General features: G+C 54.8%; 57 protein-coding genes (1 of these 57 cut by a window edge). 30 read left to right on the plus strand and 27 right to left on the minus strand.

Features of this window, described 5'->3' with window-relative positions:
* The first annotated feature begins 241 nt into the window (after positions 1-241).
* The 3 genes from hisI to KCG46_RS10325 are packed head-to-tail and all read left to right on the plus strand — an operon-like array spanning position 242 to position 3,007.
* A complete protein-coding gene (gene hisI / locus KCG46_RS10315; protein ID WP_218405134.1) occupies positions 242-640 on the plus strand; it encodes a phosphoribosyl-AMP cyclohydrolase in 399 nt (132 codons plus the stop codon).
* A gap of 45 nt (positions 641-685) precedes the next feature.
* Positions 686-1,150: a MerR family transcriptional regulator gene (locus tag KCG46_RS10320; protein ID WP_218405135.1), complete on the plus strand. Its 465-nt coding sequence runs from the start codon at positions 686-688 to the stop codon at positions 1,148-1,150.
* 51 nt (positions 1,151-1,201) lie between these two features.
* Complete coding sequence (locus KCG46_RS10325; protein ID WP_218405136.1) at positions 1,202-3,007, plus strand: acyl-CoA dehydrogenase C-terminal domain-containing protein; 1,806 nt, start codon at positions 1,202-1,204, stop codon at positions 3,005-3,007.
* 68 nt (positions 3,008-3,075) lie between these two features.
* Here the strand turns inward: KCG46_RS10325 and KCG46_RS10330 are convergent, their stop codons facing one another.
* The 5 genes from KCG46_RS10330 to tyrS all read right to left on the minus strand — a co-directional run bounded on the left by KCG46_RS10330 (position 3,076) and on the right by tyrS (position 7,780).
* Complete coding sequence (locus KCG46_RS10330; protein WP_218405137.1) at positions 3,076-3,693, minus strand: hypothetical protein; 618 nt, start codon at positions 3,691-3,693, stop codon at positions 3,076-3,078.
* Between the two features lie 106 nt (positions 3,694-3,799).
* Positions 3,800-4,720, minus strand: a complete 921-nt coding sequence (cysK, locus tag KCG46_RS10335) for a cysteine synthase A (RefSeq protein WP_218405138.1) — start codon at positions 4,718-4,720, stop codon at positions 3,800-3,802.
* A 1-nt stretch (position 4,721) separates the two neighbouring features.
* Positions 4,722-6,032, minus strand: coding sequence for an MFS transporter (locus KCG46_RS10340; protein ID WP_369410190.1), 1,311 nt, complete (start codon positions 6,030-6,032; stop codon positions 4,722-4,724).
* A gap of 73 nt (positions 6,033-6,105) precedes the next feature.
* A complete protein-coding gene (locus KCG46_RS10345) occupies positions 6,106-6,444 on the minus strand; it encodes a PilZ domain-containing protein (protein WP_218405139.1) in 339 nt (112 codons plus the stop codon).
* Between the two features lie 103 nt (positions 6,445-6,547).
* On the minus strand, positions 6,548-7,780 hold the full coding sequence (gene tyrS, locus KCG46_RS10350) for a tyrosine--tRNA ligase (RefSeq protein WP_218405140.1): 1,233 nt from the start codon (positions 7,778-7,780) through the stop codon (positions 6,548-6,550).
* Between the two features lie 89 nt (positions 7,781-7,869).
* On the opposite strand from tyrS, the gene KCG46_RS10355 reads away from it, so the two are divergent.
* Positions 7,870-8,373, plus strand: coding sequence for a DOMON domain-containing protein (locus tag KCG46_RS10355; protein WP_255551861.1), 504 nt, complete (start codon positions 7,870-7,872; stop codon positions 8,371-8,373).
* Here KCG46_RS10355 and KCG46_RS10360 read toward each other — a convergent pair.
* Entirely contained in the window at positions 8,370-8,858 is a 489-nt protein-coding gene (locus tag KCG46_RS10360; RefSeq protein WP_218405142.1) for a TspO/MBR family protein, read from the minus strand. The genes KCG46_RS10355 and KCG46_RS10360 overlap by 4 nt on opposite strands.
* Before the next feature lie 71 nt (positions 8,859-8,929).
* Here KCG46_RS10360 and KCG46_RS10365 point away from each other — a divergent pair, with 71 nt between their 5' ends.
* A complete protein-coding gene (locus tag KCG46_RS10365; RefSeq protein ID WP_218405143.1) occupies positions 8,930-10,132 on the plus strand; it encodes an exo-beta-N-acetylmuramidase NamZ family protein in 1,203 nt (400 codons plus the stop codon).
* On the opposite strand, the gene KCG46_RS10370 is transcribed toward KCG46_RS10365, so the two are convergent.
* Both KCG46_RS10370 and KCG46_RS10375 read right to left on the minus strand, forming a co-directional pair.
* A complete protein-coding gene (locus KCG46_RS10370) occupies positions 10,126-10,545 on the minus strand; it encodes a hypothetical protein (protein WP_218405144.1) in 420 nt (139 codons plus the stop codon). The genes KCG46_RS10365 and KCG46_RS10370 overlap by 7 nt on opposite strands.
* Before the next feature lie 60 nt (positions 10,546-10,605).
* Entirely contained in the window at positions 10,606-11,790 is a 1,185-nt protein-coding gene (locus tag KCG46_RS10375) for a vWA domain-containing protein (protein ID WP_218405145.1), read from the minus strand.
* A 144-nt stretch (positions 11,791-11,934) separates the two neighbouring features.
* Here KCG46_RS10375 and KCG46_RS10380 point away from each other — a divergent pair, with 144 nt between their 5' ends.
* Positions 11,935-13,326: a methyl-accepting chemotaxis protein gene (locus KCG46_RS10380; protein WP_255551862.1), complete on the plus strand. Its 1,392-nt coding sequence runs from the start codon at positions 11,935-11,937 to the stop codon at positions 13,324-13,326.
* On the opposite strand, the gene KCG46_RS10385 is transcribed toward KCG46_RS10380, so the two are convergent.
* From KCG46_RS10385 to KCG46_RS10420, 8 genes are all read right to left on the minus strand, one after another.
* Complete coding sequence (locus KCG46_RS10385; protein ID WP_218405147.1) at positions 13,327-14,889, minus strand: hypothetical protein; 1,563 nt, start codon at positions 14,887-14,889, stop codon at positions 13,327-13,329. It lies immediately after the preceding gene.
* Positions 14,890-14,983: 94 nt separating this feature from the next.
* On the minus strand, positions 14,984-15,841 hold the full coding sequence (locus KCG46_RS10390) for an AAA family ATPase (protein ID WP_218405148.1): 858 nt from the start codon (positions 15,839-15,841) through the stop codon (positions 14,984-14,986).
* A gap of 105 nt (positions 15,842-15,946) precedes the next feature.
* Positions 15,947-17,266 (minus strand): serine hydrolase, encoded by a 1,320-nt coding sequence (locus KCG46_RS10395; RefSeq protein WP_218405149.1) that lies wholly within the window; start codon positions 17,264-17,266, stop codon positions 15,947-15,949.
* Positions 17,267-17,309: 43 nt separating this feature from the next.
* The gene (locus KCG46_RS10400) at positions 17,310-17,885 is read right to left on the minus strand and encodes a hypothetical protein (protein ID WP_218405150.1); all 576 of its coding nucleotides are present in this window, start codon (positions 17,883-17,885) and stop codon (positions 17,310-17,312) included.
* Positions 17,882-18,406, minus strand: coding sequence for an RNA polymerase sigma factor (locus KCG46_RS10405; protein ID WP_218405151.1), 525 nt, complete (start codon positions 18,404-18,406; stop codon positions 17,882-17,884). Before KCG46_RS10405 ends, KCG46_RS10400 begins: the two co-directional genes overlap by 4 nt.
* A gap of 51 nt (positions 18,407-18,457) precedes the next feature.
* The gene (locus KCG46_RS10410) at positions 18,458-18,832 is read right to left on the minus strand and encodes a hypothetical protein (RefSeq protein WP_218405152.1); all 375 of its coding nucleotides are present in this window, start codon (positions 18,830-18,832) and stop codon (positions 18,458-18,460) included.
* Positions 18,825-20,816 (minus strand): DNA topoisomerase IV subunit B, encoded by a 1,992-nt coding sequence (gene parE / locus KCG46_RS10415; RefSeq protein WP_218405153.1) that lies wholly within the window; start codon positions 20,814-20,816, stop codon positions 18,825-18,827. Before parE ends, KCG46_RS10410 begins: the two co-directional genes overlap by 8 nt.
* A gap of 74 nt (positions 20,817-20,890) precedes the next feature.
* Positions 20,891-22,078 carry a penicillin-binding protein activator gene (locus KCG46_RS10420; protein ID WP_218405154.1) on the minus strand — a complete coding sequence of 396 codons (1,188 nt, stop codon included), beginning with the start codon at positions 22,076-22,078 and terminating at the stop codon, positions 20,891-20,893.
* Between the two features lie 40 nt (positions 22,079-22,118).
* Between KCG46_RS10420 and rsmI the strand changes: the two genes are divergently transcribed.
* Genes rsmI through KCG46_RS10440 form a run of 4 tightly spaced genes read left to right on the plus strand, consistent with a single transcriptional unit; the run spans position 22,119 to position 24,578 of the window.
* The gene (gene rsmI, locus KCG46_RS10425; protein ID WP_218405155.1) at positions 22,119-22,976 is read left to right on the plus strand and encodes a 16S rRNA (cytidine(1402)-2'-O)-methyltransferase; all 858 of its coding nucleotides are present in this window, start codon (positions 22,119-22,121) and stop codon (positions 22,974-22,976) included.
* On the plus strand, positions 22,973-23,329 hold the full coding sequence (locus KCG46_RS10430; RefSeq protein ID WP_218405156.1) for a YraN family protein: 357 nt from the start codon (positions 22,973-22,975) through the stop codon (positions 23,327-23,329). The genes rsmI and KCG46_RS10430 overlap by 4 nt, the downstream gene beginning before the upstream one ends.
* Positions 23,330-23,353: 24 nt before the next feature.
* Positions 23,354-24,319: a glutathione synthase gene (gene gshB, locus KCG46_RS10435; RefSeq protein WP_218405157.1), complete on the plus strand. Its 966-nt coding sequence runs from the start codon at positions 23,354-23,356 to the stop codon at positions 24,317-24,319.
* On the plus strand, positions 24,306-24,578 hold the full coding sequence (locus KCG46_RS10440) for a hypothetical protein (protein ID WP_218405158.1): 273 nt from the start codon (positions 24,306-24,308) through the stop codon (positions 24,576-24,578). Before gshB ends, KCG46_RS10440 begins: the two co-directional genes overlap by 14 nt.
* Positions 24,579-24,599: 21 nt before the next feature.
* Here the strand turns inward: KCG46_RS10440 and KCG46_RS10445 are convergent, their stop codons facing one another.
* Entirely contained in the window at positions 24,600-25,505 is a 906-nt protein-coding gene (locus KCG46_RS10445) for a tyrosine recombinase XerC (protein ID WP_218405159.1), read from the minus strand.
* A complete protein-coding gene (hemW, locus tag KCG46_RS10450; RefSeq protein WP_218405160.1) occupies positions 25,502-26,653 on the minus strand; it encodes a radical SAM family heme chaperone HemW in 1,152 nt (383 codons plus the stop codon). The genes KCG46_RS10445 and hemW overlap by 4 nt, the downstream gene beginning before the upstream one ends.
* A gap of 169 nt (positions 26,654-26,822) precedes the next feature.
* Here hemW and KCG46_RS10455 point away from each other — a divergent pair, with 169 nt between their 5' ends.
* Positions 26,823-27,479 (plus strand): CAP domain-containing protein, encoded by a 657-nt coding sequence (locus tag KCG46_RS10455; RefSeq protein ID WP_218405161.1) that lies wholly within the window; start codon positions 26,823-26,825, stop codon positions 27,477-27,479.
* Here KCG46_RS10455 and rdgB read toward each other — a convergent pair whose 3' ends face one another.
* Genes rdgB through rph form a run of 3 tightly spaced genes read right to left on the minus strand, consistent with a single transcriptional unit; the run spans position 27,480 to position 29,334 of the window.
* Entirely contained in the window at positions 27,480-28,106 is a 627-nt protein-coding gene (gene rdgB, locus KCG46_RS10460) for an RdgB/HAM1 family non-canonical purine NTP pyrophosphatase (protein WP_255551863.1), read from the minus strand.
* The gene (locus KCG46_RS10465; RefSeq protein WP_218405162.1) at positions 28,103-28,618 is read right to left on the minus strand and encodes a hypothetical protein; all 516 of its coding nucleotides are present in this window, start codon (positions 28,616-28,618) and stop codon (positions 28,103-28,105) included. The genes rdgB and KCG46_RS10465 overlap by 4 nt, the downstream gene beginning before the upstream one ends.
* Positions 28,618-29,334 (minus strand): ribonuclease PH, encoded by a 717-nt coding sequence (gene rph, locus KCG46_RS10470; protein WP_218405163.1) that lies wholly within the window; start codon positions 29,332-29,334, stop codon positions 28,618-28,620. Before rph ends, KCG46_RS10465 begins: the two co-directional genes overlap by 1 nt.
* 104 nt (positions 29,335-29,438) lie before the next feature.
* Here rph and hrcA point away from each other — a divergent pair, with 104 nt between their 5' ends.
* Genes hrcA through KCG46_RS10485 form a run of 3 tightly spaced genes read left to right on the plus strand, consistent with a single transcriptional unit; the run spans position 29,439 to position 31,950 of the window.
* On the plus strand, positions 29,439-30,494 hold the full coding sequence (gene hrcA, locus KCG46_RS10475) for a heat-inducible transcriptional repressor HrcA (RefSeq protein WP_218405164.1): 1,056 nt from the start codon (positions 29,439-29,441) through the stop codon (positions 30,492-30,494).
* A gap of 17 nt (positions 30,495-30,511) precedes the next feature.
* Entirely contained in the window at positions 30,512-31,108 is a 597-nt protein-coding gene (gene grpE, locus KCG46_RS10480) for a nucleotide exchange factor GrpE (RefSeq protein WP_218405165.1), read from the plus strand.
* Positions 31,109-31,134: 26 nt separating this feature from the next.
* Entirely contained in the window at positions 31,135-31,950 is an 816-nt protein-coding gene (locus KCG46_RS10485) for an OmpW/AlkL family protein (protein WP_369410191.1), read from the plus strand.
* Between the two features lie 41 nt (positions 31,951-31,991).
* On the opposite strand, the gene KCG46_RS10490 is transcribed toward KCG46_RS10485, so the two are convergent.
* From KCG46_RS10490 to KCG46_RS10500, 3 genes are all read right to left on the minus strand, one after another.
* A complete protein-coding gene (locus KCG46_RS10490; RefSeq protein ID WP_218405166.1) occupies positions 31,992-32,660 on the minus strand; it encodes a crotonase/enoyl-CoA hydratase family protein in 669 nt (222 codons plus the stop codon).
* 99 nt (positions 32,661-32,759) lie between these two features.
* Entirely contained in the window at positions 32,760-33,266 is a 507-nt protein-coding gene (locus tag KCG46_RS10495; RefSeq protein WP_218405167.1) for a vgr related protein, read from the minus strand.
* Between the two features lie 17 nt (positions 33,267-33,283).
* Positions 33,284-33,814, minus strand: coding sequence for a copper chaperone PCu(A)C (locus tag KCG46_RS10500; protein ID WP_255551864.1), 531 nt, complete (start codon positions 33,812-33,814; stop codon positions 33,284-33,286).
* 177 nt (positions 33,815-33,991) lie between these two features.
* Here KCG46_RS10500 and dnaK point away from each other — a divergent pair, with 177 nt between their 5' ends.
* The 3 genes from dnaK (at position 33,992) to KCG46_RS10515 (ending at position 38,097) form a co-directional block, all read left to right on the plus strand.
* Positions 33,992-35,914 carry a molecular chaperone DnaK gene (gene dnaK, locus KCG46_RS10505; RefSeq protein WP_218405168.1) on the plus strand — a complete coding sequence of 641 codons (1,923 nt, stop codon included), beginning with the start codon at positions 33,992-33,994 and terminating at the stop codon, positions 35,912-35,914.
* 77 nt (positions 35,915-35,991) lie between these two features.
* A complete protein-coding gene (dnaJ, locus tag KCG46_RS10510) occupies positions 35,992-37,143 on the plus strand; it encodes a molecular chaperone DnaJ (RefSeq protein WP_218405169.1) in 1,152 nt (383 codons plus the stop codon).
* 60 nt (positions 37,144-37,203) lie between these two features.
* Complete coding sequence (locus KCG46_RS10515) at positions 37,204-38,097, plus strand: MBL fold metallo-hydrolase (protein ID WP_218405170.1); 894 nt, start codon at positions 37,204-37,206, stop codon at positions 38,095-38,097.
* On the opposite strand, the gene KCG46_RS10520 is transcribed toward KCG46_RS10515, so the two are convergent.
* Positions 38,098-40,416 carry a patatin-like protein gene (locus KCG46_RS10520; RefSeq protein WP_218405171.1) on the minus strand — a complete coding sequence of 773 codons (2,319 nt, stop codon included), beginning with the start codon at positions 40,414-40,416 and terminating at the stop codon, positions 38,098-38,100. It lies immediately after the preceding gene.
* 71 nt (positions 40,417-40,487) lie between these two features.
* Here KCG46_RS10520 and radA point away from each other — a divergent pair, with 71 nt between their 5' ends.
* The 9 genes from radA to rnr all read left to right on the plus strand — a co-directional run bounded on the left by radA (position 40,488) and on the right by rnr (position 51,676).
* A complete protein-coding gene (radA, locus tag KCG46_RS10525; protein ID WP_218405172.1) occupies positions 40,488-41,855 on the plus strand; it encodes a DNA repair protein RadA in 1,368 nt (455 codons plus the stop codon).
* Between the two features lie 10 nt (positions 41,856-41,865).
* Positions 41,866-42,405: a CvpA family protein gene (locus tag KCG46_RS10530; protein ID WP_218405173.1), complete on the plus strand. Its 540-nt coding sequence runs from the start codon at positions 41,866-41,868 to the stop codon at positions 42,403-42,405.
* Between the two features lie 5 nt (positions 42,406-42,410).
* On the plus strand, positions 42,411-42,848 hold the full coding sequence (locus KCG46_RS10535; protein ID WP_218405174.1) for an iron-sulfur cluster assembly scaffold protein: 438 nt from the start codon (positions 42,411-42,413) through the stop codon (positions 42,846-42,848).
* 55 nt (positions 42,849-42,903) lie between these two features.
* A complete protein-coding gene (locus KCG46_RS10540) occupies positions 42,904-44,544 on the plus strand; it encodes an MFS transporter (RefSeq protein WP_218405175.1) in 1,641 nt (546 codons plus the stop codon).
* Positions 44,504-45,592, plus strand: a complete 1,089-nt coding sequence (gene alr, locus KCG46_RS10545) for an alanine racemase (protein ID WP_255551865.1) — start codon at positions 44,504-44,506, stop codon at positions 45,590-45,592. Before KCG46_RS10540 ends, alr begins: the two co-directional genes overlap by 41 nt.
* A 64-nt stretch (positions 45,593-45,656) precedes the next feature.
* Positions 45,657-46,238 (plus strand): polyhydroxyalkanoate synthesis repressor PhaR, encoded by a 582-nt coding sequence (phaR, locus tag KCG46_RS10550; RefSeq protein WP_218405176.1) that lies wholly within the window; start codon positions 45,657-45,659, stop codon positions 46,236-46,238.
* A gap of 49 nt (positions 46,239-46,287) precedes the next feature.
* A complete protein-coding gene (gene proS / locus KCG46_RS10555) occupies positions 46,288-47,832 on the plus strand; it encodes a proline--tRNA ligase (RefSeq protein WP_218405177.1) in 1,545 nt (514 codons plus the stop codon).
* A 62-nt stretch (positions 47,833-47,894) separates the two neighbouring features.
* Positions 47,895-49,358: a M28 family peptidase gene (locus tag KCG46_RS10560; RefSeq protein WP_218405178.1), complete on the plus strand. Its 1,464-nt coding sequence runs from the start codon at positions 47,895-47,897 to the stop codon at positions 49,356-49,358.
* 23 nt (positions 49,359-49,381) lie between these two features.
* Entirely contained in the window at positions 49,382-51,676 is a 2,295-nt protein-coding gene (rnr, locus tag KCG46_RS10565) for a ribonuclease R (protein ID WP_218405179.1), read from the plus strand.
* Positions 51,677-51,685: 9 nt separating this feature from the next.
* On the opposite strand, the gene KCG46_RS10570 is transcribed toward rnr, so the two are convergent.
* The gene (locus KCG46_RS10570) at positions 51,686-52,138 is read right to left on the minus strand and encodes a universal stress protein (RefSeq protein ID WP_218405180.1); all 453 of its coding nucleotides are present in this window, start codon (positions 52,136-52,138) and stop codon (positions 51,686-51,688) included.
* Positions 52,139-52,253: 115 nt separating this feature from the next.
* Between KCG46_RS10570 and KCG46_RS10575 the strand changes: the two genes are divergently transcribed.
* The 4 genes from KCG46_RS10575 (at position 52,254) to lpdA (ending at position 56,227) form a co-directional block, all read left to right on the plus strand.
* Positions 52,254-53,540 (plus strand): pyruvate dehydrogenase complex dihydrolipoamide acetyltransferase, encoded by a 1,287-nt coding sequence (locus KCG46_RS10575; RefSeq protein ID WP_218405181.1) that lies wholly within the window; start codon positions 52,254-52,256, stop codon positions 53,538-53,540.
* Between the two features lie 619 nt (positions 53,541-54,159).
* Positions 54,160-54,432 (plus strand): hypothetical protein, encoded by a 273-nt coding sequence (locus KCG46_RS10580; protein ID WP_218405182.1) that lies wholly within the window; start codon positions 54,160-54,162, stop codon positions 54,430-54,432.
* A gap of 4 nt (positions 54,433-54,436) precedes the next feature.
* Complete coding sequence (locus tag KCG46_RS10585; protein ID WP_255551866.1) at positions 54,437-54,811, plus strand: acyl-CoA thioesterase; 375 nt, start codon at positions 54,437-54,439, stop codon at positions 54,809-54,811.
* A 3-nt stretch (positions 54,812-54,814) separates the two neighbouring features.
* On the plus strand, positions 54,815-56,227 hold the full coding sequence (gene lpdA / locus KCG46_RS10590; RefSeq protein WP_218405183.1) for a dihydrolipoyl dehydrogenase: 1,413 nt from the start codon (positions 54,815-54,817) through the stop codon (positions 56,225-56,227).
* Positions 56,228-56,264: 37 nt separating this feature from the next.
* On the opposite strand, the gene KCG46_RS10595 is transcribed toward lpdA, so the two are convergent.
* Positions 56,265-56,676, minus strand: partial view of an EAL domain-containing protein gene (locus KCG46_RS10595; protein ID WP_218405184.1) — the final stretch only. It continues 2,180 nt past the right edge of the window; 412 of the gene's 2,592 nt are visible here — the last part of the coding sequence; its start codon lies beyond the right edge, outside the window — the gene reads right to left on this strand; its stop codon occupies positions 56,265-56,267.

A 56,676-nucleotide genomic window follows, 5' to 3' on the forward strand; every position in this document is an offset into this window, starting at 1 on the left:
GCTGTTGGGCTTCAGTCCAGCACCCCCTGAACCTTGGCACTTGCGCGCCGGTGTTCGGTGGAGAGCGTCTTACCGCTCGTGAAGGCGTTCTCTCATTGGAATGCCGATTGGAAAAGATGAAACCTTTGTCACATTCCATTTTGGGACGGATATGTGGTTATCGTGCAACAAATGATCGTAGGTGATGACCCGTTCACCGCTTGTGCGTATATTCAGCCCGCAATGAAGGAGCCAATCAATCGTGGACCAACCCACTCTATCTGCCGAGCAGCGCGAATCCGGATCTGAATTTTCGCCAAGATTTGATGAGAAGGGTCTTTTGACAGCGGTGGTTGTCGATAGCGAAAGCCGCGATGTTCTGGTGGTTGCGTTCATGAATGCGGAGGCACTGCAAAAGACACGGACCACGGGCAACGTCCATTTCTGGTCTCGGTCCCGCAACCAGCTTTGGTTGAAGGGAGAGACTTCAGGAAATTTCCTCAAAGTTGAGCAGATCAGGGTCGATTGCGATCAAGATGCTATGGTGATCCTGGCGAGGCCTGCGGGCCCGACATGTCATACCGGTGAGACATCCTGTTTCTACCGCAAACTTGATCTTGAAGTTGATGATCGTCGAGCTCTTTCACCTGTCTCTCGTTAAGGTCAGGACTTGACGTTCACGTAAAGGGAAGGTATGTCATTCTACATGGCTACCGCACCCGCACACGAATCCGCTGAGAAAACCACTGTCAACGAGCAGCGCCGCAATGGCGCACACCTTGACCGGCCTGATAAGCTGAGCCGCGAACAGTTTTCCATTTCCGACCTCACGTCTGAGTTTAAATGCACTGCACGCGCTCTTCGTTTCTACGAAGACGAGGGGCTGATTAGTCCGGCACGCGTCGGACTGACCCGTGTGTATTCAAAGCGTGATCGCGCGCGGCTCGCATGGATCATGCGGGCCAAGAATGTCGGTTTTAGCCTCACCGAAATTCGCGAAATGATCGACCTTTACGATCTGGATGATGGGCGCGTTGAACAGCGCCGGGTTACCGTGGAAAGGTGCAAAGCGCATGTCGCGAAGCTTAAAGAGCAGCGTGCTGATATCGATTCCTCGATCAAAGAATTGACTGATTTCGTCGCTGAAATTCAAAAATTAGAGCTTGGCTAAGAGCCTCGCTTTCCGCCAGTTAGAACATTCGCACACAAAAGGGATTGAGTGATGCCAACTTATACCGCTCCAACTCGTGATGCCCGTTTCGTCGTCAACGAAATGCTGGACCTGACAAGCTATGGCAATCTGCCGGGCTTCGAAAACGCGACCCCCGATATGATTGACACGGTCGTGAATGAAGCAGGTAAGTTCTGCTCCGAAGTTCTCGCCCCGATCAACCAGATCGGCGATCAGCAGGGCTGCACCCGCCACGAAGATGGATCGGTAACGACACCGGACGGTTTCAAAGAGGCGTATCAGGCATACGTTGAAAGTGGTTGGGGTACGCTTGCCAAGTCGGAAGAATTTGGCGGGCAAGGGCTGCCACACGTTCTCGGTTTTGTGGTCGAGGAATTCACTGCGACAGCCAATCAGGCGTTTGGCATGTATCCGGGCCTGACTAATGGTGCTTCGGCTGCGATCGAAGCTGCTGGATCGCAAGAGCAGAAAGAGACATACCTGCCGAAGATGATCTCAGGTGAATGGTCAGGGACCATGAACCTGACGGAGCCGCATTGCGGTACCGATCTGGGCATGATCCGCACCAAAGCTGAGCCGAATGGCGACGGCTCTTACAAGATCACCGGCACCAAGATTTTCATTTCTGCCGGTGAACACGACCTCACCAGCAACATCATTCACCTCGTGCTCGCTAAAACACCGGGCGCTCCGGACAGTTCTAAGGGTATTTCGCTCTTTATCGTTCCAAAGTTCATTCTTGATGAAAACGGTGAGCCGGGTGAGCGCAACGGTGTTTCGTGCGGTTCAATCGAAGAAAAGATGGGCATCCACGGCAATGCGACCTGTGTTCTCAACTACGATGGAGCCACTGGCTACATGGTGGGTGAAGAGAACAAGGGCCTTGCCGCAATGTTCGTCATGATGAACGCAGCGCGTTTGGGCGTTGGTTTACAGGGCCTAGCGCAAGCGGAAGTCTCTTACCAAAACGCCGTAACGTACGCGCTTGATCGCCGTCAGGGCCGTGCGCTTACGGGCCCCGCTGATACAGACGCTCAGGCAGATCCAATCTTCGTTCACCCTGACGTGCGCCGGATGTTGATGGACGCTAAGGTTTTCAACGAAGGCATGCGTGCACTGATTCTGTGGGGTGCACTGCAAGTTGACCTCACTCACAAGGCCCAGACCGAAGAAGAGCGTCAGTTGGCTGACGATCTCATCGGTCTGATGACACCTGTGATCAAAGGGTACGGCACTGACAAAGGCTACGACATCGCCAACAACATGCAGCAGGTCTATGGCGGCCACGGCTATGTTAGCGAGTGGGGGATGGAGCAGTTCGTGCGTGATAGCCGTATCGCTATGATCTACGAAGGCACCAATGGCGTACAGGCGATGGACCTTTGTGGCCGCAAACTCGCCAGCAAAGGCGGACGCGCGGTTCAAGCTTTCTTCAAGATGATCGACGATGAAATCGCGAGCGCGAAGGAAGACGAAGCCTTGAAGGACGTCGCCGAGAAGCTTGAAAAAGCATTGGGTGAGCAGAAAGCCGCGACCATGTGGTTCATGCAGAATGCCATGGCGAACCCGAACCACCTCGGTGCAGGTGCGCATCACTACATGCACATCATGGGTATCGTGACGCTCGGCTTTTTCTGGTTGAAAATGGCCAAGGTGGCGAGCGCCACCCTGGCTGCAGGCACCGAAGATAAAGCGTTCTACGAGGCGAAAATGACATCGGCTGCATACTATGCCGAACGGTTCCTTCCGGACGCTGGCGCATTGCGCCGCAAGTTGGAAGCGGGCAGCGATAACATGATGGCTCTTACCGAAGACGCGTTCGCGACTGCGGCATAAAAGAGCATTTCGAAATCGAAAAGGGGCCCGGAATTCGATGCTTCCGGGCCCCTTTTTTCGTTTAGAACTCAATCCTGTTCGATTGGATGCGAACTGACAAACTGCACATAATGAGACCGCGTCGCTGGTGCGACGAGCATCTGAAATTGTGAGAACCGTCCAGGCAACATTTTGCAACCGTCAGGGTCGATCTGGGGGCCGATTGGACCAATCCTAACCGGCAGCACTTCGACCACCCTATACCTATTTACGCGGTTCACATCTGCTTTCCACGCTTGGAGGACGGCCAAATCTTCGCGGACTTCGGATACGGAATGTATCTCATCGAATGTGCCGAAGCCGCCCAGCTGCTCATCCTTTTGCCCTTCGGCCATTGCCATTTGAAAAAGCGTTCCCACCGGTAACAGTGAGATCGTATCATTCTCTTCAAACCAATCGGGCCAAGGAGACTGACCCTTTACAAGCTTGGTGTAGGCTTCCTCTCGGTTTTTGAGATTTTCTTCGAAGCGCTCTTCTTTGTTAGCGGCCTGACTGGTGTCGTACCTCCAACCATAGGCCTCGTTCCATTCCTGACCGGGTTTGGATTCGATGCTCTGATAGTCGCAAGATTCCGCAATTGCGGGCGTGCAATAAAGTATTGCAGCCAGACCAGAGCCAACAACCGAAACCTTTTTGAATGCACTCATAGCTTCCCCCTTTTTACATATGAGAAAGTCAAAGTGCATCGCCAATAAGGCAAATTGATGGCAAGTAATGCGCCACCAATTTGACCTTATCGGAACAGTATGATGATCATTCGACCGGCAAGAATTCCGGTACAGAAAGATAACGCTCACCGGTATCGTAATTGAAACCAAGGACACGGGTGCCAGATGAAAGTTCGGGCAGTTTCTTGGCAATCGCAGCCAAGGTTGCACCGGATGAAATGCCGATTAGCATCCCTTCTTCGGTTGCTGCGCGGCGAGCCATTTCTTTGGCATCATTCGGGTCTACCGTGATTGCACCGTCGATCGCATCAGTGTGAAGATTGTCTGGAATAAAGCCGGCGCCGATCCCCTGAATTGGGTGTGGGCCCGGTGAGCCGCCATTGATGACCGGCGAACCCTCAGGCTCCACCGCGTAGGCTTTGAAACCGCTCCAGTGCTTTTTCAGTTCTTCCGCACAGCCAGTCAGGTGGCCACCGGTGCCCACACCGGTGATCATCACATCAACGGGTGTTTCGGCAAAGTCTGTCAAAATCTCTTTTGCCGTGGTGCGCGTATGCACATTCACATTGGCAGGGTTTTCAAACTGGCTTGGCATCCATGCGCCGTCAGTGCTCTTTACGATTTCGGTCGCGCGCTCGATCGCGCCCTTCATGCCTTTTTCCTTGGGCGTGAGGTCGAATGTCGCTCCATACGCCAGCATCAACCGGCGACGCTCTATCGACATGCTCTCTGGCATAACCAGGACGAGTTTGTAGCCTTTGACAGCCGCCACCATCGCAAGACCGATGCCTGTGTTGCCGCTTGTCGGCTCAACAATGGTTCCGCCAGGTTTCAATTTGCCTGCAGATTCCGCATCTTCGACCATCGCCAGCGCAATGCGATCCTTGATCGAACCGCCGGGATTCGACCGTTCCGATTTGAGCCAGACTTCGTGATCGGGAAACATCCGCGCAAGGCGGATATGCGGTGTATTACCGATTGTTTCGAGAATGCTGTTGGCTTTCATGTCAGGCCTCCTGAGGGTTCTTTTGATCTTTGTTCTGCGGGTCTTCTAGCAAATTGTTTGGCGGATCGAAGGTCTTTGTGGTCCGCAACACAGGGAATACGCGGCTCCATAGGCCAACGGTTACAATCGCACCTATTCCGCCAACGACTACGGCGGCGACAGGACCGATCAGGAATGCGAGTGTGCCGGAGAAGAAATCGCCGCCCTCATTCGATGCACTGATCGTAAGCAAGCTAACCGAAGAAACGCGGCCGCGCTTATCATCGGGGGTGTGTAACTGGATCAAAGACTGCCGGATGTAGACGCTGAACATATCCGCAGCACCGACAATGAAAAGCATCGCCAGGCTGAGCGGCATTGATGTCGACATGCCAAAGACAATTGTTGCTACTCCAAAGATCGCGACCGCCCAAAGCATCTTGGGGCCTACATTGCTTGCAATCGGGCGGAACGAGAAGAAGATCGCGGTGAGAGCGGCTCCGATGGCAGGAGCCATCGCGAGCTGGCTCAGCCCGGTCTCACCAACTTGGAGGATATCGCGCGCATAGACGGGGAACAATGCCGTAGCGCCTGCCAAGAACACCGCGAAGAGGTCGAGGGTGATCGCGCCCAACACCATCTTGTTCTGAACTACGTAACGCGCACCGTCGACAATCGCACCAATCGGGCGCTGGTCCTTCTTGACCGCAGGTTGCGGGACCCTTCCGATCAGTGTGAGCGCGATCATCGAAACGGCGAACAGACCGGCAGCGACGGTGTAGGGAAGGGCAGGACCAATGGAGTAAAGATAGCCGCCCAAGGCTGGCCCGCCGATCATTCCGACTTGCCATGCAATAGATGAGAGCGCGATGGCCGTAGGCAGCAGTCCTTTTGGAACGAGGTTGGGAGCCAATGCAGAGAGGGCCGGACCTGCAAATCCGCGCGCAATACCCAAAACAACTGCGACCCCGAACAATATCGGGATCGTAATTGCTCCGTTCCACGTGGTCCACGCCAGAGCAGCCGCACATAAAAGCTGCAGAAGAACCGTGAGACGGCCAATCGCGCGCCGATCAAACCGATCGGCGGCCAGTCCTGAGAATGGAGTGAGTATGAAAAGCGGCAGAAACTGCAGCAGTCCGATCAGAGCAAGCTGACCCGATGCCTCGGGAATGCCCATCCCGGCGTCGCGTGCGATATTGTAAGTCTGCCAACCGATAATGAGCAGCATCGCATATTGCGCGAGCGTCATCGCAAACCGGCTGACCCAGTATGCGCGGAAATTGTGAACCCTGAACGGGTGGCTTTGAACTGTGGCTTCGGTGTCGATCACCGTATCGCCATGACAGGCTGAGTTGGTGCTGCCAACCCAGCTAAACTGTGGACCGGATTAGGGGAGCTATGCCCTAACGATTGCGGCGGAGGCGCGGATTTGGCTGCAAGGTGTCGATGATATCAACGAAATCGTCGAGACGGATGATGCGCTCGAATTGAAATCCGGCGCGATTATCGCGCGTCCAGATAACATAGGCTTCAATTCGGCCCACGATCGGGAGGCGGATCATCACGCGATCGCCGCGACTAAGTTGCTTGGCGTCATCTACCATAAAGCCGTGCGCGGAGAGATTACTGACGTGCAGGTTCACATCTCCATGACGGAAATGCTCGACGATCACCGGGAAATCGACCGGGTGACGCGCCGCACGACGCAGATCTGTAACGCTTAAATTCGCTCCGGCAGCCACAGGCAATAACCCTCCAATACCAATCCGTAGCTTCCCTAATGAGGGCGAAAGGCTGATATTTGGTAAAGGACGGGCGTGAGAAAATGTTGTGCTGCGACCGGCCCTAAAGTGAGACGAGCGCGTGTTTCTTTTTTCCAAGGCTCAATTTCATCGGTTGATTGGCTGTTGGAATGATCACAAATCCTGGATCGCTGATGGTTTCATCATCCAATTTAACCGCACCTTCGGCAAGCTTGCGTTTGGCTTCCTTATTCGATCCTGTGAAGCCAAGCTCCGTCAAAACTGCACCCACGCGCATTCCCTCTGACCCAACGGATAGCGTTGGCAAATCCTCGCCAGCTCCTCCGCCGATGAAGGTTTCCTTGGCCGTTGCTTCAGCTGCAATTGCGGCGTCTTGACCGCGGACCAGTTTGGTCACTTCATTTGCGAGCACAACCTTTGCATCGTTGATCTCAGCGCCCTCAAGGGCCTCCAACTTCGCAATTTCATCCAGCGGCATATCGGTAAACAGGCGTAAGAACCGTCCAACATCACGATCATCGCAGTTGCGCCAATATTGCCAGAAATCATAGGCAGGCAGTTGCTCTTCATTCAGCCACACAGCGCCTGCAGCTGTCTTACCCATCTTCGCGCCATCTGCTGTTGTGAGCAGCGGAGTGGTCAGACCATACAGCTCGCGCTGTTCCATACGGCGGCCAAGTTCCATGCCGTTGACGATATTACCCCACTGATCGGAACCGCCCATCTGCAATTGGCAGTCATACCTGCGCGCAAGCTCAAGATAGTCGTAGGCCTGCAAGATCATGTAGTTGAATTCGAGGAAAGTCAGCGGCTGTTCGCGATCTAGGCGTAGGCGAACGGAATCGAATGTCAGCATCCGGTTGATTGTGAAATGTGGGCCAACATCACGCAGCAACTCGACATAGCCAAGTTGCGAAAGCCACTCATCATTGTTGACCATCACGGCATCGGTTGGGCCGTCGCCAAATTTCAGCAGTTTTTCAAAAACAGTGCGGATTGAGGCAATGTTTTCATTGATCACTTCGGAAGTCAGGAGTTTGCGGCTCTCATCCTTGCCCGACGGATCGCCAACCTTCGTCGTTCCGCCGCCCATTACCACAATTGGTTTGTGACCTGCCTGTTGAAGACGGCGCAGCATCATAATCTGGACAAGGCTGCCAATATGAAGGCTGGGCGCTGTTGCATCGAAACCGATATATCCAGGAATGATTGTTTTCACTGCAAGTTGATCCAACGCGCCAGCGTCGGTCACTTGGTGGATGTATCCGCGCTCATCAAGAAGGCGCAGGAGATCGGATTCGTAATTCTCGCTCATAGTGTTGCGCGCTTAACAGCGAGGACGAGGCGGGGGAAGGGCTTGCCCGCCTTCTTTCGCTCGGCGATAGGGAACGGATGCAACCCCTTATGCTCCACCAAACCTGCGATCTTGGTCCGATCCGTTCTGTAACCGCGTCTTTGGCCGCGACCGATGTTGGCTGCGATGCGGAGTTTCGGCTGGATGGAACCATTGCGGGAATTGAAGTACCCGGGCATTCATCATCTGCGCGCGTGGATGATCTTTGGAAGACCACGTGTTTCGAGATATTTTGGCAGCCGATCGGCGGCACGTCTTATCGCGAATTCAATCTGTCACCGTCCAGCGAGTGGGCTTGCTATGATTTCACTTCGTTCCGCGAAGGTATGCGAAACGCGCCGGTTACAGCGATTGCGGTGGCTTGCTCTCGCGATAACAACGAGTTGATCCTGAAAGCCAGCATCGCCTGCGATCTCCCGGCACCTGCGCAAGTGGCTCTGAATGCTATTGTCGAACATCCAAATGGCGTGTTGCAATATTGGGCGCTCGCTTTTGGACCGGGCAAGCCGGATTTTCACAGCGAAGCGTGCCGTCAAATGATTGTAGAACGCTAAGGCGCTGCAGCTTTGCCGAATGGCCGGTTGAGCTCGACAATTTTCCAGTTCAGAAACATCGCGAAACTGACCCATGCGATGTAAGGTGCATTCAGCCAGCCTGCGAGCGTGGAATATTGCGGCAGTAACACGCAGAGCGACAGCACCGAGAGCCAAAGAAAGGCATTCTCGAACAGCGCCCAGTCGGGCCGCTTGATCTTGAAGAAAAGCGGCGACCACAGAAGGTGAAGCGCAAAATTGATTGCGAACAATACGCCGATCAACGTCCGGTCGCTTGCCCCTGGCGCGGATGTCCATGCCAAATAGAAACTCCACGCTGACAGGCCCAGAATAATTGTCCAAGCAGGACCAAAGGCCCAATCGGGTGGCTGCCAGCTTGGCTTGTTCAGGTTTCGGTACCAGTCACCTATTTCGGTGAGCAGGCCGCCTGCGCCGCCAAGGATGATCGCCCATAGGGCAGCGATGATTGCGATGGTCCAGTCCATGCGCGTGGCTTAGGCCGACTTCTTCGTAAACACCATTGCCTTTGCGATGATGCTGTTCCAATCGGGCAAGCATGAAATTTGGAATAGATCGTCTCCTCACTGATCCGCAGATGCTCGCTGAATTAGAGGGCAAGCGCGTCGCGCTTGTCGCGCATCCGGCCAGCGTTACCGAAGACCTGACTCACAGTCTGGATGCACTGATCGCGGCCGGCGTTAACATCTCAAGCGCCTTTGGCCCCCAGCACGGACTGAAGGGCGATAAACAAGACAATATGGTCGAGACCGCGGATGAGATGGACCCGCATTACGGTATCCCGATCTTTTCGCTTTACGGCGAAGTGCGGCGACCAACCGGGCGGATGATGTCGAGCGCTGATGTGTTTCTGTTTGATCTTCAGGACCTTGGTTGCCGAATCTACACCTTTGTGACGACGCTTCTCTATTTGCTTGAGGAAGCCGGGAAGCACGGGAAAGAGGTCTGGGTGCTGGATCGACCTAACCCTGCTGGTCGGCCGGTTGAGGGGACATTGCTTGTGCCAGGTAATGAAAGTTTCGTGGGCGCTGCGCCGATGCCGATGCGTCACGGCCTAACGCTTGGAGAGATGGGTCAATGGTTTGTTGCTCACTTCGATCTCGACGTGAACTACCGCGTTGTTGAAATGGAAGGCTGGGAGCCGAACGGTGAAGGCTTTGGCTGGCCAACATCGCGGGTGTGGATCAATCCCTCACCCAATGCGGCAAGCGTCAATATGGCACGCGCCTATGCAGGATCGGTGATGATCGAAGGTGCGACTGTCAGCGAGGGAAGGGGAACGACCCGACCTTTAGAGGTATTGTTCGGTGCACCTGACATTGATGCAAAGGCTGTTCTGATTGAGATGCGTAAACTCGCGCCGGAATGGACAGATGTCTGTATCCTGCGCGATTGCTGGTTTGAGCCGACTTTCCACAAACATGCCGGAAAGCTTTGCAATGCGTTGATGATCCACGCGGAAGGGCCGCATTACGATCACGATGCATTCAAACCGTGGCGGTTACAGGCGCTTGCATTTAAAGCGATACGGCGATTGTATCCCGATTACCCAATATGGCGCGGTGCAGAATTCAAATATGAATACACAAAAGATGTACTTGCTATTGATGTTATCAATGGCGGCCCGTCATTGCGCGAATGGATCGATAATCCAGATGCGACGCCGGATGACCTCGATCAGCTGGCTTTGCACGATGAATCAGCCTGGGTGCAGGCTGTTAGGGAGCATCTGCTCTACTGATCCGTGTCAGCGCGCTGCAGTAATGGCTTATCTGATGGCAATTCAGGCAGTTGCCGCACGTCATCGGGATTGCCTTTCATAACGATCAAAGAGCAGCCCTCCGAACGATGATCTACGGCGTAAATCAACAGAGGTTTGTCGGCAGATGCAGTATCGGGTTCGATTACTGGACGCGGCGCGTCATCTTGCGCTGTCGTGAGCCTGTCGCGGCATGCGCGCCGACTTTCCCTTAATTGCCTGAGCGTTTCACCGATCTCAGTTGCTTCGGTTGCTTGGACTTCTTTCAAATTAGTCCAGGGCTTCGCCGGGTTTGAGTAGGCGGGGTTATCGAGCGGTAAGGCTTGCGGACCATCATCCGCTGACGCTGGTACAGCCACCAAAAAAGCGACGCCTAAAACAGGCCAGTAATGCATTTGAACTCTCCCTGATATGATCCCTCAATATCACAACGAACGAGAAAATTCTATTTTGGATCAATGCCCTTGTTTGCGGCTCAATTCGCGGGTCGCGTCTTCCAACCCTTCGAGTGTCAGCGGATACATGCGGTCGCTCACCAATTCCTTGAGCATTTTGGTTGATTGAGAATAGCTCCACTGCTTCTCGGGAACCGGGTTGAGCCAAACTGTCGCTGGATAGGTGTTCGTCACACGCTGCATCCAAACCGCGCCAGCTTCTTCGTTCATATGCTCGACCGAGCCGCCGGGATGCGTAATCTCATAGGGGCTCATTGCGGCATCACCGACAAAGATCACTTTATAGTCGTGGCCGTATTTGTGCAGCACGTCCCAAACCTTGGTCCTTTCCTGCCAACGGCGTTTGTTGTCCTTCCAAACGCCCTCGTAGAGACAGTTATGAAAGTAGAAAAATTCGAGATTTTTGAATTCCGCATTGGCGGCGCTGAACAGCTCTTCGCAAAGCTTGATGAAAGGGTCCATTGACCCACCCACGTCAAGGAAGAGCAGCAATTTCACCGCATTGTGCCGTTCTGGCCGCATCTGAATGTCGAGCCAACCCTGCTTTGCGGTGCCATCGATCGTCGCGTCCAGATCAAGCTCATCCGCAGCGCCTTCGCGGGCAAAACGGCGCAATCTGCGAAGCGCCATTTTGATATTGCGCGTGCCAAGCTCTTTTGTGCTGTCGAGGTTCTTAAACTCGCGCTTTTCCCAAACTTTGATCGCGCGCTTGTGCTTGCTCTCCCCGCCGATCCGGACGCCTTCGGGATTGTAACCGGAGTTACCAAACGGAGAGGTCCCGCCGGTGCCGATCCATTTGTTTCCGCCCTCGTGGCGCTTTTCCTGTTCCTCAAGACGCTCTTTCAGCGTCTTCATAATCTCGTCCCAGTCGCCGAGTTTCTCAATCTCGGCCATTTCCTCTTCAGTCAGGAATTTCTCGGCAACATTTTTCAACCAATCTTCGGGGATGTCGACTGGATTTTGACCATAATCGGACATGATCCCTTTGAAGACTTTATGGAAAACCTGATCAAATTTATCCAGCATCCCTTCGTCTTTCACGAAGGTTGCACGGCTGAGGTAATAAAATGCCTCAGGCGTTTGTTCGATTACGTCCTTTTCGAGAGCTTCAAGCAGAGTGAGGTGCTCTTTGAAGCTCGCGCCGATACCTGCTTCGCGCAGTTCATCCATAAAATTGAAAAACATGAAATTCGTGTAGCTGCGTAAAGGGAGGGTTTCTAGCTTTTAACGTCATTGAGTTACGCCGAGTTAAACCTTCGCTAACCATCAACGCTTACTCACCAGCTGGATACGGGAATGCCACAAAGGGCTGGCCACATTATGAAGCCAATGACAATCGACACCGCGAGCGCTTCTGTACTCGACAAAATTCCAGAGAGTTGCGGCGCGGTTACCGTGGGCTGCACCGACGTTGCAGGTGTCGTCGAAAGAGTTATCAAATCTTCGGAAACTTTGCGCGAAGAGCATGAGGCGCTGCGCGGAACGGTTGCTGCGCTTGAGGCGGATCAGGCAAAAGTGTCAGAAGCCAGTGACGAAGCTCGACTTTTGTCAGAGCGCGCTATCGAGCGACTGGGCGAGGGCACCGCGCTAATCCAGTCATCGCTTGGTCAGATTAACGGTCTGTTGGACCTCGTCGACACTCTCGGCCAGCATGTCACCAGTTTCTCAGCCGCGATGGAACAGGTGCGTCGCAGTGCGCAGGACATTGATGACATTGCCGAAACTACAAATATCCTGGCTCTTAACGCCACTATCGAGGCGATGCGCGCAGGCGATGCGGGCCGCACATTCGCGGTTGTTGCCAGCGAGGTGAAGAGCCTTGCGAATGATACGCGCAAGGCAACAGAAGAAATCTCCCAAACAGTCGAAGCACTTGGGTCAGAAGCAAGCGAAGTCATCGGCCGTATTGAAGCTGGTTCGGAAGCAAGCAGCCAAGCGAAAGCATCTGTCTCACGCATTGAATCGACGATTTCGAGCGTTGGCGAGCTAGTCGAAGAAGTCGACAAGCAGAATGACGTTATCGCTCGTTCGACGGGCACGATCAGCAGTCATGTTGACGCGGTTCAGGACGTTCTGATCAGTTTCGACAAGGCCGCCCGGTTGAACGAGACCGAACTCGAAGGTGCTCAGGGCAAGATGGAAGAGCTTGAACTGACCGCGAGTGAAATGTTTGATCGGATTGTCCACGCGGATCTATCGCCGCAGGACAGCACCATGGTCGACAAAGCACAACAGAGGCTCGCTGAGTTCGTGGCACGCGCAGAAAAAGCTATCGACGAAGGCGAGGTAAGCGAAGCGGCGTTCTTCGACCAAGATTATGTCGAGGTCCCCGGCACCAATCCGCAGCTCTATCGCAGCAAACTCTCCGATTGGGCGGATAATAACTGGCAGGAATTGCTGGATGAAGCAAAGGCCGGCGACCCGCAAATAATCGCCGCTGCCTGCACCGACATGAACGGGTTTCTACCTACGCACTTGAGTGCCAAATCTCGCAAGCCGACCGGTGATGTGGCGCATGATACAGCGTACTGCCGTAACGGACGGATATTGCTCGAAGGTTGCGATATCGCTGCCAAGAAAAGCACTGCTCCGTACATGATGGCCGTCTACCGTCAGGAAGGCGACGGAGAGCGCTACATCGTGGTCCGCAATGTCTATATCCCGCTGTTTATCAAAGGCCGCCGCTGGGGCGATTTTGAGGTGGCCTATAGCTTCGACTGATCACTCGGTTTTGCAGGGGGGCTTTGTGCCATCCGGGCAGATCGCTCGATCTGAGATTGACCACAGGGAATCGGTACCGATCAGGCCTGCGAAGATTTCATTGCCTTCATAGGTAAAGACATCGAGCGCGCCTGGACCGCCGGTTTGCAGATAGCTGTCTGGTTGCCCTGGAAACGAAGCGCGCTGATGGCAGTTTAGGCAATTCGTCTTTATGGGATGGGCGGCTGCCAATTCGATATAGGGATTATAAGCGATAGGCCAAGTGCTGCCACCTTCGACTTCGGGCCAACCATAGGTCGAGGCCATCAAATAGTTCTGCCACGGACCGCTTGCCTCGGGAATGTTGGGTCGGTCTGCAGCGTACGGGCCATCATTAGGCTGATCGCTCCACCAGATGGACTGAAACGTCCAGTCCGGTTGTTCCTTTGTTTGAATGTGCATCGCGACCAGAGCAAGCATATCACCCTGTTCAAACATCCGGCCAAAGGCATAATATGCAGACCGATCAAGTAAGGCATTGTCACATTGATCGATGGTACCAAGGTCGGGTGTGAAGCTGTAAAAATCGTCTACACTTACCTGCTGTGCATCGTCATAAACGTTCGGACCAAGCCGCTTCGCAACGCCGCCGACTGTTTGGGTCACGCCTTCTTGCTCCAGCATCGTAACTGTTACCGGCCCATCAGAATTGATAGACGTGGTGACAGCAACCGCGCGCGGCCATTGAGATTGGATTTCGAAGCCGGAATAGCGGCCATAATCTTCGGAAAGATCATCCCAGACAGGCACCGCTGTGTAGCCAGCACCTTTGATCGGCCAGAGCATTGGTTTGAGCGCGATTGCCTCGCTTGGAAATGGATCGATTTGCTTCGTCATGTCCGATGCAGGCCTCATCCCTTGCAAGACAGATGCATCATAAATCTTGGTGTCGCGGATCCAGCCAAATGCGGATGCATTGTAAATGACGCCAGCGATCAGGATGTCGCCATTGTTCTGGAATGTAGGACCGTTGGCCAGGCTAACCGGTTGGTTTGGCTTATTCACTAAGCACTCGGAATTGGAGTATTTGTCCAGCACGGGCTGAGGGACGGCGTATTTCGGCGCATCTTCAAAATTGATCGGCTCTTCCCCGCTGGTTAAGCCATTGTCGAGCTTGAAAGCACGCATCGGCGCCTCACTTTGGGCCGCGAGCATCGCCTGCTTGCCAGTGCCGTTGCTATCTGAAGGGTCATCTCCTGTCATCGCAAACGCCTGTGTCTCGGTACACCAGCTCCGCCAAACCCAGCCGTCACCCGCTTCGCTTTGAAGTCCGGCAAACAGTTTCCAACCGTGTTCGCGGGCCGCCTGCTCATCACGATTGGCCACCCATTCTGCGACCTCAGTCTCAGAAACAGGGTATCCATAGCCCGCTGGCATCGGGGCGGGAGAAGTGCAGAATGAGACATCACCAGATGCTTCGCCGTCTACTTCGGTTTCCGCGCTGCACGAGGCGAGCAAGCTGGCGCCGCCTAACAGTGCCACGATCAATTTCGATTTCGAACTGTACTGCGCAAATAGTTTCATAGCCCCACTCCCATCCCATGAAGTAGACTACACAATACCTATCGCTCCGGAAAATCAATCCCGCCGGGCAAACTGCAAAAGACTCAAATGTGGCTTAAGTCGGGTTGCGACGCGCCATAAATGCGAGCCGTTCGAACATCATTACATCTTGCTCATTCTTGAGCAATGCACCGTGCAAAGGCGGTATCGCATTGTTTGGATTGGAATCCTGCAATGTTTCAAGCGGCATATCTTCGTTCATTAGAAGCTTTAGCCAATCGAGTAGTTCGCTCGTCGAAGGCTTTTTCTTAAGTCCCGGAACTTCACGCAATTCGTAAAAGATATCCATCGCTTTTTTAACGAGGGTCTTTTGAATATCTGGATAATGCACATCGATGATCGACTGCATCGTCTCACGATCGGGGAATTTTATGTAGTGGAAGAAACAGCGGCGAAGGAACGCGTCAGGCAGTTCCTTCTCGTTGTTCGAAGTAATGACTACGATCGGGCGCTCTTTTGCTTCGATACGTTCCTGCGTTTCATAAACATCGAAGCTCATCCGATCGAGTTCCTGCAGGAGGTCATTTGGAAACTCGATGTCAGCTTTGTCAATTTCGTCAATCAGCAGGACGGGCAATTCCGGAGACGTAAAGGCCTCCCATAGTTTGCCCTTTTTGATGTAGTTGCGAATATCATGGACGCGCTCTTCGCCAAGCTGGCCATCACGCAAGCGGGCGACTGCATCGTATTCATAGAGGCCTTGCTGGGCTTTGGTCGTCGATTTGACGTTCCATTCGATCATCGGTGCGCCGAGTGCTTTCGAAATTTCATGAGCAAGAACAGTCTTACCTGTTCCGGGCTCGCCCTTGACCAGGAGCGGACGGCGCAGGGTCACGGCTGCGTTCACCGCAACTTTAAGATCGTCGGTTGCGATGTAGTCGCTGGTTCCGTCAAAGCTCTGCTGGTCGGTCATGGTGTCCCTTTGATTGGTCCGCATTCGAAACTGATTTGCTGGGGGGCGATAGGGGGCAGCGGCCCAGCACGCAAGAGTATGATGTATGCTGTGATCTGACGATGCTTACAGAGGAAGCGCCATGATCCTTTGAGCGATTAACTCAAGCGCAGTCTCATCGAGGTTTGCATCCGCATCGTTCCAGCTGAGAGTGAGCACATATGGAAGGCCGGCCTTCGTATAAAGCAACCAAGTAAGATTGAGCACGCCGGGCTCTGAGCCACCTTTGTAATGCGCACTCGCCCAATTCTGCCAACCATTGTCGGCCATGCTTGGATTGACGCTCATGATTTTGAGAGGGACGCCAGATCCCTGGTCGAGCATGTGGATGTAGAGCTTTCGCAAGTCGTTCGGGCTGGCAAACCATTCCACATCCAACGCCACGGGTCCTCCCGAAAACGTGGACTGGATGCGGTTCACATCTAGGTCGCTGTCGTTCAGTCTATGCAGGATTTCTGCTTTGTCAGACACCGAGGCCGCTCGATATTGAGTGAGTGTTTCATCGCCTGCCGCCTTGAGCGCGAACATTTCTCTTGTGGTGAGAAATGGTACATTCTTTGCGGGTGTGGAATGGCCGCTCGCGATCATTTCATCGATGACCGCATCAACCCCGACGTGACGCATAAGGGTATCCGTTGCGGTGTTGTCGCTGATTGAAATCATCATCGTCGCAAGCGTCTGGAGTGTGACTGGCGCCGGGTCAGGCCAATCCTGCATCATCCCGCTGGGAAAGCTGCGACGTGTAATGGAAAGATCGGTTGTCGAATCCCAAGCCTCTTTTCCGCTCGTTATCCGGCGGTTGAGCGCTGCGAGCACATAAATCTTGAATGTAGAGCCAATCGCAAACTGTTCATCTGGATTGATGCTGATGGCCGGATTGGTTCCGTCAAGTGGTCCAAAATAGGCGCCAACATTTCCGGGGAGGGCATTCAACTCGTTGATGATTTTCTCAGCGGAATCGTTGAGCGGGTCAAAGCTGCGGAACAGCAGTTCGTTGATACGATTGCCGTCTTGTGGATCAATTGCGATGCCGCCTCGACCAACGGCCCGTTCCATCCGGATAGCCAATGCGGAGCGCGTTCCTGTATCAGGTTCAAGTGTTTCGACTTCAAGAGCGCGGCCAAATTGGCTCGTTAGCTGCGCGGAAAGCCCTGTCAGCTGTGCGGGCGGCACGGCTTGCAAAAACCCTTCTGTGAAAACCTCCTCAAGGGGCACGTCCAACTCGCCGTTGACCAGCGCGACCACCTGCTCGCTCCTCATCTGGATCGGAGCGACAGGCTCAGCCTCTGAACTCGGGGCATCTTGAGCTGCCGCATGCGAGATGGGCAGGGCCAACGGAGCGGTAACAAGCGTGGCTGCTGCGAGAGCTTTCTTGAGCGGGGTCATCAAATTTCTCCAGTTCGGTGTAAATCTAATCCAGAAGCCCCGATCAAGCCAGAGCATCAAGCGACGAGATTTTTGCCTTCAATGAGCGAGCTGCCCACCAATTCGCCAACGCAACTCCGCCGAAGATCGCGATAGTGGCCGAGGCCGGTCCGACGATGCCTGACAAGGCCTCTGCCCAGCCGTTGGATTCGGCGACCTCTACCGTCGTCACGGCATAGAACATCAGCATGCCAGGTATAAACGGACCGAGGTACCATTTCGGTACTGCGCGCAGAGCGTCATACTGCCGTTGGTATTGGCGACGGAGGTGCGTGATGCAGGGATCCTCCGGGCGACGCGTGAGATTGCTCCCACGCTTGTGAAGGCTCCACATTACGAAAAGCGAGCCTGCAACGACAAGCGCCATTGAAATACCGATCAATGGCTCGCCTTTCCAGAATGCCGCCACAGCAGCGGCGCCGCATGCCAGAGCAACAAATCCACCAGCGACATACTCGGTGACATTGCGGAACCGGATCCGACGTTCAAAGGCGTTTGCGCGGACAGTGCATTCAGAAGGCGCGCTAAAGGCCGCTTCGGGTGCGGCTTCGCACCACTCGGGGAGGGGGGGCGTGCTCATTCAGGAGCTCCTACGTTTTCTGGGATGGTAAAATGACTAGCCAAAAGCGCCTTGATCCGGTGAATGCGGACACTGACAGCGCCAGAAGACATGCCGGTAATATCGGCAATTTCAGCGCCGCTTTCGCCTTCGAGCCAGAGCACGATCACCTGGGCATCCAAGGGCGGCAATCGGCGGATCAGTTCCGCAATTTGGTCAAGAGCATGCGCCTCGGCAGCTTTGGTTTCGGGGTTGCTGGCCGATGGAAGCATATCAATCTCTTCCAGAGGCACTTTCTTCGGGCCGCGCGCTGCTTTTGAAATGTGATCGGCCGCGACATTATGCGCGACACGGTAGACCCATGTTTTAAGTGCGCTTTCGCCTTTAAATCGTGCGAGGCTCGTCCAGATCGCGCAGTGCATTTCCTGTTCAAGGTCACGCGCTTTTTCTGCGTCGCGTTCAACTGCCCGAGCGAGCCGGGCGATCGCGGGTGCGAATTGCTTACCGGCTTCGTGATAAAGGGCTTCCGCTTGCTTGGTCATGCCCCTTTAGTCTTTGCCGCTGAAGATTTCTTACAACGCGGTGTTAGATTTTCAGAAGATGTTAGAGGCCGCAACAGCAAATAGCATGTTGAAAAGGAACATGATGACCGTCGCGACCTTCCAGCCTGTTCCCGCCGTTTCCATACCACGATCCCAAGTCCACTTTGCAATCGCGCCAGTGGTGAGAGCGGACATAATGATCGTCAGCCAAGGTTCTTGAGATGATAGCGCAAATAGGAAAACACAGATGCTGACCAGCTGAACCATGAACGCGCCTGTGAACCACACGATTGGTATTGGCCGGTAAGCCGTGTCGGGAACTTCCCAATCTGGCAGTGAAACATCAGGCCGCGAAATTCTCCGGTCGCCCGCGTAGATATCGTCTGCTCGGGGATCAGGATATTTGCGGCCTTCGTCGTCAGGCATCAATCATGTCGCGGTCCATTTCGCCCGCGCGGTTCTGAATAAAGTTGAACCGGTGCTCAGGATTCCGACCCATTAACTGATCGACCAGTTCCTTTACCGCCGCACGTTCTTCGAATTCAGGCGGCAGTGTAATGCGAATTAGAGAACGGGTATCTGGGTTCATCGTCGTCTCGCGAAGCTGATGCGGATTCATTTCGCCCAATCCCTTAAAGCGTCCGACTTCGACCTTTTTACCTTTGAAGACGGTTGCTTCCAGCTCGTCGCGGTGGGCATCATCACTGGCATATCGGCTCTCCTTACCAGCGGTAAGGCGGTAGAGTGGAGGCTGAGCTAGAAACAGGTGACCTTTGCGAACAATGTCTGGCATTTCTTGAAAGAAGAAAGTCATCAGCAATGTTGCGATGTGCGCACCATCGACATCGGCATCAGTCATGATGATTACGCGGTCATAGCGCAGGTTTTCGGCATCACAGTCCTTGCGGGTGCCACAACCAAGCGCGAGGCCCAGATCCGCGATTTCCGAATTGGCGCGGATTTTATCGATTGTCGCACTCGCAACATTCAGGATCTTACCGCGGATAGGAAGGATGGCTTGCGTTTTGCGATTGCGCGCCTGTTTTGCGCTCCCGCCAGCAGAGTCTCCTTCGACGATAAACAGTTCAGTTTCTTTGTCGGTTTCGCCGGAGCAATCGGTTAGCTTGCCGGGCAGGCGCAATTTCTTGGCGTTAGTCGCAGTCTTGCGTTTGACCTCTCGCTCTTGCTTGCGACGCAGGCGCTCGTCCATCCGCTCCATAACCTCGCCAAGCAGCGCTTTGCCGCGCTCCATATTGTCGGTCAGGAAATGGTCGAAATGATCGCGAACCGCATTTTCGACCAGACGCGCTGCCTCCGGTGAAGTCAGTCTGTCCTTTGTTTGTGACTGAAACTGAGGATCGCGGATAAACACGCTGAGCATTATCTCGGCGCCCGTCATCACATCATCGGCAGTGATGTCTTTGGCTTTTTTGGTGCCGGTGAGTTCACCAAAGCCGCGCAGGCCCTTGGTCAGGGCTGCACGCAAACCTTGCTCGTGGGTACCGCCGTCAGGCGTCGGTACGGTGTTACAATACCAGCTGGTCGATCCGTCAGAGAAGAGCGGCCAGGCTATGGCCCACTCAACCTTGCCTTGGGCCTGTCCCTCGGCATTTTCAGGAAAATCCTGATTGCCAGCGAACGGTTCGGCCGTAACACACTCGCGGCCGCCGATTTGTTCGAAAAGGTGATCTGCGAGTCCACCCGGAAATTTGAAAGTCGCCTCCGCCGGTACTTCTTCGCTTGTCAGGCTCTCGGCGCATTTCCAGCGGATTTCAACGCCAGCGAATAGATACGCCTTTGAACGCGCGAGTTTAAACAGGCGATGCGGTTTGAACTGGCGGTCGCCGAAAATTTCGGTGTCAGGAGTGAAGCTGACTTGGGTGCCGCGGCGGTTTGGTGCTGCGCCCAGTTCTTCGAGCTTTCCAAGCGTCTGACCTTTCGAGAATTCCTGCGCGAACAGTTTCTTGTCCCGAGCAACTTCAACACGAGTGTCAGATGACAGCGCGTTGACCACGCTTACACCAACGCCGTGAAGGCCGCCGCTTGTCGCATAGGCTTTGCCTGAGAATTTACCGCCAGAGTGCAGCGTTGAAAGTATCACCTCAAGCGTCGATTTGCCCGGAAATTTGGGATGCTCGTCAACGGGAATGCCGCGACCATTGTCCGATACGGTCAGGCGGTTTCCCTCATCGAGGCGCATTTCGATCCGGTTGGCATGACCGGCGACAGCTTCGTCCATCGAGTTGTCGAGCACTTCAGCAGCCAAGTGATGCAGTGCGCGGTCATCCGTGCCGCCAATATACATGCCTGGTCGCCGCCGTACGGGCTCAAGCCCCTCCAGCACTTCGATGGAGGAGGAGTCGTAATCGCCGCTCGATGTCGGCGTGTTTTCAAAAAGATCGTCGGACATGTCCATGATATGGACACGGCGACGCCCGCTCACAAGCGAAGGTGGGCTGTTTTGCTCGGGTTTTGCGCCGGTTTCTAGTTTGAGAAGCTTGTCGGAGCTGCTTCGACCGGGACAACGCTGTTGCTGCGGACTTCACGCACTTCCAAAGCGCGCTCTGCAATCCCGTTGCGACCAAAGCGAAATGGGCCATCGACGCCTAGGAATCCACCTCGATCGAACAGCATTGAAGTCGGGAAGTCTCTCCCAACGCGCCAATCACGGGCCACGCGAAGGGTCAGCAAAACCGAATCGTAACCCAGTGTTGCGATCCGATAGGGTTTGTTGCCAAAGCGCGCTTCGTAACTGTCGGCAAACCTCTTATACCGTCGATCCGAAACTGCAGCAAAGATCGCGCCGTTGACCGCGCTGGAACGGGTCAGGACAGATTCGCCGCTCCAAAGCTCTGTGCCAAGGATACGTGTTCCTTCGGCACCGCTTTTCTTAACTTCGCCCGCCGCTTGAACCGCCAGCCGTGCGCCGTCGGCGATCAATACAGTGTCGTATCCGCCAGCCGAACGAAGCCGCTGTGCCGCGCTGACAATCGAAGTGTTTCCGCGGGCATATTGGGCGGAGCCAATCAGGTTACCGCCATAGTCATTAAGAGCGCTGGTGAGCGCATCGAATGAACGCTGACCGTAGGTGCCCTCGGGCACTAGCGCTGCAAAGTTGTTCGATCCGCGCGCGCGCGCATAGGCAACAGAGCGGCGAATAGACTGTTCAGGCACATGACCCATCAGAAAAACGTCTGCACTTGCTACACGGGTATCGTTAGAAAACGCGATGGCGGGCACATTCGCAGGACGGGCAGCGGCTTGGACGGCAGGCACATTTTCGGCGAGCAACGGGCCAAGGATCAGTTTGTTGCCATCAGCGATGGCGCGACGTGCAGCGGCGCCTGCACCTTTCGATGTGTCATATGTCGTGATGCGCAGGTTGTTTGCGTTCGTATCAAGCAGCGCCATCGTCGTCGCATTGGCGAGCGATTGTCCGACAGCAGATGTATTGCCGCCCATTGGCACGAGCAGCGCAACGCGGTGACGGGTCGCATCACTTGGCAGCGCAGTTGCACTAGGCTCCGGCGTTGGTGCGGCAACAGGTCCGGTACTTTGCGAAGGGCCAGTTTTCGGAATGACGGAGCACCCGCCAAGCAATAATGCTGTCCCTGCGATAGCGAGCGCTCGCTTTGAAAATACGCGTGAAACGTGACTGCCCAAACTGTTCATTCTTGCCGACCCCTGATCGCTGCTCCAAAGATGGCGTCTTATGAACACGCCCGACCCTGAATCAGCCCTTAGTAAACCTCTAGAAGCAGGGCTTTATATTGTAGCCACGCCGATTGGCAATCTTGGCGATGTAACGGTTCGTGCAGTCGACGTGCTGCGTCGGTGTGAGGTAATTGCGTGTGAAGATACGCGAGTGACCGGAAAATTGTTGAAACATTGCGGCGTGAATACGCGGATGATGCGGTATGATGATCATGCATCGGACCGCCAGCGAGAGGGAATTCTTGATCTCGCGCGGTCGCAGCCTGTGGCTTTGGTTAGCGATGCGGGAACGCCTCTTATCTCCGATCCGGGATATAGACTTGTCCGTGATGCTCGCGAGGCGGGTGTCACGGTCACGAGCCTTCCGGGAGCGTGTGCCGCGATAACCGGCCTTACACTTGCCGGCCTACCCAATGATCGCTTCCTGTTCGCCGGCTTTTTGCCGGTGAAGGAAAAGGCGCGGGGCGATGTTTTGTCAGAACTCGCCAATGTCGCCGCAACCCTGATTTTCTATGAGACGGGTCCGCGCCTTGAAAGAAGTCTCAAGACGATTGCCGAGATATGGCCAACTCGAGAAGTTGCTGTGGCGCGAGAACTGACCAAGATGCACGAGGAATGCCGAACTGGGACTGCTTCGGATGTAGCCACCTATTACGCGGCGCACCCTCCGAAAGGCGAAATTGTGCTGCTTATCGGCCCTCCGGATGTATCAATATCGACGGCTGATCCTGACGCTCTTTTGCGTGAGGCGTTGCAGGAAGTCAGCCCAAGTAAGGCCGCCGCGAAAGTGTCCAAAGCCACCGGCATTGATCGTCAAACGCTTTACACCCGTGCAGTTGAGCTCAAATCTCAATGACCGCGAAACGGGAAATCGCCGAGCGCAAAGGGCGTGAGGGGGAGGCTCAGGCGGCGCAGTGGCTTGTCGGGCAAGGGTGGCGAATTCTGGCCGAAAGGGTGAAAACGCCTGTTGGCGAAATCGATCTGATTGCGCGAAAGGATAGGCTCACTGCCTTTATCGAAGTGAAATGGCGCAAACGGGCCGCTGATCTTGATACTGCCATCGACGAACGCCGGCTTTTGCGGGTTGCCGCCGCTGCCGAAGCTGTCGCTCACAAATACGCTCAGCCGGATGACGATTTGCGGATCGACGTGATCCTCCTTGCGCCTGGCTCTGTGCCACGCCACATCACAAACGCGTTTCAACCTTAAGAGCGAATACCAAAGGATTTCTGCATGACCTTGCGCGTGGCGGTTCAGATGGACCCAATCGAAGACATTAATATCGCTGGCGACAGCTCCTTTGCGCTGATGCTGTCTGCACAGGAACGCGGCTATGAGGTTTTCGAATATCATGTCGAAAGCCTGACGCTAGACGCCAATGACCGTCTGTTTGCGGAATGCGCTCCGGTGAAGCTTCAGCGGATCCAAGGCGATCATTTCGCGAAGGGTGAATTGCAGCGGCTTGATCTGGGCAAGGACATCGATGTTATCCTGATGCGTCAGGACCCGCCATTCCACATGGGTTACATCACCGCGACGCACCTGCTGGAGCGGATCAAGGACGAGACTTTGGTGGTCAACGACCCAGCCAATGTGCGCAACGCACCGGAAAAAGTGATGGTGCTCGATTATCGCCGCTTTATGCCGCCGACTTTGATCACGCGTTCATCTGATGAAGTGAAACGCTTTATGGCCGAGCACGGCGCTGTGGTTGTGAAGCCGATCCACGGAAACGGCGGCAAAGCCATCTTCCGAGTACCAGATAGCGGCGACAACCTCACCGCATTGTTCGAGGTGTTCAATCAAACATGGCCAGAGCCCCACATGGTCCAACCCTTCCTCCCCGAAGTGTCTGAAGGCGACAAAAGGATTGTGCTTGTCGACGGCGAAGTGGCGGGCGCGATCAACCGCATTCCGGGCGAAGGCGAGTTCCGCAGCAATTTGGCCATGGGCGGAAGCGCGGAAGCGACGGGACTTACCGAGCGCGAGCAAGAAATTTGCGATGCGATGGGGCCGGATTTGAAACGGCTAGGACTGACTTTCGTGGGTATCGACGTAATCGGCGGCAAATGGCTGACGGAGATCAACGTCACATCGCCAACGGGGATTGTGGCGATTGATAAGTTCAACGGCACCGACACGGCGGGAATGATCTGGGATGCGATTGAAACGAGAGCAAAATCGAATGTCGGGACCTAATTTAGATCAGTTTGGGGCTGAAGAAGTCCTCAAAGTCATGCAAGATAACATGTGCTTATCTAAGGTATCTGAGGTTGAGTGCGTTCTTGATTTGATCGCGGGCCCAATAGCACAGCTCTATGATCAGAAAGACACAAGGGCAGATGCTTATCTGGAAACGTTGCACGATGCATTTGCCGCCATGCGTGACGATTTTGATGACCGGGATGCGCGCGCGATCGGAAAGTTCCTGAATGTCATTATTGCAGCGACCCAATAGCTGCAATTTTCGGTCTTGGAACTATTTTCGACTTTTCTCCGCTCTCGGATGCGCTTTGCGGTAATTCTCTAACAAGCTCGCCGCATCTACCTTTGTGTAAATTTGCGTCGACCCTAGCGAAGCGTGCCCCAACAACTCCTGCAAGCTCCGCAAGTCCGCGCCCGCGCTGAGCAAATGGGTGGCGAATGAATGCCTGAGCGCATGCGGCGTCGCGGTGTCGGGCAGGCCGAGCGCGCGGCGGGCCTTCGCCATCGCTTTCTGCACCATCCCTTGCGACAGCGCGCCTCCCTTCGCGCCTCGGAAAAGCGTTTCCGCCGGATCGATCGGGTAAGGGCATGCACCGGTATATTCTGCAACCGCATCCCGAACTATTGGCAATACCGGGACCAAACGTTGCTTGCCGCCTTTACCCGTGATTTGAAGCGTCTCTCGCAGAGGTGTGTCGCTGCCCTTCAATGAAAGCGCCTCGGCTATGCGCAGGCCGGAACCGTACATCAAAAGCAACACCGCGCGGTCTCTCGCGCCGATCCAGTCATCGCTCGCCGTTCCGTCGACCAGATCGGCGACGTTCACCGCTTCATCCGGGGTGATGGGGCGGGGCAGACCCTTCTTCAATCGTGGTCCACGAACGCGCGGGGCAGCAGGATCAGGATCGCCGCTTTCGCTCCGAGCAAAAGCGATAAAGGCCTTCAATGCGGATAATTCTCGCGCCGCACTGGTGTTTGCCAGACCATCGGCGCGCCTCGCAGCAAGATGCGCGCGCAAATCGTGCGCTTCAATCTGCGCGACTTCTTTGAAACTTGATAGATCATGCGCCGCCGTAAGACGTTTTGCGGCAGCACAATAAGCGCGCACCGTGTGAGCGGATCGCCGCTTGCTGTCGGAAAGATAGGAATGCCACGCGCCGAGAATGTCTTCGCGGCTCATGCGGTCACCAGAGCGTCACCAACAATCTCACCCAAAAGCGCATCGAGGAGTGGTCTTCCCGGAGCGGCGACACCAATACGTGACCCCTCCTGCCACATCATGCCAAGCTCAACATACTGGGCGAGTTTGTCTTGTTCGATGAGCGCCGCAGCGGACAAGCCGAAACGGGTAGACATCGCGCTCAAATCAATGCCTTCATTGAGCCGAAGGCCCATCAAAAGCGCCTCGGCGGCTTGATCGCTAACACTGAGCATTCTTTGCTCGGCAATGCCATGGGAGCGCTTGGCAACAGCATCCAAGAAGTTCTCCGGCTTTTTATGCCGGGTGGTAGCAAATCCGCCCCGCCGACCATGAGCTCCCGGCCCGATACCGGCATAGTCTTGATACCGCCAATAGGTGAGGTTGTGCTGGCTCTCTTCTCCAATGCAGGCATGATTGCTGGTTTCATAGGCAGGCAAACCAGCGGCGTGCGTCAATTCCTGTGTGAGTGAGAACAATTCGGCGGCAGCGTCATCATTGAGAGGGTCGAATAGTCCGCGGCGCACATCTGTGGCGAAACGCGTGCCTGGCTCGATCGTCAATTGGTACAACGACAGATGGTTGGTGCCAAAACTCAACGCTCGTGACAGCTGCTTCTCCCACTGCTTTGGAGTCTGGTTAGGCAAGGCGTAAATCAGGTCGAAACTGACACGGTTGAAGCTTGCTTGAGCCATCTCAAGCGCTTTCAGTGCCTCTTCTGCTCCGTGAAGGCGGCCCAGCCATTTAAGCGTTTTATCGTGCAATGATTGCACGCCCAGCGACACTCGATTGATCCCAGCGCTGGCGAGAATTTCAAAATTTGCCGCCTCGACAGAGGACGGATTTGCTTCGAGTGTTATCTCAATGCGCTCGTCAAAGCCCCACAAATCCGATGCTTCGTTCAAGAGTGCTTCGACCAATGAAGACGGCATCAATGAAGGTGTACCGCCGCCAAAGAAGATAGAAGTTAAGCTCTCGCCACCCGCAACTTCGGCCTCCGCCCGCATGTCTGCGACTAATGCGTTCTGCCACCCAACTGCGTCGACTGTTTCACGCACATGCGAGTTGAAGTCGCAATAGGGGCATTTCTTCTCGCAGAAGGGCCAATGGATATAAAGCGCGCGGGCCATTCCGAGATCCTATGCGATGTGTGCAACGAAAAGCCAATTTATCAATTCGACGCGATCCAAGAACCAGTGAAGCCCGACCGTTTGAAAAGCAGGCCAGGTGGTTTTGACTAACCGCTATTAAGCATGGTTCTTCAGCACATCTTAGACATGCTCAGGTGAAAGCGATCACATGATACTAGCTCGCGAATTGCTCCGCTCAACAAGCATCATGATTGTTTCGATGGCTACCGCGCTTGGTGGCTGCGGTGGCGGCGATTCTCCGCCGCCAAGCGGGAACTCCGGCGCGATTGCTCCTTCGCCAAGCCCGTCTCCTTCGCCGTCACCCTCTCCCACCCCATCGCCAACTCCGAGCCCGTCTCCATCGACCGGAACGGCATCTTCGCGTCAGGACCAGATGCTTGCCGTGATGCTGCGCGATCACAATGCTGCGCGGCGCGAAGTGGGGACGCCCGATCTGGTGCTGGATGATGACCTCAATGCGCAGGCGCTAGCCTATGCTGAGGAACTGGCCTCAAGCGGCAGGTTTGAACACAGCTCCAACAGTTCGCGCCCAGGGCAGGGCGAGAACCTTTGGGCTGGCACAGCTGGCGCGTTTAGTTACGAACGCATGGCCGCAGGGTGGATCGATGAAAAGCGATTTTACGTTCATGCCAACTTCCCATTCGTCAGCAATACCGGCCAATGGCAGGATGTGGGCCATTACACTCAGGTGATCTGGCAAAATACTGACAAGCTGGGCTGCGGGATAGCAACGGGGAACGGGCGTGATGTCCTTGTTTGCCGGTATAGTCCTCCGGGCAACGTCGTCGGCCAGTTCGCCTATTGATCAGGTGCCAAACTGGTCTGCAAACAGTTTGGCGAATGCATCGGCACGGTGACTGATTGCGTGTTTCTCAGTTGGATCGATCTCGGCAAAGGTTTGTTCGCGTCCTGCGGGTATAAAGACCGGGTCATAACCGAAACCCATTTCACCCCGAGGCGGCCATGTAAGCGAGCCGGGGCATTTGCCTTCGTAGACTGCATGCTCTCCGTCTGGCCAAGCCACAGCCAAAACGCAGTGGAAAGCGGCAGAGCGATCAATGTCGGGACCGAGCTGCTGCAGCAGCCCTTCAACCTTACCCATCGCCAGATACCAATCGCGGCCAGGCTCTCCTTCGAAATGCTGCCTCTCGGCCCAATCTGCCGTATAAACCCCCGGTCGGCCGTTAAGAGCATCAACAGCTAGTCCGCTATCATCGGCGAGGGATGCAAGCCCGGAAGCTTCTGCCGCCGCGCGCGCCTTGATCAGCGCATTTTCAACAAAGGTTGTGCCCGTTTCTGCTGGTTCAGGCAGCCCAAGTGACCCCGCGGAGATGCACTTCATACCGAACGGATCGAGCAGGGCAGAGATTTCCTTCAGTTTACCCGCATTGTGGGTCGCTATTACAAGCGATCCGCCACCAAGTTTTCTCATGATCGTGCTTTCGCTTTTTCAGGGAGGCCATTCATCGCTAATCTTCGCCGGATGAATTCTGCGTGGTCGCTACCGATTTGCGCCTTTGGAAAAATATACCCCAATTGGCGCGTGGGATGGATGGCAATTACGTGAGTGTTTTCATTCCACAGCACCATGTTCGACCACTGCGCTGTGACACTCCCCGATCGTTGCGAAATCGAAAAATCAGTTTCGGAAACCGACAGGGTCATTTCCTCTTGGATCAGGCTGTACTCTCGATACGTTTTGCCCACGCGCCATGGCAGAATGATGAAACGCGAAAGCAAGAACAGAACAGTGCCGGCGCAGATGCCACCAATCGCCGCGCCGATTGATAGCATTGGGTCGCCAACAAATATTGCAACCAATGCTATCAATGCGACAAATCCCGCAATGAAAACAACGAGATTTTTGATCTGAACAGCGTGAACAAGCTTTGCAAATTCGAGGTAGTCGTCTTGCGAGATGTGATACTTTACAGGCCCGAGCATTAGCCGCCGGTTACGTCTAACTGCGCTTTAAAGATGCCATCGCAGCCGATGTTTGCGAGGCGAAGCAGGCGTAACAGGCCCTCCTCGTCGTAAGTCGCGCCTTCGGCTGTTGCTTGTACTTCAGCAATCTGTCCGCCGGAAATCAGGACGAAGTTTGCATCAGCATCAGCATCACTATCTTCTGGATAGTCGAGGTCTAGAACCGGAGTGCCTTTATATATCCCGCATGAGATCGCGCCGACTTGGGCCGTGATTGGATCTTCTTTCAGATCACCCGCTGCCATCAGGCTGTTCACGGCAAGACGCAGCGCCACCCATGCACCGGAGATCGACGCCGTACGAGTACCGCCATCAGCCTGAATTACGTCGCAATCCAAAGTGATCTGACGCTCGCCCAATTTCTTAAGGTCAACAACAGCACGCAAAGAGCGACCTATAAGGCGTTGAATTTCTTGCGTTCGACCGGATTGTTTGCCGCGTGCTGCTTCGCGGCTGCCGCGTGTATGGGTTGCACGGGGCAGCATCGAGTATTCGCCTGTCACCCAGCCTTCACCTTTGCCGCGGAGCCAAGGCGGGATGCGTTCTTCAACAGAAGCAGTGCATAGTACTTTCGTATCGCCGAAACTGATCAGGCAAGAGCCCTCGGCGTGTTTGGTGTATCCAGTTTCAATCGTGATAGCGCGCATTTCGTCTGGCGCGCGTCCTGAAGGGCGCATTTGGTAGCTCCTGCTTGCTTTGATTCGTGTCGTTGCGCGGTGTGAAGGGGTTCACCCGTCATCGCAAGGCTTGGCGAATTCAAATAGGGCGCTAAATTGGCCTCATGGCTTCTCCACCGATCACCGAACTGACCGAGCGCGCGCGCGAAATCTTTCGCCGTGTTGTTGAGGGGTATATTGATAGCGGCCAACCGGTCGGGTCAAAGGTGTTGGCATCAGACGGGACGCTTAATCTATCCTCGGCGTCCATCCGGTCGGTGCTGGCCGATCTGGAAAGCTTGGGGCTGCTTACCGCGCCGCATACGAGCGCAGGACGTATGCCGACCGATGCCGGTCTTCGGATTTTTGTCGATGGTATGATGCGAGTGGCCGAACCGACCAAAGACGAACGCGCACAGATCGAAGCGCGGCTTTCGGAAAGCGGTCCGGTTGAACACGCTTTGCAGCAGGCCAGTGCGCTTCTTTCTGACCTGTCCGGTGCAGCGGGGATGGTAATGGTCCCGACCCGCGAGCAAAAACTTTCGCAATTCAATCTTGTCGATTTGGGTCAGGGTAGGGCGCTGGCGGTGCTCGTTGGTGAGGATGGCGGCGTCGAAAACCGTGTTGTCGAACTTGGCGGTGCGTTGACCCCGGGCTCGCTCGACAGGGCAACGAATTATATCACTGCTAGGTTGGCTGGCCGAACATTGGCTGATGCCTCGCATGCAATGCACGCAGAAATCGCCGCCGGGCAAACACAACTGGATGATGCAAGCCGCGACTTGGTTAAGCGGGGGCTTGCCGTGTGGAGCGAAGATGCAAACGAACGGCCAGTCCTAATCGTACGCGGCGCAGCAAACTTGCTTGATGAGGCGGCGCTGAACGATATCGATCGCGTGCGCTCGCTCCTCGATGACCTTGAAGACAAGCAATCTGTGGCAAGCGTTTTAGAAAGCGCGCGCGAAGCAGATGCAACCCGCATCTTTATCGGAAGTGAAAACCGATTATTCGGTCTATCGGGTTCATCGATCATCGCTTCACCCTATCGCGACCGTGAAGGCCGTGTAGTCGGGGTTTTGGGTGTGATCGGTCCGACAAGGTTGAATTACGCGCGAGTGGTCCCCATGGTTGATTTAACAGCAAGATCGCTTGGCCGTTCGTTGGACAAGCTCATCGTTTAGACGGATAATCAAAAGACATGATCGACAATGACAAGCCGCAGGAAGAAGCGGCGAATGAAGACGTTAAAGCGGAACTGAAAGGTGTTCCTGAAGAGTTTCTCTCCGATGGGGAGGAGACAGGTGAAGATGGCGGTGACGACCTGAATGAGGCACTCGAATCGCTCCGCCGCGATCTTGAGGAAACCAAGCAAGAGGTCCTTTATGCAAAGGCGGACACGCAGAATGTACGTCGCCGCGCGGAGAAGGATATTCAAGACGCGCGCAACTATGCCGCGACCGGGTTTGCCCGCGACGTATTGAGCGTGTGGGACAATCTTTCGCGAGCCGTCGACGCAATTCCAGGCAGCCTGCGCGAAGATGAAAAAATGAAGGGACTTGTCGTCGGAATCGAGGCGACCCAGCGCGAGCTTGAAAAAGTATTCAAACAGAACGGTATCGAGCGGATCGCTGCGTTGGATATGCCACTTGATCCGAACCAGCATCAGGCGATGATGGAAGTCCCGACGGATGAGAAAGAGCCCGGCACAATCGTGCAGGAAATGCAGTCAGGCTGGATGATTAAAAACCGTTTGCTGCGCCCTGCAATGGTGGCTGTCGCGAAAAAACCGGAATAAGATCAATTTAGTCCGATTTCGGGGAATTGAAAACATTCGCTGCAGTTGTATTACGTGATGTGACAACATCACCATGCAACAAACACTTGTCTTGTCTGCCGGTCCCCCTCCGGCAGAGGGCAACAGGAGTGAATGAAATGAAAAAGTTTTCTGTATCTCTGGCGGCTTCGCTAGCGGTCGGATTTTCAGCCCCCGCGATGGCTCAAGACGAGGATCGTGCGGGCTCTATTCAAGTTAAGGCTCTCGGTACGTTTGTCCTCCCCGACGGAGAGATAAACGAAGTTGAGGTGGATGCGATCGGCGTTCCTGCTGGCAGTCAAACAACTGTGAATGACAACTTTGTGCCCACAGTCGCAGTCGAGTACTTTTTCTCAAACAACATATCGATTGAGACAATTGCTGGAGTGACCCAACATGACGTCGATGGCGCGGGCGCTTTAGCGGGCGCTGAGGTCATCTCAGACGCGCGCATCATTCCCGCCACCATCACCGCCAAGTATCATTTCGACTTGGGTGAAAGTGGCATCAAGCCATATTTTGGCGCTGGACCGGCATATTTCTTCACCTTTGATGAAAGCGCCGGCGCAGGGGTTGGCGATCTTGGCATCGTCGATGCTGATCTCACAGATGAGCTTGGCGTCGCGCTTCAAGCTGGTGCAGATATTGCTTTCGGTGACAGTGGGTTAGGTCTGTCGGTTGACGCGAAGCGATACTTTATTGGGACAAATGCACGTTTTTTCGATGCAACTGGAACAAAAGTTTTGCGGACAGCTCATACTCTTGACCGATGGTTTAGGCAATCGACAAAAGGGGCATCTGAGCAATCAGGTGCCTCTTTTTAATCTGACCTGCAGCGAGCAGTCGCGCAAAGAGAAAACGGTTTTCAACCGAAATCAGGCAGCGGACTTGCCTCTATATCGTCAATTAGTTGGCGGTTCATCGCGGATTTGTTCGCGTTAAACGCGCCCGCATTTAAGCTCTTCATGTGGGTAAGTGTTGCCTTTAGCGTGGCTTCCACATCATCTGGTGCAACGACATTCTGGAAATAGCCGACTTTGCCCGCATCGACCGAGCTGAACATCTCTGATGTGGCCACCGCTTTGCGTCCATGCGGATTGAGCCGGGCGGCGCCCAAAATCATGGGATATATTGGTAGGGCCATGCCAATTGCGCTTTCGTTCATTCCTGTCACAAAATCGCCTTCGGTTCCGATGGCGTGGTCTGCGGCAAGCATCAGGAATGCACCCATTGGATATGCGTGCCCCTCGCACACGGTGATTACAGGGGCAGGGTGACGAAGGATGGCAAGGATCGCGTCCTTGCCCGCTTGCAACTGTGCTGTGGCAATTTCTGGTCCAGCGCCAAAGCCCTTCAGGTCAAAACCGGCAGAGAAAATGCCTTTTCGCCCGCGAATGGCGACTGGAGCAAGGTCTTTGGAGCACTCTGCCAAGGCGGCAACAAGTGCATCCAGCTTTTCCTTGTTGAGCGCATTCACTTTGCCGTCATCCAGTGTGAGGATGTGGGCACCATTGCTGCTTTCAGAGGTAATCATGAATGTCTCCCGGTCAGAACTTTGGTAACGATTGCAGGGCTGCAACGCACGTTCAATGGCTAATTTGGGCTGCCCCTACGGCATTCTGGCGAGGGCAGCTTACAAAGTAGCGCCTCTGAATTTTACAAGGACATCGAAGGCCGCTCTATCGCCGACGCCAGCCAATTTTGCCCCGTGTCTCAACCAGAATGCATGCTTCACAATTTCGGCCTGCTGCTCGATCCCGTACTCCTCAAATGTCTGTCCCGGTTTGAGGCTGTAGCCGTACCGGCAGAACGGATGACGGCGCAGCAGTAGATACCAGTCACCGTGTGTCTGGGTTTGCCAAACATGGGTGAGTTCGTGGATCAAGTGACCTTGCTTCGCCAACTCCACTGTCGAGAAATCATCGCAGTATGCATGGCCAGCGGGATGGAAGTGCAAGTGCCCGCATGGAGCCATCGTGATGCGTTTCGGTTGAAACGGAAAAAACTTCCTACGCTTCAGTTTAATTGGCGCATAGTCCACTGCATCGCCGAAGACTGTCCTAGCAAGTTCAACTTCGCCAGGTGTCAGATGGCGCTCACCGCCAACCGGACATGCGGGTAACGTAGCATTGGTTTCCATTTTGCCAGCGATTTGGTTCAGCCTCCGTCGCCGGCGGCGGTCGCTCTTGGATCACCAGCGGCGAGCACTTCGGCTTCGAATTTGTGCGTTTGACCGCCCGAAACGGTTAGAGTGATTTCGGCCTTTCCACCGGGCTTAAGTTCGGAAGACGGGTCGAAAGCCATTACATGAAGCCCGCCCGGCTTGAACGCGACCTCGGCTCCGTTGGTAAGAGGAATGGGGAGCGCTTCCATCATCTGCACTTTGAAATCATATTCGCCATAATCATGCAGCGTTGCGCTGCCTGCTTGTGCAACATCAGCTCTACGTATTGAGAGGCCGCGATCTGCATCGTATTTTAGATCGAAGTACACGGCTGCAGGGTTCCCCTCGACAGCGTTCAGCACCATCCGCGCATTTTCGATACTCATTCCAGGGATCGTACCTGCGACTTCTTCTACGGGCGCTTCGGGTTCTGTGCCGCATGCAGATAGCGACAATGCGCTGGCCATAGTGGCTGCCGCGAACATGGATTTGAGCGCGCGACCGCTTTCGATTGAAGTCTTCATTCTGGTTGTCCCCTCTTCATACGCGATGAAAACTAGTGCGTCCGATCTCTTGTGCCAAGCAAAACCGCACCTATATCCCGCTCATATTCGAGCCGCCGAGGCGTTTTGCCCAAAGGATATTCCATCGGGGAAACGCACGAAGGCGGTGTCCAACAAACTCCAAGAGATGGGGAAACAATGGGTAAAGTAATCGGTATTGACCTTGGTACTACGAACAGCTGCGTGTCCGTCATGGACGGCGGCAAACCGAAGGTAATCGAAAATTCTGAAGGCGCTCGCACGACGCCTTCGATCGTCGCTTTTACGAAAGACGGCGAACGGTTGATCGGTCAGCCGGCCAAGCGCCAGGCAGTGACCAATCCCGACAACACTCTTTTTGCGATCAAGCGTTTGATCGGTCGTCCGTTCAACGATCCGCTTACAGAGAAAGACATGGATCTTGTCCCTTATGAGATCGTCAAAGGTAAGAATGGCGATGCATGGGTGAAAGCGGGAGGCGAGGAATATTCGCCTTCGCAAATCTCTGCTTTCATTCTGCAGAAGATGAAAGAAACCGCTGAGAGTTACCTCGGCGAAACAGTTGATCAGGCGGTCATCACTGTTCCCGCTTACTTTAACGATGCGCAGCGCCAGGCCACCAAAGATGCCGGTCAAATTGCTGGCCTCGAAGTCCTGCGTATCATCAACGAGCCTACTGCGGCTGCGCTGGCATACGGCATGGACAAGAACGATGGTAAAACCATCGCTGTTTATGACCTTGGCGGCGGTACATTCGATGTTTCGATCCTTGAGATCGGTGACGGTGTCTTTGAAGTGAAGTCGACCAACGGTGACACGTTCCTTGGCGGTGAAGACTTCGATAATGCGATTGTTGAATGGCTCGCAGAGCAATTCAACAAGAAAGAAAGCATGGACTTGAAGACCGACAAGCTCGCTCTTCAGCGTTTGAAAGAAGCCGCGGAGAAGGCCAAGATCGAGCTTTCCAGCTCGGCAACAACCGAAGTCAATCTCCCGTTTATCACAGCGCGCATGGAAGGTGGATCATCCACCCCGCTCCACCTCGTTGAAACGATCAGCCGTTCTGACCTTGAAAAGATGGTTGGAAATCTGATCACCCGCACGCTTGAGCCCTGCAAGAAAGCGCTCAAAGACGCGGGCGTAAGCAAGGATGAGATTGACGAAGTGATCCTGGTCGGCGGTATGACCCGCATGCCGAAGGTTCGCGAAGTCGTTGAGAAGTTCTTCGAAGCCAAACCGCACACTGGCGTGAACCCTGATGAAGTCGTTGCGATGGGCGCGGCCATTCAAGCAGGTGTTTTGCAAGGCGACGTTAAAGACGTCCTGCTTCTCGACGTGACGCCGCTTTCGCTCGGTATCGAAACGCTTGGCGGCGTGTTCACTCGCATGATCGACCGCAACACCACGATCCCGACGAAGAAGACCCAGACTTATTCGACTGCTGAAGACAATCAGCAGGCTGTGACGATCAAGGTTTTCCAAGGCGAACGCGAGATGGCAGCTGATAACAAGCTGCTCGGCAACTTTGACCTCGTTGGTATTCCACCCGCACCGCGCGGAGTTCCTCAGGTTGAAGTGACGTTTGATATTGATGCCAACGGTATTGTCTCGGTTTCGGCCAAAGACAAAGGCACCGGCAAAGAGCAAACTATCAAGATCCAGGCATCGGGCGGTCTGTCAGACAATGACATCGACCAGATGGTGCAGGACGCGGAGAAGTTCGCCGACGAAGACAAGAAGCGTAAGGAAGCCGCAGAAGCGCGCAACCAAGCCGACAGTCTTGTTCACGCGACCGAGAAGCAGCTTGAAGAGCACGGCGACAAGGTCGACGGTGATACCAAGACTGCTGTTGAGGAAGCATTGGCGGCAACCAAGACCGCTCTTGAAGGTGATGATGGCGAAGAGATCAGCGCTAAGGCGCAGGCTCTGACCGAAGCGGCTATGAAAATGGGCCAGCAAATCTATGAGCAAGAGCAAGCTGCTGCTCCGGAAGAGGGAGCCGAATCTGCTCCTGAAGAGCCTGCAGACGAAGACGTTGTCGACGCCGAGTTCTCCGAGGTCGACGAAGACAAAAAGGACTAATGTCCTGATGAAAAACCGTTCCGCCGCCGGTGTAAGATGCACCGGCGGCGGATAGTTTTTGGTAGGGCGAGGACTTTATGGCTACCGAAACCGATTATTACGAACTGCTTCAAGTCACCCGCGATGCTGATGGCTCAGCGCTTAAGAGTGCGTATCGCAAACTTGCGATGAAATTTCACCCGGATCGCAACCCGGGCGACGCCGAAGCGGAAGCAAAGTTCAAAGCCTGTAACGAGGCCTATGAGTGCCTCAAAGACCCTCAGAAGCGCGCCGCATATGACCGGTTCGGTCATGATGCCTATAAGCAAGGCATGAGCGGCGGCGGTGGAGGCGGCGGCTTTGGTGGCGGCGCTGGCCAAGGCGATTTCGGCGACATTGGCGATATATTTGAAACTATTTTCGGCAGCGCGTTTGGCGGAGGCGGCCAAGGTCGCGGACGTCAACAGCAACGTCGAGGTGCCGATCTTCGATATGACATGCAAGTCACGCTGGAAGAAGCGTTTGACGGCAAATCTACCGAGATAGAAATCGAAGTCTCGCAAAGCTGTGACACTTGCGAAGGCTCAGGCTCTACCCCGGGGACTGGCGAGCGAACATGCAATCTGTGCCATGGTCAGGGTGCTGTACGCGCCAAGCAGGGGCTGTTCGTAGTCGAGCGTCCATGCCCGACATGCGGCGGCCGCGGATCGGTGATCGAGGACCCATGCGGTGATTGCCGCGGGGAAGGGCGCGTTGATAAAGCACAAGCTCTTGCTGTGGAAATTCCGCCTGGTGTGGACACGGGTACTCGCATCCGCCTTTCAGGCAAAGGCGAGGCAGGCCAACGCGGCGCGCCTCCCGGTGATCTCTACATCTTCATTCATGTAAAGCCGCACACGGTGTTCGAACGCGAAGGAACAACCTTGGCAACGCGGGTCCCAGTTAGCTTTACGACTGCGGCACTCGGTGGGAGTGTAGATATTCCAGATCTCGACGGTTCGACTAATACCGTCGATATTCCCGTCGGCATTCAGTCGGGCAAGCAATTGCGCGTGCGCGGCGCAGGTATGCCGGTTCTACAGGGACGCGGGCGCGGTGATTTGGTTGTGGAGATCGGCGTTGAAACCCCAACCAAGCTCAGCCGGCAACAGAAAGAAATTCTAGAACAATTCCGCGAGACGGAGACAGGTGATGAATGCCCTGAAAGCAAGGGCTTCTTTTCCAAACTCAAAGATGCTTTCGGAGCTTAGGGTGCGCTCGACAGCATTGTGATCACGCTCTAGGCAGTATGCCGAACAGGAGACACTGCCATGAACCGCCTCGCCAAACTGACCTTCACCGCTGCGGCTGCCCTTGCTTTGACAAGCCCAACGATTGCGCAGCGCAATTTTGACGATGTCGAAATCAAGACAGAGGAAATTGCGCCCGGAGTTGCGGTGTTGTTTGGCGCGGGCGGCAATATCGGGCTTAGCTACGGCGAAGACGCTACTGTCTTGATCGACGATCAGTTTGCTCCACTGTCTGGCAAGATCGAGGCTGCGGTCGAGGCATTGGGTGCACAACCGGTGAAGTATGTGGTCAACACCCACTGGCATGGCGATCACACGGGTGGAAACGAGCACTTCGGTAAGACAGGCGCGACGATCTTTGCGCATGACAATGTTCGCGTTCGTATGTCGACGGATCAGCAGCGCGGAACTCGAGTGACACCTGCATCACCAAAAGAAGCTTTGCCCGTCGTGACTTACGGCCAAGGCATGCGCTTCCACTTGAACGGCGACACCATCAATTTGATGTTTCTGGGTGGCGGTCACACCGATGGTGACAGTGTTGTGATCTGGGAAGAAAAGAATGTCGTCCATATGGGCGATTTGTACTTCAAAATTCCGGGCTACCCTTTTATCGATGTTGATTCTGGCGGCGATGTCTATGCCGCGATGCAGTCGCTCGATTTGGTCATTGCGATGATTGATGATGAGACGAAGGTGATCCCCGGCCACGGTCCAATGTCGACGAAGTCTGAATTGGTCGCCTATCGCGCGATGATTGTTGAAGCTGTGACGCGCGTGGAAGCATTGAATAGCGAAGCCAAGAGCCTTGAAGAAGCTATCGCGGCAAATCCGCTGGCTGATTTTGATAGAGGCGAAGGCTTCATCAGCGAAGATGCGTTTGTGACTGCCATTTGGCGCAGCATCGAAGGCTGATTATCCGAACCGGTCGATAATTTCGCCCCGGATCGTTTCCAACAACTTGTGACGGCAACGGCCTGCCTCGCGTTCCTCGTCAATAATGGCGAGGAATGCTGCGCGTTTGTAATGCCGCACAGTCGTTTCAGGCAGGCCACCTTCTACTGTCGACGTAACAAAGTCGATCATCCGCTCCGCTCCGTGCAGCCGGCCCCAGACATAGTCATTCTCACGATATGCGCGGCTAAAAAAGGCGCCGAAGTTGTAGAATTCGATCCCGCGCAATGTTGCCTGCGTCCCGCCTTCGCGGATTGAGCGTGCATCATCGGGGCTGATCCGATCAATTTTGACTGGATTGTATTCAGCCAATCGATCGCTTTGGACCAAAGGCAATGTTGCTACATCGTAAAACGGGAAACCAAGATAGGTCAAAAGCATGCGGCGCTTTAGGTTCTTCGGCATTGCGTCCAGCGCCTCGGCGAACATTCGTTCAGCCTCAAGGTCGGATTCAGGCAATAGCCGTGTTCGCTCAAGGTAATCGAGGACAGCTCCCGGATTCTCCACGCACTCGCGTGCAAGCTTGCAGAATTCGTCGCTCGAAACTGCGCTTTCATCGGCTTTGTTATAGAGGGCAAGGATCTCATATATTTTGCCTCGAGCCAGATCGAGTGCATCATCTGATATCTCGGGATCCGTTTCCCAGTCGCGTGATAGCCGTCGCGCGAGCAGTTGCAGCCTTCTGATCCGGAACCCGATATCGTGCGCTCGGAAGAATGCGATTGCACGCTCGCTTGCTCCTCCGCCTTCTTCGGTGAGATGCTCAAGTCCGCGCTCCGCGAGCGCGCGGCGTAAGACTTCGGCAATCAGGCCGCTATCAGCAAGGGTCAGTTCCGGTGCTGCTGAAAGAGTTAGTTCGGCAAGCCGATCAATGATCGCTGTAAACTTCGTCTGAGCATAGGCCCCGAAAGCATAGCCTGCGCGTTCTGCGGCAGCTTGCTGCGCCTTTGCTCTCCAGTTTCCAAGGCGTTTTGGATTTGGACTGTCGAGAAAGAAGGTGAGGCCAAACAGTTTTTCAACCGCGCGGTCAATTTCCGGACGCAGGCCCATAACTATACGTTGCAGGCGCTCGGCATCCCGAGACTGTTTCTCAATCCTCTCCAGATCATCGCGGATGGGTTGCTCACGCGGGATGGTAGAAAGTGACCCGAGTATTGCACCGAAGAAGCCGACCGGCTGATCCGCTTTGTCACCGACTGATTGGCTGCGATCAGGGCGCGGTTCAATGTAGACAAAACGGCGATCAACTTCGCGCTGGGAACTGCGATTATTGAGCGCATTCAATGCGGCACCGAAGGGGGCGTTGACCAATACCGAGCCATCAATCAGCGCGACATTATCAATCGTTCCGTCGCGCACATGCATCGGCATCACGCGAGATAGAAAGCTCCCGCGCGACGCCCAATCGCGACCTTGTTCAGCCGCCAGCCGATCAATCTCATCAATCATCAGCGGCGGAAACGCTCCGGGAAAGCTCGCAGTTGCTCGTGCTGCAGTGACCAGCTCCAATGGATCAGCAAGCGCGCCGTCGTCGCCGTCTTTCACTATGGTGCGAAAACCGATTGGCATTCGATGCTCGGTTTCTTCGACAATCGCCGGAGAATTCAGACGAAGCATCTCCGCATGGCCGCGGAAGTCCGTTGCGGTGACAAAAAGATCGATGGGATGACCATTCGGAAGCAGCGACGGCCCAAGGTCGCTAGCAGCCATGCTGTCTAAGGCTTCGTAAAGCATTGACGAGAAGCGATCGCCGGAAAACGGAGGGTTGAACCATCGTCCGCGCACGAGACGTGAGACTTTTCGGCGAACTTCATCGCGGGTTTCGGGCGAAACACTTTCGCTCACGGCATTGCCGGGACGTTTCAGGAACCAATCTGCAATCGGCTGCGCCCAGATCTTTGCGTAGCGCCACATTGGTTCGGCATCGGGATCGGTCAACTCGCTTACATCGGCATTCTCGAGCCATAGGTCAGTCAACGGTTCGAGTGATTGGCCCGACTGTATCGCCTGTGCGAGGAAGACAGCGTTGATCCCGCCGGCGCTTGCTCCTGTAAGGATGTCGGGCAGGACGCGAAGTCTTAGACCGCAATCTTTCTCAATCGTTTGAAAGAGTTCGCGATAAACCCGCGCAACTCCTGTTAGATCGCCGCCGATGGGCGCGTGGAAGCAACGGCTCGCTCGCGCCAAATGCCAGATCTCTTTCGTAACGCCGTGCATATACACCGCGAGGGAGACCCCGCCGTAGCAAATGAGAGCTAACCGTAATTCCTTTTGCCGCATGACTTATTCTGTGGCGTGGATAGCGAGGCTTTGCAATTGCGTTCTGTAAATGTTCCGTTTATTGGCGGGGGATGGCGAAGAGCAAAAAACGGTATGTCTGCCAGTCCTGCGGCGCAGTTTCACCACGTTGGCAGGGCCAGTGTGCTGAATGTTCCGAGTGGAACACGCTTAACGAAGATGCGCCCGCAACGGTCTTTTCGCAAAAACATGACCTATCTCGCGGTGGGCGAGGTATCGAGTTTGTGCCGCTTAATCGCCCGACCGAACTGCCTGTTCGTAAATCGACCGGCCTTGCTGAGTTTGACCGTGCATTGGGCGGCGGTCTTGTTCCAGGTTCGGCTGTATTGATGGGCGGAGATCCCGGAATCGGTAAGTCCACTTTGCTGCTGCAAACGGCTGCGACAATCGCCAAGGGCGGGAATGATGTTGTATATGTCAGCGGTGAGGAGGCCGCTGGTCAGGTTCGATTGAGGGCAACACGTTTGGGTGTGGCCGATGCGCCGATCCGGCTCGCATCGGAAACATCGGTGCGAGATATTCTCACAACACTGGGCGAGGGTGAACCACCGGCATTGCTCGTGATCGATTCGATTCAGACGATGCACTCAGACACAATCGAAGGCGCGCCTGGCACGGTGAGCCAAGTCCGTGGCTGTGCGCTGGAACTGATCCGTTTCGCCAAGCAAAAAGGCACAGTTGTCGTCCTCGTCGGTCACGTCACCAAAGACGGCAATATAGCTGGACCGCGCGTGCTTGAGCATATGGTTGATGTTGTGATGAGCTTTGAAGGAGAGCGCAGCCACCAATATCGTATTTTGCGTGCTCTTAAGAACCGGTTTGGCGCAGTTGACGAAATTGGTGTGTTCTCGATGGTGAGTGAGGGGCTCGAAGAGGTCTCCAATCCTTCGATGCTGTTCCTTTCTGGTCGGGATCAACCATTGGCGGGCAGCGCTGTATTTCCTGCTCTAGAAGGCACACGTCCGGTGCTCGTTGAAATTCAGGCTTTGATCGTCCGGCTTCAATCCGGCGCTACACCGCGGCGCGCTGTTGTTGGATGGGACACCGGGCGCATGGCGATGTTGCTTGCAGTATTGGAGTCGCGATGCGGGCTGAATTTCAGTTCTGCAGAGGTCTATCTGAACATTGCGGGCGGATACCGCCTCGCAGACCCGGCCGCCGATCTTGCAGTTGCGGCGGCGTTGGTATCCGCTCTGGCGGACAAGCCTCTTCCCGACAAAGCTGCGTGGTTCGGAGAAGTCTCTTTATCAGGGGAAATTCGCCCGGTTTCCCATTCGGATTTGCGATTGCGAGAAGCTGCGAAATTGGGTTTCACTTCGGGTTTCGGCCCGTCCGATGCCAAGGTCGGGTCGGCCAAACTGAAATATCGCGGCTTGGGACAACTCGCCAACCTCGTTGACCAAGTGATGGGTACCGCATAAATCCTTTTTCATGACTTTGTTTGATGTGATCGTTCTGCTTTTCGTTGGCTTTGCCGCGATAGGCGGCTTCATGCGCGGTTTGGTGCAGGAAGTTCTCTCGCTTGCTGCCTGGATCTTGGCGGCTTTTGCGGTTTATTACCTGCACGATTTGCTGACCGAAGCGCTCAGAAGCGTCTACAATGCGGAACCTGCGACACCGTTGCTCGCGTTCGTACTGCTGTTGCTCATACCTTATGCATCAATGCGGATCATAGCCTCCAATGCTGGCGAGGCCTCCCGAAGTTCCATTCTTGGTCCGATCGACCGGCTACTGGGCTTTGGCTTCGGCGCGGTGAAAGGCGCGTTGATTGTAATATTCGCATTTTCGATTGTCGTGCTTGGGTTTGATACCGTTTGGGGCGCGAAAGGTCGCCCTGACTGGGTGACACAAGCCCGCACATATCCGGCTGCTGATGCGTTTTCACGTCAACTGGTTCAGATGATTTCAGCTAGGCGCTCGCGTTTAGAGGGGGAGGCGGAAGCTGAAGAGGCGGCCAATTCTGACGGATAGCCCTTATGCGTGAAGGATCTACGGCAAAGCTATATTCACCTGAGCTGCTTGCTCTTTCCGCAACGCTCGCCGATTTTCCGTTAAGTGATAACTTTGATGTCTATGCCGAAGCGCATTCGCGGACATGCGGAAGCAAAATCAAGATCGGTTTGAGCGTAACGGCGAGCCAGACTTTTCGCGTAGGTATGCAGGTATCAGCCTGCGCTGTCGGTCAAAGCTCTGCAGCTATCTTGGCGCAAGGGGTTGGTGCTGCGTCGATGGACGAGCTCGCAATTGCCCAACAGGAAATTGAGGCATGGCTAGCAGGAGCGGGCTCCCTGCCAGATTGGCCTGGCTTTGACGCGCTTGCACCCGCATTGCCCTATCCGGGGCGTCATGAAGCAATTCTATTGCCGTGGAGAGCCGTAACTGAGGCGCTTTCTTCTCCGCTTGCCACAGGCTAGTACCTTCTGACATTCGACCTGTTAGAGACGGGTGCAACCGGGGTAAGTGGGGATTATGGCAGAAGCACAAGCGCTTGCTGAGCGAGAACCGACAGACAAGGAAATCAAGCTGGTCATCGGCGCGTCGAGCGCTGGGACAATCTTTGAATGGTACGATTTCTTTATCTACGGAACGCTCGCCTACATCCTGAAAGATGCGTTCTACGACGTCGACAACGACACGCTCGGATTGCTGCTAGTCTGGTCGACTTTCGCAGTCGGCTTTGCCTTCCGTCCGATTGGTGCGATTTTGTTCGGCTTCCTTGGTGATAGGTTGGGGAGGAAGTACACGTTCCTCGTGACTGTAACACTGATGGGCATCGCCACAGCCGGAGTCGGTTTGATCCCGACGGTCGATCAAATCGGTGTGATCGCGCCGATGATCGTAATCTTCCTTCGTGTGCTTCAAGGCCTTGCGCTTGGCGGGGAATATGGCGGCGCAGCAATCTATGTCGCTGAGCACGCTCCACCTGAGAAACGCGGGTTTTACACCAGCTTCATTCAGGCGAGTGTCGTTGGCGGTTTCGTCTTGTCGATCATAGTTGTGCTGATTTGCCGGTTTGTAATCCCAGAAGAGGATTTTAATTCCTGGGGCTGGCGTGTTCCATTCCTCTTGTCGATCATCTTGCTGATTATTTCGCTTTGGATGCGTTTCAAATTGTCAGAAAGCCCGGTCTTCAAGGCGATGAAAGAAGCCGGCGAGACATCTGGCAACCCGTTCATCGAGAGCTTCACTTACCCGGGTAACAAGAAACGTATCTTCGTTGCGCTGTTTGGTGTGGCAGGTATCTTGACGACAATTTGGTACACAGCGTTCTTCTCCAGCCTGTCCTTTCTTAAAGGCGATATGCGGCTTGATGAGTTAACGGTGGAGATCATCCTGCTGATCGCGGGTCTACTTTCCATGGGACTCTATTTGATCGTTGGCCGATGGTCGGACCGCGTTGGCCGTAAAAAACCGATCATCATTGGTGCACTTGCGACGCTCGCGCTGCTGTTCCCGATTTTCTGGACTATGGGTAGCCTGGCCAACCCTGCTTTGGCAGAGGCTGCTGAGAAGAACCCCGTTGTCGTTACTGGCGCTGATTGCGTGACCGATCCGTTCGCGGATCTGTTTGATCGTGAGCAAAGCGCCTGCGGAAAAGTCTTGAGCAGCCTAACTTCAAGCGGTGTTTCTTACACTGTGATCGAGGGCGATACTTTAGGTGTGACAGTCGCTGGTAAAGTAGTTGAGATTGTCCCTGAGTGGCTTGAAAGCGGCAACGCAAGACGGGACGGTCTCCAAGCGGCGCTTACGCAATCAGGCTTTGATTTCACCCGTCAGATCCCGCCGATTGGCAATATCATTGGCATTATCGCAATGCTGCTTGCTCTGGGTGTGCTGTCCGCGCTGACTTATGGATCGGTCGCTGCGTTGCTGTCAGAGATGTTCCCGCCTCGGATAAGATACTCATCAATGTCGATCCCGTACCACATTGGCGCTGGCTATCTCGGTGGCTTTCTCCCGCTAATTTCGGGCATTATTGTCGCTAGCACCGGCAACGTTTATTCTGGGCTGTGGTACACTTGGGTGGTCGTCGCCATAGGCGTGGTAATCGCGTGGTGGGGGCTCCCAGATGGCCCGCCAACAGACTTCTCAGATGACGTCCAAGGATAACATCGCACCAATCGCGCCGCCGCCAACGCACCGGCTGAAAGTCGACAAGGATGCTCTTGCGAACAATTGGAAGGCGCTTGATGCACTTTCCGGTTCGGCGTCGACAGGTGCGGCGGTAAAGGCTGATTGCTACGGATTGGGCACTGACGTTTGTGTGCCAACCCTTCGCAATGCTGGTGCGGCAATGTTCTTTGTCGCGCATTGGAGCGAGGTTCTGGCGCTTTTGCCGCATGTCGAACCAGTCCAGATCGCGGTCTTACATGGACCAATGACCGCTGCCGACGTGGATTTCGCTCTCGCGAGCGGTGTCAGGCCGGTCATCAATTCGTTGCAGCAGGCGCAGCGATGGGCCGAGAAGGGCGGAGGCCCATGCCACCTAATGATCGATACAGGGATCAATAGGCTTGGCGTTGAACCGATCGAACTGTCGCATGGCGTGTTGCAGTCCCTAGATGTCGATTGCTTGATGTCACATCTGGCTTGTGCAGATGAAGACAATCCGATGAATGGAGAGCAACTCGCCATCTTCAGGGAAGCTGCAAACAAGATCGCTCACAGGCGGCTTAGCCTTTCCAACAGTGCAGGAATCGCCTTGGGCAAAGACTATGCTTTTGACCTGACTAGGCCGGGGATAGCTTTGTACGGAGGGGTTCCTCGCAACGAACTGGCAAGTTGCATCCGGCAAGTGGCGTACCTTGAAGCAGCGATCATTCAAGTTCGCAATCTCACCGCAGGTGACAGCGTAGGATACAATTCTGAGTTCACAGCTGACGGATCAATGCGGGTAGGCACAGTCTCTCTTGGTTATGCGGACGGATTTTTAAGAGCAAGAGGTCCCGGCTTTCGACTCATGCACTCCGGAAATGAGCTCCCGGTCTTGGGCAAGGTGTCGATGGATATGATAGTCGTTGACTTGGCCCAAACGCCTGAAGTTAGCGAGGGAGATTGGCTGAATGTGCCATTCTATTTGCCCGATGCTGCGCAGCAAAGCTCTGTTTCTCAATATGAATTGCTAACGGTTTTGGGTAAGCGATTGCGCAACTGCTAACGCGTTGTTGCACCGCACATTGTGCAAGTGCTAAGGCGATGACGCAATAAATTCAGAGGTCGAAATGGCACGCAAATCAAAAGCCGCAGACATGAATGCTGGCGACAGCATTATCATAAAAAAGTACGCCAACCGGCGGCTCTACAACACCAGTTCGTCCAGCTATATTACGCTTGATGACTTGGCGAAAATGGTGCGTGAAAATGTTGATTTTCAGGTTCTTGATGCCAAGTCCGGTGATGACATCACGCATTCGATACTGACCCAGATCATCATGGATGAAGAATCAAATGGCGGGAAAATGCTGCCTGTCAGTTTCTTGCGCCAATTGATCGGGATGTATGGCAATTCCATGCAGAATTTGATGCCGTCTTATCTTGAGGCGAGCATGACGAATTTTCGGGAGAACCAATCGAAGATTCGTGACGCGTTTGAAAAAGGCATGTCTGCAAATCCGCTCGCTGCAATTCATGAAACGAACATGGCTTTGATGCGGGCTGCGGCCGAAACACTGATCCCGGGTGCCAAGAAAGACGCTCCCGCAAGGCGTTCACCGCCCGAAACTCCGGACAACTCCGATACAGAGATCGCTGCTCTGCGTGAACAGATGGCTGCAATGCAAAAGAAGCTGGACGAGCTAGGCTAACAGCCGCAAGCGTCTATCCGAGTAATTTTAAGCAGGAAAAGCACAGAACGTGTCCAACATTCGCCACGCCTTAACCGTGAAGCGCGAAGACGATTTCGCGAAATGGTATCAAGAAGTTATCAGCGCCGCTGACATGGCCGAGGAATCGGGTGTTCGTGGCTGTATGGTGTTCAAGCCGTGGGGCTACGGAATCTGGGAGCGTGTTCAGCGCCTAATGGATGACCGGATCAAAGAAGCCGGCGTCCAAAACTGCTATTTCCCGCTGTTCATTCCGCTTGCGAACTTTGAGCGCGAAGCCAGTCATGTGGACGGTTTCGCCAAAGAGATGGCTGTCGTTACGCATCATCGCTTGATTGCAGATGGTAAGGGTGGGCTGATCCCTGATCCCGAGGCCAAGTTGGAAGAGCCGTTGGTGGTCCGTCCCACGTCAGAAACGATCATTGGTGATGCAATGGCGCGTTGGACACAGTCTTGGCGCGACCTTCCGCTGATGATTAACCAGTGGGCAAACGTTGTTCGCTGGGAAATGCGGACGCGCATGTTCCTGCGCACGAGCGAGTTTCTCTGGCAGGAAGGGCATACAGCCCATGCTGACAAGCAAGAAGCATTGGAGGAAACTCATCGTGCCCTCGAAATGTACCGCGCCTGTGTTGAAGAAGATTTGGCCCTGCCAGTGATCGCAGGCGAGAAGCCAGAGAACGAACGCTTCCCCGGAGCGGATGAAACGTGGTCCATCGAAGCGATGATGCAGGATGGCAAAGCTTTGCAAGCTGGCACGTCGCATTACCTGGGCACCAACTTCGCCAAGGCCGCTGGTATCCAGTATCAGGACCGCGAGGGCACCCAAAAATTTTGTCATACGACCAGTTGGGGCACATCAACCCGCATGATCGGCGGCGTAATTATGACGCATGGTGATGACGATGGCTTGCGCGTGCCGCCGCGGATCGCGCCTTTCCAAGTCGTAATTCTGCCAATGCTGCGTGATAAGCCCGAAGATGAGGCGACGCTGGCCTATTGCGAACAAGTTCGCGCAGGTATCGCGGCGCAGTTTTCCTTGGGCGAGAAAGTGCGTGTACTGCTGGACAAAACACCGGGCAAAGCTTCGGCAAAGCGGTGGGACTGGGTGCGTAAGGGCGCGCCGGTTGTGATCGAGATTGGATCACGCGATATGGAGAATGGCAAAGTTGCCGCGATCCGGCGCGATAAGCTGTGGAACCCTGAAACAGGGAAGCTCGCGAACTCGTTCCCTCAACGCGATGAATTTATCTCGGGGATCAGCGACTTGCTCGAAGACATTCAAAACAGTCTTTACACCGAAGCGCGTGATCGCCGTGATGCTAACATCACGCGCGGCGTGACTGAATGGAGCGAGGTGACCGAGTTCTACAAATCCAACGGTAAGTATCCCGGTTGGATCGAGGTTCAGTGGTCCAAGCCATCGGGCGCCGTGTTGGAAAAGGTTGTTGAGCAGTTGAAGGAAGAAAAGCTGACCATCCGAAACGTACCGCGTGATGGTGATGATGCCGATGGCACATGCATCTTTACCGGAGAGCCAGCAGTTGAGCGAATTCTGATCGCGCGGGCTTACTAGGCGACGGGAACTGATCGCCGCGCAGACTTGTTATTCTTGCTCTATCAAGCAAGAAGGTCCGCATGATCAAACGTCTCGCTCTCACTGCCGCTATTCTTTCCGCTCCGCTAGCTGCGGATGACCACAAACGGTCGAACTCTGACGATGTTTTGGCCGAGCAGGTTTCTGAAGAGAGACTACGCGCGGATATGGATAAGATCGTGTCTTTCGGCACGCGCCATACATTGTCGTCCCAAACTGATCCGAAGCGCGGTATCGGTGCGGCGGTAAACTGGGCTTTGGACGAGTTCCGACGGATCGGAGCTACGTGTGACGATTGCTTTGAAGTTATGTCGGTAGAGCGTGTTATTGACGCGGACGGTCGCCGTATTCCTCAGCCGACACTGGTTCGCAATGCTGTAGCGATCCAGCGCGGGACGAAGCGCCCAAACGAGGTCATTATTGTTCAAGGACACTATGACAGCCGTGTGACCGATCCCCTGAACGGAACTGACGATGCGCCCGGCGCGAATGACGATGGATCGGGCAGCGTGATGATCCTTGAGGCGTCCCGCATTCTGTCTCAACAAGAATATCCCTCGACGATCATTTATGCGCTTTTAACCGGTGAAGAGCAGGGGCTCTACGGTGCGCGTATCCTTGCCGATTGGGTGGAAGAGCAGGGCATGACGGTGAAGGCGGTGCTGAACAACGATATGATCGGCAATTCGTGCGGGTCTGACGGTTTTTGTGATGCCAAAAACGTTCGAGTTTTCTCCGAAGGTCTCCGCGCGGATTCGACCGAAAGGCTGCGCGCACGCCAACGCCGGTTCGGTGGTGAAAATGATTCGCCCGGACGCAATCTTTCGCGGTGGCTTGATAATCTCGCTGACGAGAATCCCGATGGGATGCAGGTCCGCCAGATTTGGCGGACAGATCGAATGGGCCGCGGCGGCGATCAAATTCCGTTCCTCGATAAAGGTTATCCCGCGGTGCGCATCACCGTTTCGGTAGAGGATTACGATCACCAGCATCAGGACCTTCGAGTTGAAGATGGCGTGACCTACGGCGACACGGTGGACGAACTGGATTTCGACTATTTAACGCGTGCGTCCCGACTGAATGTTCGGGCGCTACACAAACTGGCAATGTCGCCGATGCCGCCCAAGCTCGACGCAGATGCGGTCGTTAAAACCTATACCGAATTGTCTTGGGATCGGATCGAAGGCGCCGAAACATACCGTATTTTCATGCGCTCAACTGATGCGAGTTATTGGCCGAAGGAAAGCGCCGTTTCTGTGAGCCATATTCCGGCGAGCGGAGTAGGCGAAGATCACACTTACAGCATTGATGGGGACGTCACCTTTGATCAGGTCGACATGCGTATTCAAGACGAAAAGTTCATCGTGAAATTGGCTGGTGTACGCGGGGATGACTGGTTCTTCGGAATATCAGCTTGCAACGGCGAATATTGTTCGGCCGTTTCCACCGCTGTTCCTGGCGGAGCATTCGAGCCAGTGGCCCAGCCCGAAGGTGACAGCGAGTAAGCACTCGTCCATAGGCCTTCACTATGGCCAAACGACAAATGAACCGTCCTGCCGGGATGCCTTCCCGCGAGCAGATCCTCGAATTTATTCAGTCCTCAGACAAACCAGCAGGCAAGCGCGAAATCGCGAAAGCCTTTGGCCTGAAGGGGCAAGAGAAAATCGGCCTCAAGAAACTACTCAAGGATATGGCCGAAGAAGGGCTGATCGATGGGAAGAAGACCGCATTCCACATGATGGGCGGAGTGCCAAAGGTTACGGTCCTTCGTATCGTTGCGATCGAAGATGGAGAGCCGGTTGCTGAGCCGGACAACTGGTCTCCTGATGCCCCTGGAAAACCGCCTCGTATTGTTGTGAAAGAAATGAAGGGGCGCGGCGGCAAACGCGCGCCAGCTCTCAAACGCGGCGACCGCGTTCTCGCTCGTACAGAGGAAGCGGATAGCGGATGGGTCGCGTATCCGATGAAAAAACTTCCCGCTCGGACCGAGGGGATGATGGGTGTTGTCGAGATTGATGGTGGCGGCAAAGCATGGCTTGCTCCGGTCGACAAACGGATCCGGCAGTCCGCTCCAATCAAGGATGTTGGAGAAGCTGAAGCGGGCCAACTGGTAATCGCAGAGCCGATTGGCCGCAGTGATCGTGCTGGTGTGAAGGTTATTGAAGTCATCGGCGATCCTCTCGCCCCGAAAAGTTTCAGCCTGATCGCTATCGCGAAGCACGGCATTCCTCACGTCTTTCCTGAAGGTGTACATGCTGAGGCAGAGCGGGCCGCTCAACTAAGGTTGTCCGAAGAAAAGCGTGAAGATCTGAGGCATTTGCCGATCGTCGCGATCGACCCGGCAGATGCGCGAGATCACGATGACGCAATCTGGGCAGAGCCAGACGGGCAGGGCGGTTTCAACGCGCTCGTCGCGATTGCCGATGTCTCGTTCTATGTGCGTCCGGGCAGTGCGCTTGATAAGGAAGCGCGCAAACGTGGCAATTCAGTCTATTTCCCCGACCGTGTCGTGCCGATGCTGCCGGAAATCCTTTCGGCCGATGTCTGTTCGTTGCGCGAGGATGAAGACCGCGCCGCGATGGCTTGCCATCTGCATATTTGCGATAAGGGCAAGATCACAGATTTTCGCTTCACAAGAGCGATAGTCCGGATCCATCACAACATTCCGTATGAAGACGCGCAGGCGGCAGTTGATGGTGGAAACCCGCCAGAGTATCTCACAAATTTATGGAATGCATGGCACGCCTTGGCCGATGCGCGCGCAAACCGGGAACCGCTTGATCTTGATTTGCCCGAGCGCCGTGTGCTTTTGAATGACCGGGGTCAGATTGAAGAAATAGCGGTTCGAGAACGGCTAGATGCTCACCGCGTCGTCGAAGATTTCATGATTGCGGCCAACGTCGCTGCGGCGAAAGCGTTGGAGGCGAAGACAGCGCCGGTCGTTTATCGCACACATGAGACCCCGAGCAGAGAAAAACTGATCGCGCTGCGCGACTATATGGACACTTTGGGCAAGAAGCTCGCTTTGGGTCAGGTGGTTAAGCCTTCGCTGTTCAACGCAATGCTCGCGGATGTCGAAGAAGAGTCCGAAAAAGCTCAGATTATGGAGGCGGTTCTGCGTAGCCAGATGCAGGCCTATTACGGCCCTTCAAATTCTGGTCACTTTGGTCTCGCGCTGGATTCATATGCGCACTTCACGTCGCCGATCCGTCGCTATGCCGATCTGTTGATCCACCGAGCGTTGGTTGATGCCTACAAATTGGAGCAGCCGAAACCGTCTGGCGATCTGCCAGATGTAAGCGGATTATCGGATAAAGACCGTGCCAGCCTTCAGGAGATTGCTGATCAGATTAGCCAGACTGAAAGGCGCGCAATGGAGGCGGAAAGGGACACAATTGACCGCTATGTCGCTGCGTGGCTTTCAGCGCGGGTTGGACAGATATTCGAAACGAGGATCACCGGCGTTCAAGGCTTTGGATTCTTCGCGACGATTGTCGGGCTGGGCGGAGATGGCTTGGTGCCGGTCTCTACGCTTGGCGGAGAATATTTCCGCCATGACGAGGCCGCACAAACTTTAGTGGGTGTGGATAGCGGAACGTCTTACGCACCGGGCGACCGGCTAAAGCTCAAACTGGCTGAGGCCAACTCTTTGACCGGCGCCCTCAAATTTGAACCGGTCGATGAAGAGGGCAATTCTCTCGAGCAGCGCGGCAAACGCTTTGACTATCAAAAGCGCGGCCGTGGAGGCCCGAAGAAGGGCAAATATCAGTCGGGTAAGCGAGGGCGGCCAGGAAACATCCGTCATCAAGGTCGGCGAAAATAGCTTCGCAATTCAAATGCCGTGATCGGCGTCCTTCTCGTCATAGTTGGATGGGATAATGTACAGCGGACAGGACAGTTGTCCCGCGTGACTTGAAAAATGCGTTACGAGTGGCCCAGGGGTGCCGCCTTCCGCGGCGCCCAAAATGAGCGCTGCCACTTCATCGTGTGATTCGAGGAACTCGCTCAAAATGCCTTGGCCGTTGCCAATTTTGACCGAGATTGTTGGCATTATTCCACTTTCTGCGAGCAAATTTCCGGCGACTCCATGCGCCAGCATTTCGGCCCGGTCACGCGCCTCTTGCTCAATCGTCGCCTGAACCGCGCCAAATGCACTGAAATTCTGTTGGGGCACCAATGCGAGAATATGCACCGCGCCATCGACCGCGACAGCCCGGCGTGCGGCGAAGCGCAGAGCAGCGCGCGCTTCTTCACTTTCATCAGTGACGACTAGGAATGTGCGCATTAAAGCCTCCTACAAAGGCTATCCAATCAAATGGTTTCGTATGCAAGGCCTTGTCCCGAGCCTGTGGATTCGCCAGAGAAGTTACGGAACTGCCAAACGAGGGATTGAATACTCCATGGCCATTGAAATCAAGATGCCTGCTTTGTCTCCAACGATGGAAGAGGGGACGCTCGCCAAATGGCTGGTGAAGGTCGGCGATACGATCCAATCCGGTGACATCATGGCCGAGATTGAAACCGACAAGGCAACGATGGAGTTCGAAGCGGTCGACGAAGGCGTACTTGCGGCAATCGCCGTTGAGGAAGGTTCCGAGAACGTACAGGTCGGCACCGTCATCGCAATGCTTGCAGAAGATGGTGAAGATGCGGGCGATGTCAGCGTGCCTTCGGGTGCGACTGCGCCTGCTCCAGAGGCCGCAGAAGAAGCCTCCGCACCGGAAGCGGCCTTAACACCGGCTCCAGCTCCAGCTCCAGCAACCACGCCGGCAAAACCCGCTGCCTCTGGCAGTTCCGGGGATCGCATCATTGCATCGCCTTTGGCCAAGCGTATCGCAGCGCAAAAAGGCGTAGAGCTTTCAGCAGTGAAAGGCTCTGGCCCGCGTGGCCGGATCGTCAAAGCAGATGTTGAAGGATTGGATGCCTCAACCGCTTCGGCGAAATCGAGCACACCCACGAAGGGAGCAGCTTCGACCCAAGCAGCGAATGACTATGATGCACCGTTTGAAGAGCAGAAGCTCAACAACGTGCGCAAAGTTATCGCGCGCCGCCTGACCGAGGCGAAGCAAGAAATCCCTCACATCTATCTAACGGTCGACGTGCGACTTGATCCGCTACTTGCGCTTCGCAAGCAGCTGAACTCTTCGCTGGAAGCCGACAACGTTAAGCTTTCGGTCAACGATCTAATCATCAAAGCGCTGGCGAGAGCCCTTCAGCGCGAGCCGCAGTGCAATGTCAGCTTCCAAGGCGATGTGATGCATCAATACACACGCGAAGACGTGTCGGTTGCAGTTGCTGCTCCAACAGGGCTTATCACGCCGATTATACGCGATGCTGGGCGAAAGGGCCTCGCAGAGATTTCGACAGAAATGAAAGAGCTCGCTGGTAAGGCCCGCGACGGTAAACTGCAGCCACACGAATATCAGGGTGGCACGGTTTCGCTCTCAAATCTCGGTATGTTCGGAACCAAGCAATTTGATGCCGTGATCAACCCGCCGCAGGGTATGATTCTCGCAGTCGGTGCAGGCGAGCAGCGCCCCCATGTCGTCGATGGGGCGCTTCAAGTTGCCACCGTCATGAGCGTAACAGGCAGTTTCGATCACCGCGCAATCGACGGCGTTGATGGTGCTAAGCTGTTGGATCAATTCCGCAGTCTGATAGAGAATCCTATGGGCCTTGTCGTTTGACCATAGCAGAGTCACTCAAACTATTCAGCGTCGCCGCCGCGTGTGCGGCTCTGGCCGCGTGTGCACCGGACGACTATGATCGGGATGGTGTTTCCCCGACTGCGCGAGCAACATCAACCGGTACACCTACGCGTCCTGTCCAGATTGGTTTTGACGGTCCGCGCTTTGATGCGTGCGCCGGCTTTGGCCGGGTTACGAACCTGAATTCGCGCGGCGATAACTTTCTCTCAGTCCGAGCGGCGCCATCTGGAAACGCAGAGGAGATCGATCGGCTTGGACCTGGGCGGGGCATTTCTATGTGTCAGCAGGTTGGGAACTGGATTGGGGTTGTTTATGCACCGGCCAGTGAAGAGCCAATCGATTGCGGTGTCAGTTCACCGGTTTCATCAAAACGAGCATATCGGGGCCCCTGCAAATCCGGTTGGGTGAATGAGAACTTTGTCGAGCTGATCGCTGGGTAAAGGCCAGAGACGTGTTCGACCCTTTGATGACCTTCATTAGGATTTTTCTCATCGCATTTTGCGCGGGGCTGGCAGGTTGGGTCCCAGTCGGTCTTTATGGGATCGTATTAGAAGGTCAGGTATTTTCCGAAGGAAGCTCACAATTTGCCGCAATGCAAATGGCGTTTTTGGGTAGTTATGCGGTTGGATTTCCGATCGCATTGCTAGTCTATTTTCTCGCGGGGGAGCAGTTGGCGCGCTGGCCATCGACGATCTTCGTTATTGGCGTCCTATCAGCAGTTATGATCACGCTCGCCAGCTTTACGCTTGCAGATAGATATGCGGCACTTCTCTTTGGAGGCGGAAGCCTCTTTGCGGCGCTGACATATGCGACACTCGGGTGGTTTTGGGTGATTAAGCCCCAGCAGGAGGCGCTGCTTGCGAAAGCGTGATCCAATGATCCGCGTCACAGCGATGCCTGCTGATCTCAACCCTTATGGCGGGGTTTTTGGAGGCTGGTTGATGGCGCAAATGGCGCTTGGCGCGGGCTCGCTTGCCAGCGGGGTAGGGAGGGGCAAGGCGGTTGTCGTCCATGCAACTGACTTCACGTTTCCCGATACGATGAACATGGGCGATGAGCTTAGCGTGTATTGTGAAGTAATCGCGACGGGGAATACATCGCTTACAATTCAGGCCGAGGGCGTTGGACGGGACCGTGATGGTGAAGCAACTGTCACGGTGTCGAGTGGTACCTTCAAATTTGTCATGCTGGATGCGAATGATCGTCCGCGTGCAGTCAACTTAGAATCTGAATGCAAAAGGGATAATTGAATAATGTCAGCCAGTTATGATGTCGTAGTCCTTGGCTCCGGACCCGGCGGATATGTCGCCGCGATCCGCTGTGCGCAGCTGGGTTTGAAGACTGCGATTGTCGAGCGTGAAAAGTTGGGCGGGATTTGTCTAAACTGGGGCTGTATCCCGACCAAGGCTCTGCTCCGTTCTGCTGAGATCAAGCATTACATGGATCAGGCTGCTTCCTATGGCTTGAAAGTCGCTGGCACGATCGAAGCCGATCTTGATGCGATCGTGAAACGCAGCCGCGGCGTTGCCAAACAGCTTAATCAGGGGATCGGTCACCTGATGAAGAAGAACAAGATCACCGTCCATATGGGTGAAGGTACTTTGACAGGGCCGACATCACTGACGGTCAAGGGTGATAAGGGCGATGAAAAGTTGACGGCGAAGCACGTTATCGTCGCGACAGGAGCGCGTGCGCGTGACCTTCCGTTTGCTCCTGCGGATGGAAAACGTGTTTGGACATATCGCCATGCGATGGTGCCGCCGGAGATGCCTAGCAAATTGCTTGTTATTGGATCAGGCGCAATCGGCATCGAATTCGCGAGCTTCTACAACGACATGGGCGTTGATGTAACGGTTGTCGAAATGCTGGATAGGATTGTTCCGGTCGAGGACGCAGATGTGTCGACGTTCCTTGAAAAAAGCCTGACGAAACAGGGCATGAATATCATGACCGGTGCCGGCGTTGAGGATCTTAAGGTGACCGCGAAAGGCGTCACGGCAAAGATCAAAGACAAAGCTGGGAAGATCAGCACGACTGAATACAGCCATGTGATAGCTGCCATTGGTATCCAACCGAACACCGAGAATGTAGGGCTTGAAAAACTGGCGGAAATGGAACGCGGATTCATTCAAATTGATCCATTTGGCCGCACAAAGTCAAAAGGGCTTTGGGCAATCGGCGATTGCACACCCGGACCATGGTTGGCGCACAAGGCAAGCCACGAAGGCGTGACCTGTGCAGAGGCAATCGCGCAGGAATTGGGCAACAAAGATGTGCATCCGCACCCTCTGAACCGTGATGCGATCCCCGGCTGCACCTATTGCCATCCGCAGATTGCCAGCGTTGGCCTAACGGAGGCCAAGGCGAAGGAAGCGGGTTACGAGCTGAAGGTTGGCAATTTCCCGTTTATCGGAAACGGAAAAGCAATCGCTCTTGGTGAAGCAGAGGGCTTTATCAAGACTATCTTCGATGCGAAGACAGGTGAGCTATTGGGCGCACATATGATTGGTGCGGAAGTGACCGAGTTGATTCAGGGCTACACCGTCGGCAAAACGCTAGAAACTACCGAGGCCGAGCTTATGCAGACAGTGTTCCCGCATCCGACCTTGTCTGAAATGATGCACGAAAGTGTACTCGACGCATACGGGCGCGCTCTGCACTTTTAGTACTTTGTGATTTTTCGCTGGAAGATCGCAGGGTTGCCTAGGCGACCTTGCGGTCCTCTATTTCTGCCGCGCCATCCACCGTGCGTGCAACACTCTCGGTTGGCGCTCCGTAGAAATATCCTTGGAAGCATGTGCATCCAAGAGCCCGCATTGCGATCGCCTGTTCGTCTGCTTCAATGCCTTCGGCGGTCACAACCATGTCGAGTGATTGCGCGAGTGATACGATGGCGGTGACGATCGCCTGGCTTTTTAACGAGCCTGAGCTTGCTGCCTGCACAAAGTCGCGGTCGATTTTGATCATCGAGAATTGCATCTTCTCGATGTAGTTAAGCGAGGAATAGCCCCGGCCAAAATCATCCAGAGCGAACGAGACGCCAATGTCAGTCAGACTGCGTATCAACCCCTCTAGCTCTTCATCCATTTCAAGGACGATGCTCTCGGTGATTTCA

Source organism: Erythrobacter crassostreae (assembly GCF_019204045.1).
Taxonomy (GTDB): Bacteria; Pseudomonadota; Alphaproteobacteria; order Sphingomonadales; family Sphingomonadaceae; genus Erythrobacter; species Erythrobacter crassostreae.

Excerpts from the sequence above, each read along its gene's own strand:
- KCG46_RS10320 (WP_218405135.1), top strand. The coding sequence starts at position 686 with ATGGCTACCGCACCCGCACACGAATCCGCTGAGAAAACCACTGTCAAC.
- KCG46_RS10325 (WP_218405136.1), top strand. The coding sequence starts at position 1,202 with ATGCCAACTTATACCGCTCCAACTCGTGATGCCCGTTTCGTCGTCAAC.
- KCG46_RS10330 (WP_218405137.1), bottom strand. The coding sequence starts at position 3,693 with ATGAGTGCATTCAAAAAGGTTTCGGTTGTTGGCTCTGGTCTGGCTGCA.
- cysK (WP_218405138.1), bottom strand. The coding sequence starts at position 4,720 with ATGAAAGCCAACAGCATTCTCGAAACAATCGGTAATACACCGCATATC.
- tyrS (WP_218405140.1), bottom strand. The coding sequence starts at position 7,780 with ATGAGCGAGAATTACGAATCCGATCTCCTGCGCCTTCTTGATGAGCGC.
- KCG46_RS10355 (WP_255551861.1), top strand. The coding sequence starts at position 7,870 with ATGCTCCACCAAACCTGCGATCTTGGTCCGATCCGTTCTGTAACCGCG.
- KCG46_RS10360 (WP_218405142.1), bottom strand. The coding sequence starts at position 8,858 with ATGGACTGGACCATCGCAATCATCGCTGCCCTATGGGCGATCATCCTT.
- KCG46_RS10365 (WP_218405143.1), top strand. The coding sequence starts at position 8,930 with ATGAAATTTGGAATAGATCGTCTCCTCACTGATCCGCAGATGCTCGCT.
- KCG46_RS10370 (WP_218405144.1), bottom strand. The coding sequence starts at position 10,545 with ATGCATTACTGGCCTGTTTTAGGCGTCGCTTTTTTGGTGGCTGTACCA.
- KCG46_RS10375 (WP_218405145.1), bottom strand. The coding sequence starts at position 11,790 with ATGTTTTTCAATTTTATGGATGAACTGCGCGAAGCAGGTATCGGCGCG.
- KCG46_RS10380 (WP_255551862.1), top strand. The coding sequence starts at position 11,935 with ATGACAATCGACACCGCGAGCGCTTCTGTACTCGACAAAATTCCAGAG.
- KCG46_RS10385 (WP_218405147.1), bottom strand. The coding sequence starts at position 14,889 with ATGAAACTATTTGCGCAGTACAGTTCGAAATCGAAATTGATCGTGGCA.
- KCG46_RS10390 (WP_218405148.1), bottom strand. The coding sequence starts at position 15,841 with ATGACCGACCAGCAGAGCTTTGACGGAACCAGCGACTACATCGCAACC.
- KCG46_RS10395 (WP_218405149.1), bottom strand. The coding sequence starts at position 17,266 with ATGACCCCGCTCAAGAAAGCTCTCGCAGCAGCCACGCTTGTTACCGCT.
- KCG46_RS10400 (WP_218405150.1), bottom strand. The coding sequence starts at position 17,885 with ATGAGCACGCCCCCCCTCCCCGAGTGGTGCGAAGCCGCACCCGAAGCG.
- KCG46_RS10405 (WP_218405151.1), bottom strand. The coding sequence starts at position 18,406 with ATGACCAAGCAAGCGGAAGCCCTTTATCACGAAGCCGGTAAGCAATTC.
- KCG46_RS10410 (WP_218405152.1), bottom strand. The coding sequence starts at position 18,832 with ATGCCTGACGACGAAGGCCGCAAATATCCTGATCCCCGAGCAGACGAT.
- parE (WP_218405153.1), bottom strand. The coding sequence starts at position 20,816 with ATGTCCGACGATCTTTTTGAAAACACGCCGACATCGAGCGGCGATTAC.
- KCG46_RS10420 (WP_218405154.1), bottom strand. The coding sequence starts at position 22,078 with ATGAACAGTTTGGGCAGTCACGTTTCACGCGTATTTTCAAAGCGAGCG.
- rsmI (WP_218405155.1), top strand. The coding sequence starts at position 22,119 with ATGAACACGCCCGACCCTGAATCAGCCCTTAGTAAACCTCTAGAAGCA.
- KCG46_RS10430 (WP_218405156.1), top strand. The coding sequence starts at position 22,973 with ATGACCGCGAAACGGGAAATCGCCGAGCGCAAAGGGCGTGAGGGGGAG.
- gshB (WP_218405157.1), top strand. The coding sequence starts at position 23,354 with ATGACCTTGCGCGTGGCGGTTCAGATGGACCCAATCGAAGACATTAAT.
- KCG46_RS10440 (WP_218405158.1), top strand. The coding sequence starts at position 24,306 with ATGTCGGGACCTAATTTAGATCAGTTTGGGGCTGAAGAAGTCCTCAAA.
- KCG46_RS10445 (WP_218405159.1), bottom strand. The coding sequence starts at position 25,505 with ATGAGCCGCGAAGACATTCTCGGCGCGTGGCATTCCTATCTTTCCGAC.
- hemW (WP_218405160.1), bottom strand. The coding sequence starts at position 26,653 with ATGGCCCGCGCGCTTTATATCCATTGGCCCTTCTGCGAGAAGAAATGC.
- KCG46_RS10455 (WP_218405161.1), top strand. The coding sequence starts at position 26,823 with ATGATACTAGCTCGCGAATTGCTCCGCTCAACAAGCATCATGATTGTT.
- rdgB (WP_255551863.1), bottom strand. The coding sequence starts at position 28,106 with ATGAGAAAACTTGGTGGCGGATCGCTTGTAATAGCGACCCACAATGCG.
- KCG46_RS10465 (WP_218405162.1), bottom strand. The coding sequence starts at position 28,618 with ATGCTCGGGCCTGTAAAGTATCACATCTCGCAAGACGACTACCTCGAA.
- rph (WP_218405163.1), bottom strand. The coding sequence starts at position 29,334 with ATGCGCCCTTCAGGACGCGCGCCAGACGAAATGCGCGCTATCACGATT.
- hrcA (WP_218405164.1), top strand. The coding sequence starts at position 29,439 with ATGGCTTCTCCACCGATCACCGAACTGACCGAGCGCGCGCGCGAAATC.
- grpE (WP_218405165.1), top strand. The coding sequence starts at position 30,512 with ATGATCGACAATGACAAGCCGCAGGAAGAAGCGGCGAATGAAGACGTT.
- KCG46_RS10490 (WP_218405166.1), bottom strand. The coding sequence starts at position 32,660 with ATGATTACCTCTGAAAGCAGCAATGGTGCCCACATCCTCACACTGGAT.
- KCG46_RS10495 (WP_218405167.1), bottom strand. The coding sequence starts at position 33,266 with ATGGAAACCAATGCTACGTTACCCGCATGTCCGGTTGGCGGTGAGCGC.
- KCG46_RS10500 (WP_255551864.1), bottom strand. The coding sequence starts at position 33,814 with ATGAAGACTTCAATCGAAAGCGGTCGCGCGCTCAAATCCATGTTCGCG.
- dnaK (WP_218405168.1), top strand. The coding sequence starts at position 33,992 with ATGGGTAAAGTAATCGGTATTGACCTTGGTACTACGAACAGCTGCGTG.
- dnaJ (WP_218405169.1), top strand. The coding sequence starts at position 35,992 with ATGGCTACCGAAACCGATTATTACGAACTGCTTCAAGTCACCCGCGAT.
- KCG46_RS10515 (WP_218405170.1), top strand. The coding sequence starts at position 37,204 with ATGAACCGCCTCGCCAAACTGACCTTCACCGCTGCGGCTGCCCTTGCT.
- KCG46_RS10520 (WP_218405171.1), bottom strand. The coding sequence starts at position 40,416 with ATGCGGCAAAAGGAATTACGGTTAGCTCTCATTTGCTACGGCGGGGTC.
- radA (WP_218405172.1), top strand. The coding sequence starts at position 40,488 with ATGGCGAAGAGCAAAAAACGGTATGTCTGCCAGTCCTGCGGCGCAGTT.
- KCG46_RS10530 (WP_218405173.1), top strand. The coding sequence starts at position 41,866 with ATGACTTTGTTTGATGTGATCGTTCTGCTTTTCGTTGGCTTTGCCGCG.
- KCG46_RS10535 (WP_218405174.1), top strand. The coding sequence starts at position 42,411 with ATGCGTGAAGGATCTACGGCAAAGCTATATTCACCTGAGCTGCTTGCT.
- KCG46_RS10540 (WP_218405175.1), top strand. The coding sequence starts at position 42,904 with ATGGCAGAAGCACAAGCGCTTGCTGAGCGAGAACCGACAGACAAGGAA.
- alr (WP_255551865.1), top strand. The coding sequence starts at position 44,504 with ATGGCCCGCCAACAGACTTCTCAGATGACGTCCAAGGATAACATCGCA.
- phaR (WP_218405176.1), top strand. The coding sequence starts at position 45,657 with ATGGCACGCAAATCAAAAGCCGCAGACATGAATGCTGGCGACAGCATT.
- KCG46_RS10560 (WP_218405178.1), top strand. The coding sequence starts at position 47,895 with ATGATCAAACGTCTCGCTCTCACTGCCGCTATTCTTTCCGCTCCGCTA.
- rnr (WP_218405179.1), top strand. The coding sequence starts at position 49,382 with ATGGCCAAACGACAAATGAACCGTCCTGCCGGGATGCCTTCCCGCGAG.
- KCG46_RS10570 (WP_218405180.1), bottom strand. The coding sequence starts at position 52,138 with ATGCGCACATTCCTAGTCGTCACTGATGAAAGTGAAGAAGCGCGCGCT.
- KCG46_RS10575 (WP_218405181.1), top strand. The coding sequence starts at position 52,254 with ATGGCCATTGAAATCAAGATGCCTGCTTTGTCTCCAACGATGGAAGAG.
- KCG46_RS10580 (WP_218405182.1), top strand. The coding sequence starts at position 54,160 with ATGGCGTTTTTGGGTAGTTATGCGGTTGGATTTCCGATCGCATTGCTA.
- KCG46_RS10585 (WP_255551866.1), top strand. The coding sequence starts at position 54,437 with ATGATCCGCGTCACAGCGATGCCTGCTGATCTCAACCCTTATGGCGGG.
- lpdA (WP_218405183.1), top strand. The coding sequence starts at position 54,815 with ATGTCAGCCAGTTATGATGTCGTAGTCCTTGGCTCCGGACCCGGCGGA.